At 64.5% G+C, this 57,671-nt stretch carries 46 protein-coding genes and 2 tRNA genes (2 of these 48 running past the window's edge); 28 read left to right on the top strand and 20 right to left on the bottom strand.

The genetic code is table 11. From position 1 onward, the window contains the following. Positions 1-123, top strand: partial view of a hypothetical protein gene (locus tag ISM_RS16720; RefSeq protein WP_009815387.1) — the 3' portion only. Its footprint begins 90 nt before the window's first position; the window shows 123 of its 213 coding nt (coding positions 91-213); the start codon falls outside the window, past its left edge; it ends in the stop codon at positions 121-123. 92 nt (positions 124-215) lie between these two features. Here ISM_RS16720 and ISM_RS16725 read toward each other — a convergent pair whose 3' ends face one another. Further along, positions 216-1,118: a DMT family transporter gene (locus ISM_RS16725; protein WP_040618182.1), complete on the bottom strand. Its 903-nt coding sequence runs from the start codon at positions 1,116-1,118 to the stop codon at positions 216-218. 97 nt (positions 1,119-1,215) lie between these two features. Continuing rightward, a complete protein-coding gene (locus ISM_RS16730; protein ID WP_009815389.1) occupies positions 1,216-2,151 on the bottom strand; it encodes a pirin family protein in 936 nt (311 codons plus the stop codon). Positions 2,152-2,348: 197 nt separating this feature from the next. On the opposite strand from ISM_RS16730, the gene ISM_RS16735 reads away from it, so the two are divergent. From ISM_RS16735 to ISM_RS16760, 6 genes are all read left to right on the top strand, one after another. Continuing rightward, a complete protein-coding gene (locus ISM_RS16735) occupies positions 2,349-3,488 on the top strand; it encodes an alpha-hydroxy acid oxidase (RefSeq protein WP_009815390.1) in 1,140 nt (379 codons plus the stop codon). Positions 3,489-3,755: 267 nt separating this feature from the next. Continuing rightward, positions 3,756-7,193 (top strand): pyruvate carboxylase, encoded by a 3,438-nt coding sequence (locus tag ISM_RS16740; protein WP_009815391.1) that lies wholly within the window; start codon positions 3,756-3,758, stop codon positions 7,191-7,193. 111 nt (positions 7,194-7,304) lie between these two features. Beyond that, positions 7,305-8,045 carry a TerC family protein gene (locus ISM_RS16745; RefSeq protein WP_009815392.1) on the top strand — a complete coding sequence of 247 codons (741 nt, stop codon included), beginning with the start codon at positions 7,305-7,307 and terminating at the stop codon, positions 8,043-8,045. Positions 8,046-8,178: 133 nt separating this feature from the next. Next, positions 8,179-8,253: transfer RNA gene (locus ISM_RS16750), tRNA-Gly, on the top strand. A gap of 152 nt (positions 8,254-8,405) precedes the next feature. Continuing rightward, positions 8,406-8,480, top strand: a tRNA-Gly gene (locus tag ISM_RS16755). Positions 8,481-8,643: 163 nt separating this feature from the next. Then, complete coding sequence (locus ISM_RS16760) at positions 8,644-9,021, top strand: ion channel (protein ID WP_009815394.1); 378 nt, start codon at positions 8,644-8,646, stop codon at positions 9,019-9,021. Between the two features lie 84 nt (positions 9,022-9,105). Here the strand turns inward: ISM_RS16760 and glnT are convergent, their stop codons facing one another. The 7 genes from glnT to ISM_RS16795 form a co-directional block, all read right to left on the bottom strand. Next, positions 9,106-10,437 carry a type III glutamate--ammonia ligase gene (glnT, locus tag ISM_RS16765; protein WP_009815395.1) on the bottom strand — a complete coding sequence of 444 codons (1,332 nt, stop codon included), beginning with the start codon at positions 10,435-10,437 and terminating at the stop codon, positions 9,106-9,108. 79 nt (positions 10,438-10,516) lie between these two features. Beyond that, positions 10,517-11,860 (bottom strand): FMN-binding glutamate synthase family protein, encoded by a 1,344-nt coding sequence (locus tag ISM_RS16770; protein ID WP_009815396.1) that lies wholly within the window; start codon positions 11,858-11,860, stop codon positions 10,517-10,519. 11 nt (positions 11,861-11,871) lie between these two features. Continuing rightward, complete coding sequence (locus tag ISM_RS16775) at positions 11,872-12,549, bottom strand: GltB/FmdC/FwdC-like GXGXG domain-containing protein (RefSeq protein ID WP_009815397.1); 678 nt, start codon at positions 12,547-12,549, stop codon at positions 11,872-11,874. Between the two features lies 1 nt (position 12,550). Further along, complete coding sequence (locus ISM_RS16780; RefSeq protein ID WP_040618183.1) at positions 12,551-13,447, bottom strand: class II glutamine amidotransferase; 897 nt, start codon at positions 13,445-13,447, stop codon at positions 12,551-12,553. A 263-nt stretch (positions 13,448-13,710) separates the two neighbouring features. Then, on the bottom strand, positions 13,711-14,745 hold the full coding sequence (locus ISM_RS16785; RefSeq protein ID WP_009815399.1) for an ACP S-malonyltransferase: 1,035 nt from the start codon (positions 14,743-14,745) through the stop codon (positions 13,711-13,713). Further along, complete coding sequence (locus tag ISM_RS16790; RefSeq protein WP_009815400.1) at positions 14,742-16,934, bottom strand: dehydrogenase E1 component subunit alpha/beta; 2,193 nt, start codon at positions 16,932-16,934, stop codon at positions 14,742-14,744. The genes ISM_RS16785 and ISM_RS16790 overlap by 4 nt, the downstream gene beginning before the upstream one ends. Positions 16,935-16,945: 11 nt before the next feature. Then, the gene (locus ISM_RS16795) at positions 16,946-18,121 is read right to left on the bottom strand and encodes a pyridoxal phosphate-dependent aminotransferase (protein WP_040618184.1); all 1,176 of its coding nucleotides are present in this window, start codon (positions 18,119-18,121) and stop codon (positions 16,946-16,948) included. A 129-nt stretch (positions 18,122-18,250) separates the two neighbouring features. Here ISM_RS16795 and ISM_RS16800 point away from each other — a divergent pair, with 129 nt between their 5' ends. Continuing rightward, positions 18,251-19,153 carry a LysR substrate-binding domain-containing protein gene (locus ISM_RS16800; protein ID WP_009815402.1) on the top strand — a complete coding sequence of 301 codons (903 nt, stop codon included), beginning with the start codon at positions 18,251-18,253 and terminating at the stop codon, positions 19,151-19,153. Here the strand turns inward: ISM_RS16800 and ISM_RS16805 are convergent. Genes ISM_RS16805 through ISM_RS16815 form a run of 3 tightly spaced genes read right to left on the bottom strand, consistent with a single transcriptional unit; the run spans position 19,110 to position 22,533 of the window. After that, entirely contained in the window at positions 19,110-20,525 is a 1,416-nt protein-coding gene (locus ISM_RS16805; RefSeq protein ID WP_040618185.1) for a cytochrome P450, read from the bottom strand. The two genes, ISM_RS16800 and ISM_RS16805, sit on opposite strands and share 44 nt — an antisense overlap. Next, positions 20,522-21,730, bottom strand: coding sequence for an alpha/beta hydrolase (locus tag ISM_RS16810; protein WP_009815404.1), 1,209 nt, complete (start codon positions 21,728-21,730; stop codon positions 20,522-20,524). The genes ISM_RS16805 and ISM_RS16810 overlap by 4 nt, the downstream gene beginning before the upstream one ends. Before the next feature lie 50 nt (positions 21,731-21,780). Beyond that, complete coding sequence (locus ISM_RS16815) at positions 21,781-22,533, bottom strand: cytochrome c biogenesis CcdA family protein (RefSeq protein ID WP_040618635.1); 753 nt, start codon at positions 22,531-22,533, stop codon at positions 21,781-21,783. Positions 22,534-22,625: 92 nt separating this feature from the next. Here ISM_RS16815 and ISM_RS16820 point away from each other — a divergent pair, with 92 nt between their 5' ends. Next, positions 22,626-22,856, top strand: a complete 231-nt coding sequence (locus ISM_RS16820) for a sulfurtransferase TusA family protein (protein ID WP_009815406.1) — start codon at positions 22,626-22,628, stop codon at positions 22,854-22,856. A gap of 253 nt (positions 22,857-23,109) precedes the next feature. Here the strand turns inward: ISM_RS16820 and ISM_RS16825 are convergent, their stop codons facing one another. Continuing rightward, entirely contained in the window at positions 23,110-25,896 is a 2,787-nt protein-coding gene (locus ISM_RS16825; protein WP_009815407.1) for an Rne/Rng family ribonuclease, read from the bottom strand. A 547-nt stretch (positions 25,897-26,443) separates the two neighbouring features. Here ISM_RS16825 and ISM_RS16830 point away from each other — a divergent pair. Next, positions 26,444-28,441 (top strand): CocE/NonD family hydrolase, encoded by a 1,998-nt coding sequence (locus tag ISM_RS16830; protein ID WP_009815408.1) that lies wholly within the window; start codon positions 26,444-26,446, stop codon positions 28,439-28,441. 68 nt (positions 28,442-28,509) lie between these two features. Here ISM_RS16830 and ISM_RS16835 read toward each other — a convergent pair whose 3' ends face one another. Further along, positions 28,510-29,169 carry a helix-turn-helix transcriptional regulator gene (locus ISM_RS16835; protein ID WP_009815409.1) on the bottom strand — a complete coding sequence of 220 codons (660 nt, stop codon included), beginning with the start codon at positions 29,167-29,169 and terminating at the stop codon, positions 28,510-28,512. Positions 29,170-29,387: 218 nt separating this feature from the next. Here ISM_RS16835 and ISM_RS16840 point away from each other — a divergent pair, with 218 nt between their 5' ends. The 8 genes from ISM_RS16840 to ISM_RS16870 all read left to right on the top strand — a co-directional run bounded on the left by ISM_RS16840 (position 29,388) and on the right by ISM_RS16870 (position 36,017). Then, positions 29,388-30,566, top strand: a complete 1,179-nt coding sequence (locus tag ISM_RS16840; RefSeq protein ID WP_040618186.1) for a pyridoxal-phosphate-dependent aminotransferase family protein — start codon at positions 29,388-29,390, stop codon at positions 30,564-30,566. A 3-nt stretch (positions 30,567-30,569) separates the two neighbouring features. Next, positions 30,570-31,547, top strand: a complete 978-nt coding sequence (locus ISM_RS16845; protein ID WP_009815411.1) for a 2-hydroxyacid dehydrogenase — start codon at positions 30,570-30,572, stop codon at positions 31,545-31,547. A 296-nt stretch (positions 31,548-31,843) separates the two neighbouring features. Next, on the top strand, positions 31,844-32,785 hold the full coding sequence (locus ISM_RS16850; RefSeq protein ID WP_009815412.1) for an HpcH/HpaI aldolase/citrate lyase family protein: 942 nt from the start codon (positions 31,844-31,846) through the stop codon (positions 32,783-32,785). A gap of 12 nt (positions 32,786-32,797) precedes the next feature. Further along, entirely contained in the window at positions 32,798-33,988 is a 1,191-nt protein-coding gene (locus tag ISM_RS16855) for a malate--CoA ligase subunit beta (RefSeq protein WP_009815413.1), read from the top strand. Then, positions 33,988-34,872: a succinate--CoA ligase subunit alpha gene (sucD, locus tag ISM_RS16860; RefSeq protein ID WP_009815414.1), complete on the top strand. Its 885-nt coding sequence runs from the start codon at positions 33,988-33,990 to the stop codon at positions 34,870-34,872. The genes ISM_RS16855 and sucD overlap by 1 nt, the downstream gene beginning before the upstream one ends. Positions 34,873-35,120: 248 nt before the next feature. Further along, positions 35,121-35,300, top strand: a complete 180-nt coding sequence (locus ISM_RS18335; RefSeq protein ID WP_156783429.1) for a hypothetical protein — start codon at positions 35,121-35,123, stop codon at positions 35,298-35,300. Between the two features lie 99 nt (positions 35,301-35,399). Continuing rightward, complete coding sequence (locus ISM_RS18060) at positions 35,400-35,573, top strand: YqaE/Pmp3 family membrane protein (RefSeq protein ID WP_009815415.1); 174 nt, start codon at positions 35,400-35,402, stop codon at positions 35,571-35,573. 18 nt (positions 35,574-35,591) lie between these two features. Next, entirely contained in the window at positions 35,592-36,017 is a 426-nt protein-coding gene (locus ISM_RS16870) for a DUF4112 domain-containing protein (protein WP_009815416.1), read from the top strand. Here the strand turns inward: ISM_RS16870 and ndk are convergent. Beyond that, positions 36,014-36,436, bottom strand: coding sequence for a nucleoside-diphosphate kinase (gene ndk / locus ISM_RS16875; protein WP_009815417.1), 423 nt, complete (start codon positions 36,434-36,436; stop codon positions 36,014-36,016). The genes ISM_RS16870 and ndk overlap by 4 nt on opposite strands. Positions 36,437-36,572: 136 nt before the next feature. Between ndk and ISM_RS16880 the strand changes: the two genes are divergently transcribed. Next, entirely contained in the window at positions 36,573-38,432 is a 1,860-nt protein-coding gene (locus ISM_RS16880; protein ID WP_009815418.1) for an ABC-F family ATP-binding cassette domain-containing protein, read from the top strand. Positions 38,433-38,499: 67 nt separating this feature from the next. Here the strand turns inward: ISM_RS16880 and dnaE are convergent, their stop codons facing one another. Continuing rightward, positions 38,500-41,991: a DNA polymerase III subunit alpha gene (dnaE, locus tag ISM_RS16885; protein WP_009815419.1), complete on the bottom strand. Its 3,492-nt coding sequence runs from the start codon at positions 41,989-41,991 to the stop codon at positions 38,500-38,502. Between the two features lie 311 nt (positions 41,992-42,302). On the opposite strand from dnaE, the gene ISM_RS16890 reads away from it, so the two are divergent. From ISM_RS16890 to ISM_RS16900, 3 genes are read left to right on the top strand one after another with little or no spacing between them, the layout of a single operon-like run. Further along, entirely contained in the window at positions 42,303-43,208 is a 906-nt protein-coding gene (locus tag ISM_RS16890; protein WP_009815420.1) for a dihydrodipicolinate synthase family protein, read from the top strand. Positions 43,209-43,211: 3 nt separating this feature from the next. Beyond that, positions 43,212-44,720 (top strand): aldehyde dehydrogenase, encoded by a 1,509-nt coding sequence (locus ISM_RS16895; RefSeq protein ID WP_009815421.1) that lies wholly within the window; start codon positions 43,212-43,214, stop codon positions 44,718-44,720. Between the two features lie 18 nt (positions 44,721-44,738). Continuing rightward, complete coding sequence (locus ISM_RS16900; protein WP_009815422.1) at positions 44,739-46,085, top strand: NAD(P)/FAD-dependent oxidoreductase; 1,347 nt, start codon at positions 44,739-44,741, stop codon at positions 46,083-46,085. A 39-nt stretch (positions 46,086-46,124) separates the two neighbouring features. On the opposite strand, the gene ISM_RS16905 is transcribed toward ISM_RS16900, so the two are convergent. Together ISM_RS16905 and ISM_RS18550 are read right to left on the bottom strand one after the other, a co-directional pair. Next, the gene (locus ISM_RS16905; protein ID WP_009815423.1) at positions 46,125-46,622 is read right to left on the bottom strand and encodes a hypothetical protein; all 498 of its coding nucleotides are present in this window, start codon (positions 46,620-46,622) and stop codon (positions 46,125-46,127) included. After that, positions 46,622-47,320, bottom strand: a complete 699-nt coding sequence (locus ISM_RS18550; RefSeq protein ID WP_009815424.1) for a response regulator transcription factor — start codon at positions 47,318-47,320, stop codon at positions 46,622-46,624. Before ISM_RS18550 ends, ISM_RS16905 begins: the two co-directional genes overlap by 1 nt. Before the next feature lie 907 nt (positions 47,321-48,227). Between ISM_RS18550 and ISM_RS16915 the strand changes: the two genes are divergently transcribed. The 6 genes from ISM_RS16915 (at position 48,228) to ISM_RS16940 (ending at position 57,120) form a co-directional block, all read left to right on the top strand. Continuing rightward, complete coding sequence (locus ISM_RS16915; protein ID WP_009815425.1) at positions 48,228-49,955, top strand: hypothetical protein; 1,728 nt, start codon at positions 48,228-48,230, stop codon at positions 49,953-49,955. Positions 49,956-50,117: 162 nt separating this feature from the next. Next, positions 50,118-52,286: a hypothetical protein gene (locus tag ISM_RS16920; protein ID WP_009815426.1), complete on the top strand. Its 2,169-nt coding sequence runs from the start codon at positions 50,118-50,120 to the stop codon at positions 52,284-52,286. A gap of 16 nt (positions 52,287-52,302) precedes the next feature. Continuing rightward, on the top strand, positions 52,303-54,411 hold the full coding sequence (locus ISM_RS16925) for a type I secretion system permease/ATPase (protein WP_009815427.1): 2,109 nt from the start codon (positions 52,303-52,305) through the stop codon (positions 54,409-54,411). Further along, positions 54,404-55,744, top strand: a complete 1,341-nt coding sequence (locus tag ISM_RS16930) for an HlyD family type I secretion periplasmic adaptor subunit (protein WP_040618188.1) — start codon at positions 54,404-54,406, stop codon at positions 55,742-55,744. Before ISM_RS16925 ends, ISM_RS16930 begins: the two co-directional genes overlap by 8 nt. 60 nt (positions 55,745-55,804) lie before the next feature. After that, entirely contained in the window at positions 55,805-56,419 is a 615-nt protein-coding gene (locus tag ISM_RS16935; protein WP_009815429.1) for a MarC family protein, read from the top strand. 119 nt (positions 56,420-56,538) lie between these two features. Beyond that, positions 56,539-57,120 (top strand): retropepsin-like aspartic protease family protein, encoded by a 582-nt coding sequence (locus ISM_RS16940; RefSeq protein WP_009815430.1) that lies wholly within the window; start codon positions 56,539-56,541, stop codon positions 57,118-57,120. A 7-nt stretch (positions 57,121-57,127) separates the two neighbouring features. Here ISM_RS16940 and ISM_RS16945 read toward each other — a convergent pair whose 3' ends face one another. Next, positions 57,128-57,583: a DNA polymerase III subunit chi gene (locus ISM_RS16945; RefSeq protein WP_009815431.1), complete on the bottom strand. Its 456-nt coding sequence runs from the start codon at positions 57,581-57,583 to the stop codon at positions 57,128-57,130. Between the two features lie 4 nt (positions 57,584-57,587). Continuing rightward, positions 57,588-57,671, bottom strand: the end of a protein-coding gene (locus tag ISM_RS16950; RefSeq protein ID WP_009815432.1) for a leucyl aminopeptidase. It continues 1,392 nt past the right edge of the window; the window shows 84 of its 1,476 coding nt (coding positions 1,393-1,476); the start codon falls outside the window, past its right edge; its stop codon occupies positions 57,588-57,590.

Below are 57,671 nucleotides of genomic sequence, written 5' to 3' on the forward strand. Positions count from 1 at the left end.
TCGGCGCTCTGTTTCGTGGTGGCAAGCATCGGCCATTTCTGGGCGATGGGCGGCAGCCTCTTCTTCCTCATCGCCTGTCTGGTCTTCATCATCCCGTTCTTCCGCCGCGACGGCGACGGCTAGGCGCGCCACAGCCGTGTTACCGTCGTAATACCGACGTCCTACCGAAGATCCGCAATTTTCCGGGTAAACCGCTGATTACCCCAGCGTTTTCATCACTTTACGGCGGAAACTGCAGGTGTCACCGCCTGCCGCTTCAACACCGCCTCGCGCCAGCTGATGAAACTGATCGCCGCGACGATCACCACGCCGCCGAGGATCACGAACCCATCCGCCGGCTCGCCAAAGAACACCGCCCCCATGAGCACCGCCCACACCAGCTGCAGGAAGGTCACCGGCTGCGTCACCGCCAACGGCGCCGCCCGAAACGCCAGCGTCATGGTGAAATGCCCCGCCGTCGCCAGACAGGCCACCCCAAAGGAAATAAGCACTTCCATCGGCGTCGGCGTCACCCATTGCATCAGGGCAATCGGCGCCAGCCCGATGGTCACCGTGATCGACAGCATCGCCACCACCACGCCCGCGCTATGCGCCGCGCTGATCTTCTTCGCCAGAAGATAAGACCCGCCAAAGAAAAACGCCGTGCCCAGCATCGCCAGATGCCCCGGCCCCAGCTCGCGAAACCCGGGCCGCAGGATGATCAGCGCCCCAATCAGCGCCGCAACCACCGCCAGAACCCGCCTAAGCGCCAGTTTTTCCCCAAGAAAAATCGCCGCGCCAATGGTCACATAGATGGGCGAGAGATAGTTGATCGCCGTCACCTCGGCGAGCGGAATGCGCGCCATGCCGAAAAACCACAGGCAGACCCCGACCGTATGCACCGCGCCCCGCGCCGCAAACAGCCCGACCACCGGCTTCGTCCAGCTCATCCGCCGCAGCGTGCCGATCATCGGGATCAGGAAGACGAGCCCCAGCACATAGCGCAGAAACGCCGCCTCGGGCGCCGGGATACGGGTGCCGAGAAGCTTGACCAGCGCGGTGACGCCGACAAACTGCATCCCCGTCACCACCATCCAGAAAATGCCCCAACCGGGGCCGCTGCGCGCCAATAGACTCATGGCGGCATTAAGCAATCCTCGCCCCGGAATGTCGAGCCGGAAAAGCCCGCAAACCTATATATAAATACTTATAGAACAATAACTTCCCGCAATAGTGTTAGCTCGGCAGCGGGATGAACTCCGCATCGTCTCCGGGCGGCAGCTGAAACCGCCCATGGGCCCAATCGCCCGCCGCCCAGGCGACCTTGGCCGCCTCGATCCGGTCGCGGCTCGAGGCCACGAAATTCCACCAGATATAGCGCGGCCCGTTGAGCGTCTCACCGCCGAGCAGCATGATCCGCGCGCCGCCATCGCCCGCCTTGATGGTGATCGCATCACCGGGCCGAAACACCATCATCCGCCCGGCCTCAAATTCATCTCCGGCAATGATCACCGACCCGTCGAGCACATAGATCCCGCGATCCTCGTGATCCTCGGGCAAGGGCAGCATCGCCCCCGCCTCCATCTGCGCATCGGCATAGAACATATCCGTGAACGTGCCCACCGGCGCCTGCGCCCCCCAGCCGCGCCCCATGATGAGCCGCAGCCGCTTGCCCTCGCCCTCCAGCAGCGGTAGCGCCGCCTTGCCGTGATGCTCGAACCGCGCCGCACTGTCCTCCTCCGCCTCCGGCAGCGCCACCCAGGTCTGGATCCCCGCCAGCCGCGACCGCCCCTGCCGCGTCGCCTCGCTGGTGCGTTCGGAATGGGTGACGCCATTTCCCGCCACCATCCAGTTGACCGCGCCGGGATGGATCATCTGATCGGTCCCGAGACTGTCGCGATGCTGAAACTCGCCCTCGAATAGATAGGTCACAGTGCCGAGCCCGATATGCGGATGCGGCCGAATATCGATCCCCTGCCCGGTCAGGAACTCGACCGGTCCCATCTGGTCGAAAAAGATGAACGGCCCGACCATCTGCCGCTTGGGCGCGGGCAAGGCGCGGCGCACTTCGAACGCGCCGAGATCGCGGGCACGGGGCACGATCAAGGTCTCTATCGCATCGAGGCTTCCCGCCTCCGGGCAATGCGGCTCCAGGCTCGGGTTCCAGCTCATCGCGTCCTCCTATGCGGCCCATGATCTGCCCCGATCATAGCGCCTCTCGCCCAACCGATCCATCGCCCAGGACCCGGCAAATACGCACAGCCGCTCTGCAGCCGTGATACCGACGCAATACCGACGTGGCATTTCCGCCTCATTTGGCCGCCTTTGGCCACTGGACAAAGCCCCGGCTTTCGCGGCAAATCCTCCCCATGACCCTCGACAGCCGATACCCCGCCATCGCCGATCTCAAGGCCCGCGCCCGCCGCCGCCTGCCCCGGTTCGTCTGGGAATATCTCGACGCGGGCACCGGCACCGAGGCCACCTGCCGCCGCAATGAAGAGGTCTTCGCAGGCCTCCGTCTGATGCCCTCGCTCCTGCATGGCGAACAGACGCCCGACCTCACCACGCGCCTTCTGGGACAGGCCTATCAGATGCCCGTGGGCATCGCGCCGGTGGGCATGTCCGGGCTGATCTGGCCCGATGCCGAAGGCCACCTCGCCCGCGCCGCCACAGCCGCCGGCCTGCCCTATACGCTCTCCACCGTGGCGAGCCAGACGCCCGAGGCCGTGGCCCCGCATCTCGCCGGCAACGGCTGGTTTCAGCTCTACCCGCCGCGCGATCCCGAGATCCGCCAGGACATGCTCCGCCGCGCCCGCGCCGCGGGCTTCACCACCCTCGTCCTCACCGTCGATGTCCCCGTCGCCTCCCGCCGCGAACGCCAGCTCCGCTCCGGTCTCACCCAGCCGCCGCGCCTCTCGCCGCGCCTTCTGGCACAGGTCGCGATCCGCCCCGCCTGGGCGCTCGGCATGGCCCGTCACGGCATGCCCCGGATGGCGCTCATCGACGATTATTCACGCCCCGAAAAGGGCCTCTCCTCCACTGCCCACGCGGGCTATCTGCTGCGCACCTCGCCGGATTGGGACTATCTCAGCTGGCTCCGGGACGCCTGGCAGGGGCCGCTGGTGGTCAAGGGCGTGCTTGATCCCGATACCGTGCCGCGCCTCATGGCCGCCGGGGTCGATGCGCTGTGGCTGTCGAACCATGGCGGGCGTCAGTTCGATGCCGCCCCCGCCCCGCTCGAAGTGCTGCCCGCGATCCGCGCCGCCACCGATCTGCCACTCATCGTCGACAGCGGCATCAGCGGCGGTCTCGACATCCTGCGCGCCCTGGCGCTCGGCGCGGATTTCACCATGCTGGGCCGCGCCTGGCATTTCGCATTGGCGGCATTGGGCGCCCAAGGCCCGGCCCATCTGGCACGGATTCTGCGCCTCGATCTCGAATCCAACATGGGGCAACTGGGGCTCATCCGCCCCTCCGAAGCCCCTGATCGGCAAATGAAAATCACCTGAACGCAGGCCATCCCCAGCCCACCCGTTCGGGTAGGCCGCTCGGCCAAGCCCTTGACGCTGCGTCACTTTTCGGAAAATTCCCCTTGCAGGCCAATTCCCCCCTCCGGGCAGCGAATGTCGCGACTGGGTGAGAAAGATTCGGTCGGGATTGCGTAAACCTTTCACAATTCCTACAAAGTGCCCGTCAGCCGCGCTGCAGCGCGGCAAGATGACCCCAGGACCGTTCGCGCGACGCGAACAGCCCAGACAAACGAAAGGGACCCGCCCGTGAGTGATTTCAAGAAAATCCTTGTTGCCAACCGTGGTGAGATTGCCATCCGGATCATGCGAGCCGCCAATGAAATGGGCAAACGCACCGTGGCCGTCTTCGCCGAAGAGGACAAGCTCGGCTTGCACCGCTTCAAGGCGGACGAGGCCTATCGCATCGGGGCCGGTCTCGGGCCAGTGGCCGCCTATCTGAGCATCGATGAAATCATCCGCGTCGCCAAGGAATCGGGCGCCGACGCGATCCACCCGGGCTATGGTCTGCTCTCCGAGAACCCCGATTTCGTCGACGCCTGCGAGGCCAACGGCATCACCTTCATCGGCCCCAAGGCCGAAACCATGCGCGCCCTTGGCGACAAGGCCAGCGCCCGCCGCGTGGCCATCGAGGCCGGCGTGCCGGTCATCCCCGCCACCGAGGTGCTCGGCGACGATATGGAGGCCATCGCCCGCGAGGCCGAAGAGGTCGGCTATCCCTTGATGCTCAAGGCCTCCTGGGGCGGCGGCGGACGCGGCATGCGCCCGATCAACGGCCCCGATGAGCTGGTGGAAAAGGTGCTCGAAGGCCGCCGCGAGGCCGAAGCCGCCTTTGGCAATGGCGAGGGCTATCTCGAAAAGATGATCCTGCGCGCCCGCCATGTCGAGGTCCAGATCCTCGGCGACAAACATGGCAACATGTACCACCTCTTTGAACGCGACTGCTCGGTCCAGCGCCGCAACCAGAAGGTCGTCGAACGCGCCCCCGCCCCCTATCTGAGCGAGGCCCAGCGCGCCGAGATCTGCGAGCTTGGCTACAAGATCTGCAAACATGTGAATTACGAATGCGCCGGCACCGTCGAATTCCTGATGGATATGGACAGCGGCGAATTCTACTTCATCGAGGTCAACCCGCGCGTTCAGGTCGAACATACCGTGACCGAAGAGGTCACCGGCATCGACATCGTGCAGGCCCAGATCAAGATCGCCGAAGGCAAGACCCTGGCCGAGGCCACCCGCAAGGAGAGCCAGGACGACATCCGTCTCAACGGCCACGCGCTGCAGACCCGGATCACCACCGAGGACCCGCAGAACAACTTCATCCCCGATTACGGCCGCATCACCGCCTATCGCTCGGCCACCGGCATGGGCATCCGTCTCGACGGCGGCACCGCCTATGCGGGCGGCGTGATCACCCGCTATTACGACAGTCTGCTGGTCAAGATCACCGCGCATGCCCAGACCCCCGAGGCGGCGATTGCCCGGATGGATCGGGCGCTGCGCGAATTCCGTATTCGCGGCGTGAGCACCAACATCGCCTTCGTGGAAAACCTGCTGAAACACCCGACCTTCCTCAGCAATGAATACACCACGAAATTCATCGACACGACGCCGGACCTGTTCAAATTCTCCAAGCGTCGCGACCGCGGCACCAAGGTGCTGACCTATATCGCCGACATCACCGTCAACGGCCATCCCGAGACCGAAGGCCGCCCGGTGCCCGCCGAGGCCAAGCTGCCCAAGCCGCCGGCACTGCAAGGCGCGCCCAAGGACGGCACCAAGACCCTGCTCGACGCCAAGGGCGCCAAGGCGGTGGCCGACTGGATGCTGGCGCAGGAGCGGCTCCTGCTCACCGACACCACCATGCGCGACGGGCATCAGTCGCTCTTGGCGACGCGGATGCGCTCGATCGACATGATCAAGGCCGCCCCCGCCTATGCCGCCAACCTGCCCGAGCTCTTCTCGGTCGAATGCTGGGGCGGTGCGACCTTTGACGTGGCCTATCGCTTCTTGCAGGAATGCCCCTGGCAGCGCCTGCGCGAGCTGCGCGCCGCCATGCCGAACCTGCTGACCCAGATGCTGCTGCGCGCCTCCAACGGCGTCGGCTACACCAACTATCCCGACAATGTGGTGCAGGAATTCGTCCGTCAGGCCGCCAAGACCGGCGTCGATGTATTCCGCGTCTTCGACAGTCTCAACTGGGTCGAAAACATGCGCGTCGCGATGGATGCGGTGATCGACAGCGGCAAGATCTGCGAAGGCACGATCTGCTACACCGGCGATATCCTCGACCCGAACCGCGCCAAATATGACCTCAAATATTACGTCTCGATGGCCAAGGAGATGCAGTCGGCCGGCGCGCATATCCTTGGGCTCAAGGACATGGCGGGCCTCCTGAAACCCGAAGCGGCGCGGGTGCTCGTCAAGGCGCTGAAAGAGGAAATCGACATTCCCGTCCATTTCCACACCCACGACACCAGCGGCATCGCGGGCGCCACGATCCTCGCCGCCTCCGACGCGGGCGTCGACGCGGTCGATGCGGCGATGGACGCCTTCTCGGGCGGCACGTCCCAGCCCTGTCTCGGCTCGATCGTCGAAGCCCTGGCCCATACCAAGCGCGACACCGGGATGTCCCGCGAACGTATCCGCGAAATGTCGGATTACTGGGAACATGTCCGCGCCCAATATGTGGCCTTTGAAAGCGGTCTGCAGGCCCCCGCCTCCGAGGTCTATCTCCACGAGATGCCCGGCGGTCAGTTCACCAACCTCAAGGCGCAGGCCCGCTCGCTCGGTCTCGAAGAGAAATGGCCCGAGATCGCCCGCACCTATGCCGATGTGAATCAGATGTTCGGCGACATCGTCAAGGTGACCCCCTCCTCCAAGGTGGTCGGCGACATGGCCCTCCTGATGGTGAGCCAGGGCCTCACCCGTCACGACGTGGAAAACCCCGACACCGATCTCGCCTTCCCGGATTCGGTGGTCGACATGATGCGCGGCAACCTCGGCCAGCCCCCCGGCGGCTTCCCCGAAAGCATCGTGCAAAAGGTGCTCAAGGGCGAAGCCCCCAACACCGACCGCCCCGGCGCGCATCTGCCGCCCGTCGATCTCGACGCCAAGCGTCAGGAACTGCGCGAGCTGCTCGAGGGCAAGGAGATCGACGACGAGGATCTCAACGGCTACCTCATGTATCCCAAGGTCTTCCTCGACTACATGGGCCGCCACCGGACCTATGGCCCGGTCCGCACCCTGCCGACCAAGACCTTCTTCTACGGCATGGAGCCCGGCGAAGAGATCAGCGTCGAAATCGACCCCGGCAAGACGCTCGAAATCCTGCTGCAGGCGGTGGGCGAAACCCAGGAAGACGGCGAAGTGCGCGTCTTCTTCGAACTGAACGGCCAGCCGCGCGTCATCCGCGTGCCGAACCGTCTGGTCAAGGCCCAGACCGCCGCCCGCCCCAAGGCCGAGCTCGGCAACCCCGACCACATCGGCGCGCCGATGCCCGGCGTGGTGTCCTCGGTCGCGGTCAGCGTCGGCCAGAAGGTCAAGCAGGACGATCTCCTGCTCACCATCGAGGCGATGAAGATGGAAACCGGCATCTATGCCGAACGCGACGCGGTGGTCAAAGCCGTGCATGTTCAGCCCGGCGGTCAGATCGACGCCAAGGACCTCATGGTCGAGCTGGAATGAGACCTTCTCCGGGGCGCCACAGCCCCGGAGTATTTCTTGGCAGAGCTTGATTTCTGCGGGGATGCGTCAATCTTGTGATTGGCGCATCCTTTTTTCTTGTCGGGACATGACATGCTCGAACTACTGAACGATCCGGCCGTCTGGGCCTCTTTCTTTACCCTCACCATTCTCGAGATCGTGCTCGGCGTGGACAACGTGATCTTTATCTCCATCGCCGCCGCCAAGCTCCCCGAAGCGCAGCGCGCCCGCGCCCGCACTCTGGGCCTCGCCGGGGCGCTGGTGCTGCGCGTGGCGCTCCTGTTCTCCATCGCCTGGATCGTCGGCCTGTCGAAACCCATCGCCGATCTCTGGGGCTGGGAAATGTCCTGGCGTGACCTGATCCTGATCGCCGGCGGTCTCTTCCTGATCTACAAGGCCGCCACCGAGATCTTCGACGAGGTCGAGGGCGACCACCTCCACACTGCCGAAGAACGCGTGGTCAAGGCGGTCTTTCTCAACGTCATCGTCCAGATCATGATCCTTGATCTCGTCTTCTCCATCGACAGCGTGATCACCGCCGTCGGCATCGCCGATCATATCGAGGTGATGATCGCCGCCGTGGTCGTGGCCATCGCGGTGATGATGATCGCCGCCGTGCCGATCTCGGATTTCGTCGCCAAACACCCGAGCACCAAGATGCTCGCCCTCGCCTTTCTCGTCATGGTGGGCATGGCGCTGGTGGCCGACGGCTTCCATTATCACGTCGAACGCGGCTTCATCTATGCCGCCATGGTGTTCGGCGGCGCGGTCGAAGGGCTCAACCTTTTGCGCCAACGCAAGCGCCGTCGTGATGCCGACGGGATACCGACGTAATACCGCATCGCGAAATTGCCGGTTGGGCGGGCGTCTGAGAGGTGAAAGCCTCGCGAAAAAAAATGGCCCGCCCCCGCGCTTTTCCCTTGCAGCCCACGCCGAGAATTTATACATCACGGCTCACGAAACGGACGCGGGTGTAGCTCAGGGGTAGAGCGTTACCTTGCCAAGGTAAATGTCGTGAGTTCGAATCTCATCACCCGCTCCATTTCGAAACCTCCCCAAAAAGCTGACTGAAATGACCGCCTTGGCGGGCGTTCGCCGTGGCTTACCTGCGCCGTGAAGGATTTTGAAATCCCTCGCAAATTTGCACTTGCAGCCCCGCGCCAGTCTTTGTACATCACGGCTCACGAAACGGATGCGGGTGTAGCTCAGGGGTAGAGCGTTACCTTGCCAAGGTAAATGTCGTGAGTTCGAATCTCATCACCCGCTCCATTTCGATCCCCCCCTCAGCACTTTCCATCCCACCCCACCGCGCTACCTTTCCGACACCCCGCCCCCCGCGGCCTGTCAACGGACGGATAGCCCCATGGTCCTGCAACTCCTGATCGGAAGCGCCCTGCTCGCCGCCACCGCGCTCCTCGCCTCCATGTCCTAGATGCTGTTGGAAATGGTTCTGCGCCGCACCCATCCGTGGATAATTCACCCGCCCTACGGGCTCAAACTGGCCGCTGTGCTGCTGGTGGCGATGCTCTGGGTGCTCTGCATGATGACGCTTTCGATCTGGATCTGGGCCGTGGTCTTCTGGCGGCTCGACGTGTTCGAGAGCTTTGAAGGCGCCGTCTATTTCGCCCTCGTGGCCTTTACCACGCTGGGCTTTGGCGATGTGCTCCTGCCACAGCCCTGGCGGCTTCTGGGGGGGCTCGCCGCGGCCAATGGGCTGATGATCTTCGGCTTTCTCACCGCCATGCTGGTCGAAACCCTGCGCCAGACCCGCTACCGGCAGCTCGGCCCGGTCGGGCAGGATGACGACTGAGCTCTCACCGCGCATCAAACCCGACAGCCCCATAAAAAAGGCGCAGCCCGAAGGCCGCGCCCAGTGGGACCAGTGGGTCGGGGATCAGATATCGAGCGTGTTGGCGCGTTCCCACTCGCTGAAATGGCGGCAATAAGCGTTCCATTCCTGATGCTTGAGCTTGAGGAAGGCCGCCGAGAACTCTTCGCCCATCATGGATTTGAGCTGCTTGTCCTTGTCATATTCGCGCAGCGCATCCAGCATGTTGAGCGGCAGTTTCGGCGCGCCGCGCACCTTGTGCCCTTCGGCATACATGTCGATGTCATGGCGCTTGCCCGGATCGGCCTTGGTGCGGATTCCGTCAAGCCCCGCCGCGATGATCACCGCCTGCAACAGATAGGGGTTCACCGCCCCATCCGGCAGCCGCAGCTCGAACCGGCCCGGCCCTGGCACCCGCACCATATGGGTGCGGTTGTTGCCGGTCCATGTCACCGTGTTGGGCGCCCAGGTGGCCCCCGAGGTGGTGCGCGGCGCGTTGATCCGCTTGTAGCTGTTGACCGTCGGGTTGGTGATCGCCGCCAGGGCGCTCGCATGTTTCATGATCCCGCCGAGGAAATACTTGCCCTGCTCACTCAGGCCAAGCTCGCCGGTCGGGCCTTCGCCCTTGTCGGTGGCAAAAACATTGCGCTTGGCCTTGTCGCCCGGCGCGTCCCAGACCGAGATATGCGCGTGACAGCCATTGCCGGTCAGCCCCTCGACGGGTTTCGGCATGAACGTGGCCCGCAGCCCATGTTTCTCGGCCACGGATTTGGTCATGAACTTGAAGAAACTGTGCTTGTCGGCGGTCGCCAGCGCGTCGTCGAACTCCCAGTTCATCTCATACTGGCCGTTGGCGTCCTCGTGATCGTTCTGATACGGGCCCCAGCCGAGATCGAGCATATAGTCGCAGATTTCCTGCACCACATGCAGCCGCCGCATGATTGCCTGCTGGTCGTAGCAAGGCTTTTCGGCAGTGTCATATTCATCCGAGATCGCATGACCGTCGGGCGTCATGATGAAATACTCGGCCTCGATCCCGGTCTTGATGTGAAGCCCCTCGTCGGCGGCCTCCTTGATCAGACGGCGCAGCACGTTGCGCGGCGCTTGGGCAAGATCCTTGCCGCCCATCACGCAATTGCCCGGCACCCAGGCGAGCTCGGGGTTCCAGGGCAGCTGGATCACCGCCTCCGGGTCCGGCACGGCGAGCATATCGGGATGCGCGGGCGTCAGATCGAGCCATGTGGCAAAGCCCGCGAACCCGGCCCCGTCTTCTTGCATATCGGCGATGGCCTGAGCCGGGACCAGCTTGGCCCGCTGCGCGCCAAAGAGATCTGTGAAAGAGATCATGTAATATTTGATCCCCTTCTCCTTGGCATATTTCGCCAGATCACGTGTCATTTAGGTACTCCCTGTCATCTCTTATATTTTTAAAGCAGCCTGCCCCGTCATTGCGGGGCAGGTCCGGATCGCGTGTCGGTCAGAAGCCGGTGCCGGGCTTGCCGGGCCACCAATCGGTCCCCGACAGCGGCACCCGCGCCATGGCGGCGGCCTCCATGGTCAGAGCCACGAGATCCTCGGGCTCGAGATTGTGAACATGGCTCTTGCCGCAGGCCCGCGCCAAGGTCTGCGCCTCGAGCGTCATGACCTTGAGGTAGTTGTTGAGCCGCCGACCGCCCTCGATGGGATCGAACCGCGCCATGAGCTCGGGATCCTGCGTGGTGATCCCGGCCGGGTCACGGCCCTCGTGCCAGTCGTCATAGGCCCCGGTCGTGGTGCCGAGCCGCTGATACTCTTCTTCCCAACGCGGATCATTGTCGCCCAGCGCGATGAGCGCCGCGGTGCCAATGGCCACCGCATCCGCCCCAAGCGCCAGCGCCTTGGCCACATCCGCGCCGCTGCGGATACCGCCCGACACGATGAGCTGCACCTCGCGGTGCATGTCGAGATCCTGCAGCGCTTGCACCGCGTCGCGGATACAGGCGAGGATCGGCTGCCCGACATGTTCGATGAACACATCCTGCGTCGCCGCCGTGCCGCCCTGCATCCCGTCGAGAACGACCACATCCGCCCCGGCCTTGACCGCCAGCGTCGTGTCGTAATAGGGCCGCGCGCCGCCCACTTTGACATAGATCGGCTTTTCCCAATTGGTGATCTCGCGCAGCTCGAGGATCTTGATCTCGAGATCGTCCGGCCCGGTCCAGTCGGGGTGACGGCAGGCCGACCGCTGGTCGATCCCCTTGGGCAGGTTGCGCATCTCGGCGACCCGGTCGGAAATCTTCTGACCGAGCAGCATCCCGCCGCCGCCCGGCTTGGCGCCCTGGCCCACGACCACTTCGATCGCATCGGCCTTGCGCAGATCGTCCGGGTTCATCCCATAGCGCGACGGCAGATATTGATAGACGAGCTTCTTGGAATGCCCGCGCTCTTCCGGCGTCATGCCGCCATCGCCCGTGGTGGTCGAGGTGCCCGCCAGCGTCGCTCCCCGGCCGAGCGCCTCCTTGGCCGGACCGGACAGCGCGCCAAAACTCATGCCGGCAATGGTCACCGGAATATCGAGCTCAATCGGCTTCTTGGCATAGCGCGTGCCGAGCGTCACCCGCGTGTCGCATTTCTCGCGATAGCCTTCGAGCGGATAGCGCGAGATCGACGCGCCGAGAAACAGCAGATCGTCGAAATGCGGCACCCGGCGTTTCGCGCCCCCGCCGCGGATGTCATAGATGCCGGTCGCCGCCGCCCGGCGGATCTCGGCGTTGATATTCTTCGAAAAGGTCCAGGACTGGATCGGTTCGGTGCGCGGTGCGCTGCTGTCGTCTTTGGCCATGATCCTGCCCCTCAATATGCGTTGTCGATGTTGAAATTATAGAGCTGCCGAGCCGAGCCATAGCGCTTGAACTCTTCCGGCTTGGCGTCACAGCCGCCGCGCTCCAGAAGCTCCGCGAGGATCTCCAGATGCTCGGGCCGCATCTCTTTTTCGATGCAATCCGCGCCCAGCGATTTGACCGATCCGCGCACGAAGAGCCGCGCCTCGTAGATCGAGTCGCCCAGCGCCTCACCGGCATCGCCGCAGACGACGAGATTGCCGGATTGCGCCATGAAGGCCGACATATGGCCGACATTGCCATGCACCACGATGTCGATCCCCTTCATCGAGATCCCGCAGCGCGAGCTGGCATTGCCCTTGATCACCAGCGTGCCGCCATGGCCGGTGGCCCCGGCATATTGGCTGGCGTCGCCTTCAATGACGACCGTGCCCGACATCATGTTCTCGGCCACGCCCGGCCCGGCCGAGCCGTCGACGCGCACCGTGGCCTGCTTGTTCATCCCGGCACAGTAATAGCCCGTAGAGCCGCGCACCGCGACGTCGATCGGCGCATCGAGACCCACGGCAATCGCATGTGCCCCGCGCGGGTTGACGATCTCCCAGGCCGTCTGGTTGGTGTCTTTCGCTTGCGCCTGCAGGGCGCTGTTCATCTCGCGCAGGCCGGTGGCCTCGAGGTCGATGGTCTGCATATCAGTGGCTCCAGAAGTAAACGGTTGCGGGTTCGGGTTCCCAGACCTTGGCGTCTTCGATCCCCGGCAGGTTGACCAGTGCCCGGTATTCCGACCCGAAGGCCACATAGCGGTCGGTCTCGGCCAGCACGGCAGGCTTGCAGGCGATCGGGTCACGGACCACGCCAAACCCGTCCTTGGTGCCCACCACAAAGGTGTAGAACCCGTCGAGATCCTCGAGCCCCGCCTCAAGCGCTTCACCAAGGCTCGCGCCCTGCTGCATTTTCCAGGTGAGATAGGCGGCGCCCACCTCGGTGTCGTTCTGGCTTTCGAACTCGATCCCGTTGCGGCGCAGTTTGCGGCGCAGCGAATTGTGGTTCGACAGCGAGCCGTTGTGCACGAGGCACTGATCGGCGCCGGTCGAATAGGGATGGGCGCCATCGGTGGTCACGGCGGATTCGGTGGCCATCCGGGTGTGACCGATGCCATGGCTGCCCTGCATCGCGCTGAGCGAGAACCGCTCGGCCACATCCTTGGGCAGGCCCACTTCCTTGTAGATTTCCACCGCGTCGCCGCTGCTCATGATGCGCAGATCCGGATGGCTCGCCCGCAGATAGCCCCGCGCCTCGTCGAGCTTTTCGCGCGGCATGCTGAGCACCGCATGGCTGTCACGCCGCTCAATCGTGGCCTTGGCGCCAATCGCCGTGCCGAGCTTGTCGGCCAGCCCGTCGAACGCCTCATCCGGCGTGGCGGATTGCACCGTCAGCTTGGCCGTGTCGCCCGCGTTCTGCGCATAGATCGCGATGCCGGCGCTGTCCGGGCCGCGATCCGTCATGGTGATCAGCATATCGGTCAGAAGCGCCCCCAGCTGGGGTTCAAGCGACCGGTCTTTCAAGAACAAACCGACAATTCCGCACATCTTGTGCTCCTTCGTTATACGCGGACAGTGTGGCCCTTGGCCAAGCCCTGCCCTCCGGGTCAGTGGGCGCTCCGCAGATTTCTGTATTTTCCTCTGGGGAACATTTTTTTACCAAGGTAGAATCAAGCCGGACCGGTTGTCAATGGTTCCCAACCCCCGGCGCGATCAATTTTTTGCCCCATCGGGCGATCTATCGGATTTCGCACAAAATTCAGGCCGGACATTTGCCCGGCCTGTCTGATCTTGTCCCCATGACGCGCGCTTTACCGCCCGGTGGCGAGCCCGCGTTGTGTCTCCATCCCCATCGACACCAGAAGCGGTTCGGCCTCCTGACGGGTCTTGAAATCTTCCTTGCTCGCCATGCCGCGCCAGCCCGCCGCGATGAGCGATTGCGCCACCGCCCCGCCGAGCGTGGTCCCCGGCCCCGGCACGATGAAAAGATCCGGCGCGAACTCGCGCGCGGCCACCTTGATCGCACGGGCGAAATCATAGGTCTCGGTCACCTGATGGCCGAGCGTATAGCCATGCAGCGCCGCGCGGTCGCAGGCCCCCGGCCACCAGATCGCGCCGCGCCCGTCGATCATCGGCAGCTCCGGCTGGCCAAACATCTCGGACGCGAGCGCCGCCCGCCCCCGCGCCGCCACCGGCTCTTGCAGCGCCGAATGGAACCCGGCGTGATTGGCCAGCCTCATCGGATAGCGTCCTTCCAGCGGGGCGGCCTCGGCCTCGAACGCAGCGAGCCCCGCTTTGTCGCCCGCAAGCACCAGCATCCCGCCGAGATCGATGGAAATGCCCAAGACATGCCCGGCCCGCCCGTCGATCTCTGCGACCAGCGCCAGCACCTCCTCGCGCCGCGCCGCATCGGGCACCCAATCGGTCCCCGTCACCGGATAGACCAGCTGCCCGCCGATCATTGCCTCCTGCATGAAGGCGCCCATCGTGTTGACCAGCTCGAACCCGTCCTGCGGGCTCAGCGCCCCGGCCAGGGCCAGGGCGGAATACCAGCCCATCGAATTGCCGGTGACCGCGACGATCTCGATCCGGTCGCGATCGATGCTGAGATAATCCCCGAGGCTCGCCGCATAGATGAGCCCCGAGGCATTGTCGCCCCGCGTGTGCCGCGCCATCGAAAACCGCTCGGCCCCGTCGAGATCGCGCAGCGTCTCCTCGCCGCGCTCGGCCCGCCGCCGGTCGAACTGATCGAGCAGCGCCGCATCGGGAAAATGCCGCCCCAGATAGCCAAGCTCGGCTTTGTTATAGGTGCCGCGCCCCGGACAGATGACAACCGCCTTGGTCATTTCGCCCCCCCTTTCACCAGCGATTTCGCCACCGACGCGATACCGACGTCCGAGGGCATGGTTACAGCATAGGCCGGACCCGTCGCGATAAAGCTGTCCTCCGCCGTCTCGCGAGCAAAGGGCACGTCGAGATTTTCGGCACAAAACGCCATCAGCGCCTCGGCCACCCCGCCCGAGTGCCGCGTCTCATCGACGATCAACACGTTTTTCACCCCCTCGAGCGCCGCGCGCAGCGCCTCTTCGGGCAGCGGCGAAATCCAGCGCAGATCAATGACCCGCGTGCTTATGCCCTCGCGTTCAAGCTGTTGAGCCGCCTTGGTCGACAGATACGTGCCATTGCCAAAAGTCACGATCGCCAGATCGCGCCCCTCGCCGTGCTGGCCCACCTCGCCCAGCGCGATGCGCTCTGACGGATCGGGATAGCGACACATCCAGCCCCCATCCCCCGCTTCATGCAGATCGCGCATCGGATAGAGGGCAATGGGTTCCAAAAACACCACCACCCGCTGCTCTTCCCGCGCCAGCCGCACGCATTCCCGCAACATCTTGGCCGCATCCAACCCATTGGACGGAATAGCCAAAATCAGCCCCGGAATGTCGCGCAGTACGGCCAGCGAGTTGTCATTATGGAAATGCCCACCAAAGCCCTTTTGATAGCCAAGCCCGGCAATCCGCACCACCATCGGGTTGGTATATTGCCCGTTGGAGAAAAACGGCAAGGTCGCCGCCTCACCGCGCAGCTGATCCTCCGCATTGTGCAGATAGGCCAGAAACTGGATCTCCGGGATCGGCAGAAACCCGTTATGCGCCATGCCGATACCGAGCCCGAGAATGGATTGCTCGTCGAGCAGCGTGTCGATCACCCGGTCCGGCCCGAACCGCGATTGCAGCTTTTGCGTGACGCCGTAAACCCCGCCCTTGCGTCCGACATCCTCGCCCATCAGCGCGATCTCGGGATGTTCCAGCATCAGGTCGGTCATCGCCCAGTTGATCAGCCGCGACATGATCTGCGGCTCGCTCATCGCCCGCAAATCGCTGCCAAACGCCGCCTCGCGCGCTGCACTGTCCGGCCCGTTGCTCGGCCGACAGGCGCGTTTCGGCGGGACAAGGCTCGCCATCACGCCCTTGGCATCCTGCAGCCGCGGCCGCGTCACCGCCTCATCGGCCACCCGCACCACCCGGTCGCAACTCTCGACATAGACGCGCAGCGCCTCGTCAGGTGCCATCGCCCCTGCATCACGCAGGAGCCGCACGGAATGCAGCAAGGGATCATTGGCCTCATCCGCCTCGACCTCGGATTTGGGCATATAGGTGGTCGGCACATCCGCCCCCGCATGCCCATAGAGCCGCACGGTGCGGATATGCAGGAAGGCGGGCTTGCGCCGCGTGCGCACATACTCTGCCGCCTCCTGCGCCACGCGATAGGTCTCGAACATGTCGAGCCCATCACAATGGAAATACTTGATCCCCGGCCGCTGCGCGAAGCTTGCCGCGATCCAGCCCTTGGGCGTCTTGACCGAAATGCCGATGCCATTGTCTTCGCAGACAAACAGCAGCGGCAAAGGCACCGATTGATAGGAGGTCCAGCCCGCCGTGTTGAACGCGCCCTGCGCCGTCGAATGGTTGGCCGAGGCATCGCCGAAGGAACAGTAAACGATGCTGTCTTCGGGCAGGGCCTGATGTTCCGGCGCGCGCCGCCGCGCCATGCCGAGCGAATAGGCCACGCCCAACGCCTTGGGCAGATGGCTCGCGATGGTCGAGGTCTGCGGCGGGATGTTGAGCGCCTTTGATCCCAGCACCTTGTGCCGCCCGCCGCTGATCGGGTCCTCGGACGAGGCCGCAAAACTGAGCGCCATATCCCACAGGATCGTCTGCCCCGGCACCTGATCGGCGCGGGCAATCTGAAACGCCGCATCGCGGTAATGCAAGAACGCCATATCGCTCGGGCGCAGCGCGGCGGCCACCGCCGCCATCCCCTCGTGCCCGGACGAGCCGATGGTATAGAACCCCTGCCCTGCCTTCTGCATCGCCCGGCTCTGCCGATCGAGCGCCCGGCTGAGACAGCCGGCGCGGAAAATGCCAACCGCCGCCTCGGGCGTCAGCGGCCCAGCGGGCGCACGCCCCTCGGGCAGGTCATTGCCGCCGACACGGGTGAGAAAATTCTGATGGACGATCTCTGCGCGATCCATGATCCGCCCCCTTATGCGCCAAGACCGGCGACAAACCGGCCCATCCGCGCGAGCCCCTCGTCGAGCAGCGCATCAGCATAGGCAAAAGACAGGCGCAGATGCCCCGGCATCCCAAAGGCCCGCCCCGGCACCAGCGCCAGCGCCTCGGCCTCCAGCAACGCCTTGCAGAACACGCCATCCTCGTCAAAGCCCCCTGCCTTGATCGCGCCTTCGATATTGGGAAAGGCATAGAACGCCCCATCCGGCACGAGACAGCTCACCCCCGGCATCGCATCGAGCGCTGCCACCACCCGGTCCCGGCGCGCCTTCATCGCAGCGTTGCGTTCGGCCAGCAGCGACTGATCTCCTGTCAGTGCCGCCACCGCCGCCGCCTGCGAAATGGACGAGCCGCCCGAGGTCACCTGCCCCTGCACCGCCGTCATCGCCTTGATCAAAGGCGCAGGCCCTATGCCCCAGCCGACCCGCCAGCCGGTCATCGAATAGGCCTTGGACACGCCGTTGATCACCAGCGTCCGGTCCCGCAGCCCCGGCACCGTCTCGCGGAAGGACACGAAGGGCACAAAGCTCAGATGCTCATAAATCTCGTCGGCCATGATCCACACATGCGGATGCCGCTCGAGCACCTCGGCCAGCCCGGCATAATCCTCGGCCGAATAGACCGCGCCCGACGGGTTCGACGGCGCATTGAGCATGAGCCAACGGGTGCGCGAGGTGATCGCCGTCTCGAGCTGCGCGGGCGTCAGGCGAAACCCGGCCTCCATCGGACAATCCACGAGAACCGGCACGCCGCCTGCCATCCGCACGATATCGGCATAGCTCGTCCAGAACGGCACCGGCATCACCACCTCGTCACCGGGATCGAGCGTCGCCAGCATCGCATTGGCGATGGATTGCTTGGCCCCGGTCGAGATCACCACATTCGCAGGCTCGACACCCGCGCCCTCTGCCACGGTCGCGCGCAGTTTGGCTGTGCCGCCGGTGGGCGTGTAATTGGTATCGCCATTGACCGCCGCGCGATGGGCCGCCTCGACCACATGCGGCGGCGTCGGGAAATCCGGCTCGCCCGTGCTGAGCGCGATCACGTCATGGCCCGCGTCGCGCATGGCCCGCGCCGCCTCGGAGACCTGCACGATCTCCGACAATTCGAGCCCTTGAAGCCGTTCAGCCCTGCGAAAATCCGTGCTCATATCCTGTTCCCCTGTCTTGCCCTGCCGCCGCTGGCAGCCGTCTTTCCCTGTCTAGCCCGCGAAAACACGGTTTAAAAGACAAGCAAACCTGCGATATTGATGAGTGATTGTAATGAATGAGCACGCCCCATGGCCAAAACACCCCCTCTGCCCTCGCTGCCGGTCCTGCGCAGCTTTGAGGCCGCCGCCCGCCATCAGAGCTTTACCATGGCCGCCGAAGAGCTCGGCCTTACCCAAGGCGCCATAAGCCGTCAGGTCCGCGAGCTTGAAGAGCTCATCGGCGCGCGGCTTTTCGCCCGGGTCGGGCGCAGCGTGCAGCTCACACCGGCGGGGCGCGGCTTTGCCCGTGACCTGGGCGGCGATCTCGCTCGGCTTCGGCAGAGCGTGAGCCGGGCGGTCGCGGCGGGCGATGGCGGCTCGATCCTGTCGGTGGCGGTGCTGCCCACCTTCGGGTCGCGCTGGCTCATGCCGCGCCTGCCCGATTTCTGCGCCCGTCACCCGGACATTCAGCTCAGCTTCAGCAGCCGGGGCGAGCCCTTTGACCTGCAAGAGGCGCGCTGCGACGTGGCCATTCACTTTGGCCGCGCCGACTGGCCCGGCGCGCAGCTCACCCCGCTCTGCCCGGAGAACCTGCGCGCCGTCGCCGCCCCCGCCTTTATCGAACGCCACGGCATCCGCCAGCCCGCCGATCTCTGCCAGGCGCCGCTCTTGCAGCTGAGCTCGCGGCCTGATGCCTGGGCTGGCTTCTTTGCCGCCCAGGCGCAGGATGCCACCCGCGCCGGGGCCGGGATGCTCTTTGATCAATTCTCGTTGATGATTTCCGCCGCGCTCCAAGGGCTTGGCGCCGCCCTCCTGCCGGTCTACCTGATCGAGGATGAGCTCAGCCAAGGCAGCCTCTGCGCGGTCGCGGCGGTCGGCTCGCCGCAAGAGGCAAGCTATCACATCGCCACACCGCTTGGCGGGACGAGCCGCGAAGCCGCGAGTTTCGTCAGTTGGTTGCGACGTCAGGTGCCGCGTCGCCGCGCGGCGTGATGCGCAGCCAGATGCCATCGCGCCCGCGCACCGTCAGATGCGCGACGGGCATCGCAGGCCGGTCTGCGACCACCTCAAAGCGATAGTTCCGGAGCAGCATCGACAGCAACAGCGGCCCTTCGATCATCGCAAACCCCGCCCCGGGACAGACCCGCTGCCCGGCGGAAAACGGCATGAAAGCCTCGCGCAGGCAGGACCGGCCATTGTCGGTGGCAAAGCGGTCGGGATCGAACGCATCCGGCCGCTCCCAGAGCCGTTCATGCCGGTGCAGATGCCAGGCGCTGAGCACGATCTGGCTGCCTTTGCGCACCTCGCGATCACGGAAAACCTCTGTCCCGGACGCCTCGCGCACCATCATTGGCACCGGCGGATAAAGGCGCAGCGCCTCGCGGAACACATCGCGCGACAGCCGCAGCTTGGCCATGTCCGACATGCCGAACGCGCCCGTGCTCGTACCGGTCATCGCGCCTGTTGCCTCCTCTGCCAGCCGCTCCTGCCAGTCGGGATAGAGCGCCAGAAGATAGAGCGCCCAAGCCAAGGCCGAAGCGCTGGTTTCATGCCCCGCCAAAAAGAAAATCGCCACCTGATCGACCATTTCCTCGGTCTCGAACCGCTTGCCCGTCACCGGATCGGGCGTCGTCATGATCTTGGTGGCAAGATCATCCGGCGCGGTCCCAGCCTCGATTTCGGCCCGTCGACGCGCCGTAAGATCGGTGATCAACGCCCTGATATGTCTCGCTGTTTCGCGGGTCCTGCGGCGGTGAAACCGGGGAAACCAGCGTGGCAGCGGCAAAAAAGCCCCGAGGTTCAGAACCGGCTGCGTCCGCTGATGATCACGGAAGGCGGCAAAGACCTCGCTCGCGGTCTCGTCCTCGATGGGCAGCGAAAACAGCGTGCGAAAGATCACATCCGCCGCGGCATGGCTCGTGTGAAACTCGATATCCTTGGGCGCGCCATCAGCCTGCGGCGCGAGCCGCGCGACGGCGGCCTCGCCCGCGGCATACATGGCCGGAAACGTGTCGCGCAGCCGCCCGCCCTCAAAGGCGGGGTCGATGATCCGGCGTTGCCGCTTCCATGTCTCGCCATTGGTGACAAAGACCGATTGCCCCAACAGCGGCGTCAACCCCTCGCGAATGCGGTCGGATTTCGGGAAATCATCGGGCCGTCCCTTGAGGATCAGATCCACCAGATCGGGCTGATTGCAGAGGTAAGACCGGAAAAACGGCGTGCGAAACTCGGCCATCCACGCGCGATATAGCCGCGCAGGCTGGGCCGACAGGATGTCCTGCCGAAAGAGCCGCGCATAGCGCCAGAGCGACACCCGCCCCTCACGTGCCGGGGGTTTCGGCGGCAGATGCGGGCAACCGCTCATGCGGCGGTGCTCGTGAACCGGTTGACCGGCTTTTCGATCCGGCTCTGCGACGGCTGCCGCCCGGCAAAGCGCTCGGCCAGTGTCTTGGGCCCCGCGGTGATGCGGAAATAGTCATAATCGCCCGGCCGGTCAAAGGCGCAAAGATATTGAAAATGCAAGCGAAAGAACCGCCAACGCAGCTCTTTCCAGCGCTCGGGGCTGAGCGTCTGGGTGAAGGCCGCCGAGAGCACCAGAGGCCAGCGCTTGCCACTTTCAGGGGCCACGCCTGACACCGCCACCGGGTCGCAGAGCGCAAAGGCGCAGCCATCGCCCGGCGCGGTGACATCGACCCAAGCGAGCTCGCCTCGCGTCGAGAGATAGGCGAGATCGGCGCGCAGACGCTCGGCGCGCGGCAGGAAGGACACCATCGGCACCACCTGTCCCAGCGACAGGAATGAGAGCTCCGGCCCGCCCTCCGGCACCCGGCCCGCGCGGATCAAATCAGCGAGGATCGACACTGCGAGATGCGCGCCAGAGCTGTGGCCCACGACGAGAACCTCATCGCTATCCTCTTGCAAAGCTTGCGCAATCTCATCCGCGAACTCGGCCATCCGGGCCTCGAGATCGGGCGGGTTCGCGCCGCGCCAACGGGCGGAATAGGCGTAATCATGCATGAGGTAATAGGCGAAAAACCGGTTGTCCTTGCGGCGAAACCAACCGAGCACCAGCGGCACCAGCGCGAGCCCCGCCCAAGCGGCCCAGGGGTGGATCAGGCTGAGGAGACGCCCCGCGCCCCAGGCCAGCCCGAGCGCGATGAGCAGTTGCAGGATCAGAAATCCGACCGGGTAGAGCGCCGCGATCACCGGACCCTTGCGCAGCCGCATCAGCCGGAAGAGCGCGCCTGAAGCGATATAGGTCCAGGCGGTGCGGATGAGCTGACCATAGGTGGCAAGAATGCCCTGTTCCATACTGCCCCGCACGATGTCCGACCAGACCAGAACCGCGATATCGGCATGGGTTTCGCCACCCTCGATCCGCGCATCGACCTGCCAGCCATAGCGCGCTGATGAGGCGTTTTTATCCTGCGGTTTCAAGGTGATGTCATAGCCCGACACCTCCGCCTGCGCGGCGGATTCCTTGCGGTACAGCTCTCTGTACCGGCGCGGGTGGATGGGGTCATATCCGGGGATATAAAAGACCCGCCTACGGGAAATTCTTTTGCTCATGTCCTGCCTCTAGCGCCGAGAGTAGCGCAGGAGTTTGGCAAGACAAAGACCTAACCAAGGAGAGCGAGGGCCGGGAAAAGTTCGAGCAGCCAATAGGCGAAGGCCGAGAAGCCGCCGGTGAGCATCATCAGCCCGATGGTCCACAAAAGCAGGCCCATGATCCGTTCGATCACATCCATATGGCGCTTCATCCAGCCGAGGAAGCCGCCCATGCGCGGCAGGAAGAGCGCCACGAGGATGAAGGGCAGACCGAGCCCCATGGCATAGACCGCCAAGAGCGCCGTGCCGCGCGGCACCGAGGCCTCGGACGCGGCGAGTGACAGGATCGCACCGAGCTGTGGGCCGATGCAGGGCGTCCAGCCAAAGGCGAAGGCGAGCCCGAGGAGATAGGCGCCAAAAGCCGAGCCGCCCCGGTCCCCGGCATCCACCCGCGCCTCGCGATTGAGGAAGGGAAGCCGCAGGATCTGCAGGAAATGCAGCCCGAAGACCATCACCGTTATGCCCGCCAAGGCATTGAAATAGCCTTGAAATTGCAAGATCATCGTGCCCGCCACCGAGGCCGCGAAGCCGAGGATCAGAAAGATCGTCGACAGCCCCATGACAAAGAAAATCGCCGGCACGACAGCCGCGTTGCGCCGCCGGTCCCCGGCCGAAAGATCGGCCAATGTGGTGCCGCTCATATAGGCCAGATAGGGCGGCACGATGGGCAGCACGCAGGGGCTCAGAAACGAAATGATCCCGGCCGCCAATGCGACAAACATGGCGGGGAGGAGGGAGGCGTCGATGAGGTCTATTCCGAACATGGGGAGAGACATACGGTATTTGCGCGGCGGCGTCATGAGACATCCGGTCACAAGTTTGTGGACAGGATGTCACGTTCCGGTTAACTGGCCGTATGAGCGACAATGACACTTTGGATGCGCGGGGGCTGCTCTGCCCCCTGCCCGTTCTCAAGCTGCGCAAGCGGTTGAAATCGCTGGAAAACGGCGCGGAGATCACCATGTTGGCGGATGATCCGGCGGCGGTGATTGACGTGCCGCATTTCTGTGCCGAGGCCGGTCATACGCTCGTCGAGAGCCAAGAGGTTAACGGCGATCTGCGCTTTGTCGTGCGTGTTGGCGGCTGATTCGAGGCGCTGAACCCCCGGAAAATGGCATGTCGGCAGGACGTCGGTATTTCGACGGTAAAGCGACGGTGCGGGTTTTGAGGGGCTGGCGGGGGTTTCCCCGGATCGCGTTTGGGGGCGCTGCCCCCCGGCCTGCGGCCTCCCCCCGGGATATTTTGAGCCAGAAGAAGCGGCAGAGTAAAGAAAGAGCCGCTGCGCATGAAAAAAGGCAGGGTCTCCCCTGCCTTTTTGCTGTTCTGTGCGGAACCTGAGCTTAGCGGCCCATGGACCACCAGCCGCGACGCTTGGGCTTGGACGGCTCTTCTGCCTGGGCCGCCTCGGGGGCCGCTGCGGGCTCGGGCGCGGCGTCGACCAGAGCGGGCTCGGGTTCGGGCTGCGGTTCGGGCTGTGCCTCGGGTTCCGGCGCGGGTGCAGGTTCCGGTGCGGGAGCCTCAGCCACCGGCTCTGGCTGTGCCTCGGGCGCTTCTGCGGCCTCGGGCGCGGCGTCGACCGGCTCTTCCTTCTTCTTGCGCGGGGCGCGCTTGCGCTTGGGCTTGGGCTTTTCTTCGGCCTCGGGCGCGTCTGCGCCGTCAGTCTCGGGTTTGGCCTCTGCCGGGGTCTCGGCCTCTGCCTCGACCTTTTTCTTGCGCGGCGCGCGTTTGCGCTTGGGCTTTTCTGCCGGCGCGAGCGCTTCGGCTTCGGCCTCTGCAGGGGCTGCCTCGGCAGTCTCTTCGACCTTGTCGGAGGTCACGTCGCCTTCGGCGGCCTCTTCGCTGTCGCTGTTGTCGCCGTTGTCGCCGTCAGAGCCGTTGTCGCCCTCGTCACCGTTGCGTTTGCCGCCCCGGCGGCGACGCCGACGGCGGCGCTTCTTGGGCTTGTCATCCTCGCCCTGGGTCTCGGCGGGCGCATCGCCGCCGGGCAGGTTGTCTTCGGCCTCCTCCTCGATCGGCTCGGCCTCGTCGATATCGGCCATGATCGAGCTGTCGACGGAGACCACAGGCGCTGTGGCCTCGGGCACCGAACGGGTGGCGGTCTTGAACTTTTCGAGGCTGAAATCGGGGCTGATCAGCGTGTGATCGCCTTCGATCCGGACCGAGAGCCCGTAGCGGGTTTCGATCTGGGCCACATGTTCGCGTTTCTGGTTCATCAGGAAGTTGGCGATGGCCACCGGGCATTTCACCAGAACTTCGCGCGAGCGGCGGCGCACGCCCTCTTCTTCGATCTGACGCAGGATCGACAGGGCGAGGTTGTCATCCGACCGGATCAGCCCGGTGCCATGGCAGGCGGCGCAGGGCTGGGTCGTGGCCTCGATCATGCCGGGGCGCAGACGCTGACGCGACATTTCCATCAGGCCAAAGCCCGAGATGCGGCTCACCTGAATGCGGGCGCGGTCGGTCTTGAGCCGGTCCTTCATCCGCTTTTCCACCGCCGCGTTGTTGCGGCGTTCATCCATGTCGATGAAGTCGATGACGATGAGACCGGCCAGATCGCGCAGGCGGAGCTGGCGGGCCACCTCGTCGGCGGCCTCGAGATTGGTCTTGAGCGCGGTTTCCTCGATCGAGCCTTCCTTGGTGGCGCGGCCCGAGTTGACGTCGATGGCGACCAGCGCCTCGGTCACGCCGATGACGATATAGCCACCGGATTTGAGCTGCACCGTCGGGTTGAACATCGCGCCGAGATAGCTTTCGACCTGATAGCGGGCGAAGAGCGGCATCGCGTCTTGGTAGTTCTTCACGTTCTTGGCGTGGGACGGCATGATCATTTTCATGAAGTCCTTGGCGATGCGGTAGCCGCGTTCGCCTTCGACCAGAACCTCGTCGATGTCGCGATTGTAAAGGTCGCGGATCGAGCGTTTGATCAGGTCGCCCTCTTCATAGATCTTGGCCGGCGCGATGGATTTGAGCGTCAGCTCGCGGATCTGTTCCCAGAGCCGTTGCAGATATTCATAATCGCGCTTGATCTCGGCCTTGGTCCGCTTGGCGCCCGCGGTGCGGACGATGAGACCGGCGCCCCGGGGCACGTCGATCTCGGAGGCGATTTCCTTGAGCTTCTTGCGGTCGGCGGCATTGGTGATCTTGCGGCTGATGCCACCGCCACGGGCGGTGTTGGGCATCAAAACGCAGTAGCGGCCCGCGAGCGAGAGGTAGGTGGTGAGCGCCGCGCCCTTGTTGCCGCGCTCTTCCTTGACGACCTGCACCAGAAGGATCTGGCGGACCTTGATGACCTCTTGGATCTTGTAGCGCTTGGGCCGCGGTTTGCGCGGCGGGCGGATGTCGGCCTCGTCATCATCATCTGCGACGGATTCGATGGCCTCGTCCTTGGAGGCGGCGGATTTGCGGCGGCTGCGGCCACGGCCCCGGGTCGAACGCCCGTTGCTGTCGTCCTCGTCGTCGCGGTCATCGCCGTCATCGTCTTCGTCGCTGTCGTCGTCGCCATTGTCGTCACGATCGTCGTCGAAGGACAGATCGTCCTCGGCGTCATCGCTGTCGTCGGCTTGCGCGTCGGACTGATCTTCGGCGCGATCTTCGGCCTCAGGGGCCGCGATGGGCGCGTCGGAATCCTGGGCCGCGTCTTGGGTCGCGTCCTGGGCCTCGTCCTGAGCGGCATTGTCTTCGGGGTCGATGGTTTCCATCCCCGAGATGCCATCGCTCACCACATCCGAGCTCTCGACCACGTCGCCATTATCGGCCTGTGCGGCCTTGGAGCGGCTGCGCGAGCGGCGGCTGCGTTTGGGTTTGCTGTCGTCCTCTTCGCGGGCTTTCAGAGCCTCGGCATAGGCGCGTTCCTCTTCGAGAAGCGCCTCGCGGTCGGCGACCGGGATCTGATAGTAATCCGGGTGGATCTCGGAAAAGGCGAGGAAACCATGGCGGTTTCCGCCATAGTCGACAAAGGCCGCCTGCAGCGACGGTTCGACCCGTGTTACCTTTGCGAGATAGATATTGCCGGCGAGTTGCCGTTTGTTTTCAGATTCAAAATCGAATTCCTCGACCTTGTTTCCGTCCACCACCACGACGCGGGTTTCTTCCGCGTGGGTGGCATCGATAAGCATTTTCTTGGCCATGTATTCCAATTGCACCGGCGCAGAACCGCGCGCCCGGGTGGGGCGGTCGCGGTTTGGGCAGGGTGTCTGTCAGGGGCGAGTGCGTGCGCGGGTGGACGGTGACCGCTGGCGGCCTCTCTCGTCCTGTTTGTCCCGTTCGCGCGTGTCATCGCGGTTCTTCTCCGGTGCCTCGTGTGGCACCCGTTCGGTCACCCGGTTCGCCAAATTCTGCGGACCTGGGCATGTATGTGACCCGGTATGTCGGGCCCAATCGGTCTGTGTCAGAAGGCCCGGCTCTGGCCGGGGGCGTCTCTGAAACAGCGAAACTCAGAAATGGGCGGAGGTCAGGCCTCTCGCGCATAGACACACACTAATGCGTTGCTGCAAGGAATTACAATGGGCAAAATGTTCCGAGCGCCTTTGGGGGCTTGGATCCGCGGGGGAATTCGGCGGCTTGCATCCCCTGCCCGGCGCAGCACTGTGCCGCCGGAGCGGCCGCGAGAATGCGCGGCGCGAAGCGGATCCTGACCTCAGGGATCAGCCGCAAGAGATCAGCCAAGGAGAGAGCATGGTCACCAGCACCGAAACCATCTGGATCGAGATGCCCGACGGGGCGCGGCTTGCCGCACGGCTCTGGCTGCCCGAGGGCGATGGGCCCTTTCCCACCATTCTCGAATATATCCCCTATCGGCGGCGCGACCGCACGCGGCTTCGCGATGAGGCGATGCATCCGCGGTTTGCGCATGCGGGCTATGCCTCGATCAGGGTCGATATGCGGGGCGCGGGCGACAGTGACGGGCTCATGCATGGCGAATATCTCGAACAGGAGATCCAGGACGGTTGCGACGTGATCGGCTGGATCCGGGGGCAGGAGTGGTCCGATGGGCAGGTCGGCATGTTCGGCAAGAGCTGGGGCGCCTATAGCGCCTACCAGGTGGCGGCGCGGCGGCCCGAGGGGCTGCGGGCGATTGCGCCGGTGATGGGGACGGATGACCGCTGGGCGGAATGCATCCATTTCTCGGGCGGTTGCCTGATGAGCGACAATTTCTGGTGGGGCGCGATCATGCAGCTGTTTAACGCGCAGCCGCCCGATCCGGCGGTCCTGGGTGACGCGTGGCGCGAGACATGGCGGGCGCGGCTCGAGGCGACGGAGTTCTGGCCGGCAGAGTGGCTCGAGCATCAGACGCGGGACGCGTTCTGGCAACATGGGTCGGTCTGCGAGAATTACGCCGATATCGAAGTCCCCGCCTATATCTTTGGCGGTTGGGCCGATGCCTATCGCAACACGCCGTTTCGGATGGCGGAACATGCCACGAGCCCGGTCAAGGTGATGATCGGGCCTTGGGGGCATCTCTATCCGCATGAGGGCGCGCCGGGACCGCAGGTGGATTTCCCGGCCGAGCTCATCCGCTGGTGGGACCATTGGATGAAGGCGCGCGACACCGGGCTGATGGATGAGCCGCCGCTGCGGCTCTACCTGCGCGAGGCCACGGCTCCGGGCGACGATCCCGACCCGCGTCCCGGCCGCTGGGTCGAAGAGCCGCGCTGGCCGAGCCCCAATGTGGCGGAGGAGATCTTTCACCTCAATCATGGCGTGCTGGGCCAGAGCCCGCATCCCGGCCCTGATATGTCGGTCACCACGCCGACGAGCTATGGCGCGTCGGGGGGCGATTTCATGTCCTTTGCCACGCCCGGCGACCTGCCCGGCGATGCAAGGCTCGATGGCGCCGGGGCGCTCGAGTTCCGCAGCGCGCCTTGCGAGGCGGCGCTCGACATTCTGGGTCAGGCGCGGCTTCGGCTGCGGGTGGCGGCGGACAAGCCGCAGGCGATGCTCGCCGCGCTTCTGGTCGACGAGGCCCCCGACGGGGCGCAGACGGTGATCGCCCGGGGCTTTGCCAATCTCATGCATCTCGACGGTCCAGAGCAGGTGACACCGCTCAGCCCCGGCACGCCGGTCGAGGCCGAGATCCTGCTTCATGCCACGGGTTATCGCCTGCCAGAGGGCCACCGGGTGCTGATCAAGCTCTCGTCCGCCTATTGGCCGATCCTTTGGCCGAGCCCCGAGCCGGTCAGGATCACCCTGACCCCCGGCCTGTCGCAGCTGTCGCTGCCGCTGCGCCAAGCGGTGGCCGACGCGCCCAGGCCGCGCGCCCTGCCCGCGCCCGACGCGCCGCCCCAGCCTGCGATGACGCAGATCCGCGAGGGCCGGATGGAGCGCGGCTGGCAGTTCGATGCGCTGAGCGGCAAGCTCATCAACCGCACTTGGATCGATGGCGGGGTGTTCGGCCCGGTGGGGCGCATCCGCATCGACGAGACCGGCACCGAGCTCGGCGATATCTCGGAACGGATCTATGAGATCGGATCAGACCCGACGAGCGCCCGCGCGGTGATGACCCAAGAGGGGCATTTCAGCCGCGACGATTGGAATGCCCGGATCGAGACCCGCGCCGAAATGTGGTGCGATGCGACGCATTTCTACATTGAGGCGGGCACGCGCTGTTTCGTCGATGATGCGCTCTTTCATGAGAAATCATGGTCGCACAAGATCCGGCGCAACGGGATGTGAGGCAGATTAACTAGACCACAAGCGGCGGGGCGCAGAGGCGCCCTGCTCCCTCCCCTCAGGTCTCGACCCTAGTAGGTCCCGGCCACGTATTTCGCGATGGCGCCGCCGCGCGAATTGACGCCGAGCTTTTGATAGATCGCCTTGAGGTAATATTTGACGGTGTTCTCGCTCAGCCCGAGCCGGGCGGATATCTGAAAATTGGTCAGCCCGTCGACCAGCAGCCCCAAAATCTCATGCTCGCGCCGCGACAGCGCGTCCGAGGTGTCATTGGTCAGCCGGCGCAGGATGTCGGTCGGCACGAGGCTATGGCCGACGACCAGCTTGCCCAGGATACGCGGCAGGCTTTCAAGGATCTGCCCCATCATGCAGACGGAATTGGCCCCGGATTTGATCGCCGCGCGGATGAAGGCAAATTCGCTCTCTTCCGCGACGACCACCACGAGCACATGGGGAAAATCCTTGTGCAGCGCCTTGAGGCTGGTGGCGAGATCGGCATCGGCCAGACGCACGCCCAGAATGACGATCACCGGGCCGCTTTCCTGACCCAGCAGACGGCGCAGCGTCTTGAGATCGGTGGCAAAGGGGCCAAGCGCCACCTCCTCCATCTGATCGACAAGCGAGCCGATCCCCTGACACACGATCACCTGCCGGTCCGCGACGATCACGCGCGACAGGGTCCGGGTCTTATCCTCGGTCATGACTTTGAGCACATCTTGCCACCTCCCCATGGCATCCCCTGAGTGTGACCAAGGAAGTGACTGAAATCAAAGTATTTTTCCGCATACCATCGTATGCCAGCCGGAAATGCCCCCGGTTTCACCCCCGCGGGTAGCGCGGCCTACCCGTTCGGGGCCGGCCGCCCGTGCCCGGCACCCGATCGCCATGCGGACGGGCGTTACCTGCCGGGGCCGCCTGCGCGAGACTGCCCCAAACCACGGAGGCGATCATGCACGGAACCCAACATCTTTTCATTCCCGGACCGACCAATATCCCGGAAAAAATTCGTCAATCCATGAACATACCTATGGAAGATATGCGCGCGCCCGATTTCCCGGAATTGGTGAACGGGCTCTTGGAGGACGTCAAGAAAGTCTATCGGATGTCCTCGGGGCGGGTCTTTGTCTTTCCCTCCTCGGGCACCGGCGCCTGGGAAAGCGCGATCACCAACACGCTCGACCGCGGTGACCGCGTCCTAATGTCGCGCTTCGGCCAGTTCTCGCTTCTTTGGGTGGATATGGCCCAGCGCATGGGGCTCGAGGTCGAGCTCTGCGAGGTGGATTGGGGCAAGGGCGTGCCGCTCGAGGCCTATCGCGCGGCGCTGGCGGCGGACAAGGATCACTCGATCAAGGCCGTCTTTGCCACCCAGAACGAGACCGCGACCGGCGTCACCTCGGATATCGAAGGCGTGCGGCGGGTGCTCGATGAGACGGGGCATCCGGCGCTTCTTTTCGTGGATGGGGTGAGCTCCATCGCCTCGATCCCCTTTGAGATGGAGAAATGGGGCGTTGATCTGGCGGTCTCTGGCTCGCAGAAAGGGTTCATGCTGCCGGCCGGGCTCGGCATTCTGGGGGTGAGCGACAAGGCGCTCGAGGTCAACCGCCGCCGCAACAAGGCGGGGATGGAGCGCTGTTACTTCAGCTTTGAGGATATGATCGCGCTCAATGACACCGGCTATTTCCCCTATACGCCCGCGACGCAGCTCTTGCGCGGCCTGCGCGCGGCGCTCGATATGCTGCTCGCCGAAGGGATGGAGCAGGTCTGGGCGCGCCACGCCTATCACGCCGAAGGGGTGCGCCGGGCGGTGGCGGCCTGGGACGGCTGTGAGCTGGTGGCGGCGGGGCCGGAATGGGCCTCGGACACGGTCTCGGCCATCTACACCCCCGAGGGCGTCGATGCGCGTGATGTGATCGCGGGCGCCTATAAGAAATATCAGACCTCGCTCGGCACCGGGCTCAACAAGCTCGCCGGTCGCGCGTTTCGGATCGGGCATCTCGGCTCGCTCAACCCGGTGATGCTCTGCGGGGCGCTGTCGGCGGCGGAGATGGCGCTCATCGATGCGGGGGCCAAGATCACCCCGGGCGCGGGCGTGGCGGCGGCGCAGGATCATTACCGGACGGGGCGCTAGGCGATGGCCGGACGCGCGAAGATCCTTGTCACCCGCGCCTGGCCCGAAGCGGTCGAGGCGCGGCTGACCGAGCTGGGGGCGGTGACGTTTCGCGCCCCCGACACGCCGATGAGTGCGGCGGAATTCATCGACGCCGCCGGGCGTTACGATGCGATCCTGCCCACCGTGTCGGATGTGATCCCACCCGAATTCTACCCCGCCGCCAAGGGGCGGCTGCGGCTCTTGGCCTCTTACGGGGTGGGCTATAACCATATCGACATCACGGCGGCGCGGGAGAATGGCATCACGGTGACCAACACGCCCGGGGTGCTCACCGATTGCACCGCCGATCTGGCGATGGGGCTCTTGCTTGCGGCGGCGCGGCGGATTGGCGAGGGCGAGCGTGAGACCCGCGCCGGACACTGGGCCGGTTGGCGGCCCACCCATATGATCGGCCGCAAGGTGAGCGGCGCGACGCTTGGCATCGTGGGCTTTGGCCGGATCGGCCAGGCGATGTCGCGGCGGGCGCATTACGGCTTTGGCATGGAGGTGGTGTTTCAGAACCGTTCCACCGTCGATCCGGAGGTGGCGCGGGCGGCGGGCAATGCCCGGCAATTGGCCAGCGTGATCGAGGTGGCGAAGGCCTGTGATTTCCTGTCGCTGCATTGTCCCGGCGGGGCCGAGACGGCGGGGCTCATCGGGGCCGAGGTGCTGGCCGCGATGAAGCCCGGCGCGATCCTCGTCAACACGGCGCGCGGCGATGTGGTGGATGAGGACGCGCTTTTCGCGGCGTTGGAGCGGGGGCATCTGGGCGGTGCCGGGCTCGATGTCTATCGCGGTGAGCCGGCGCTCGATCCACGGTTCTTGGACCATGACAGTCTCGTGCTTGCGCCGCATCTGGGCAGCGCCACCGAAGAGACCCGCGCCGCGATGGGGCATCGTGCCATCGACAATCTCGCAGCCTTCCTGGCCGGGGCGATCCCCCCCGACCGGGTGGTCTGACGGCTCTCCCAGCCCGCGTCAGACCCGCGCCGCCCCTATCCCTGTCATCTGGGGGCGGCGCAAAAGTTTCCTATCATAAACATTTGAAAAACCAAGGAAACCATGAGGTGCCCCACGGCATCCTATGGCATCCCGCAATGCGGCCCGCGGGTAGTCACCCCCTACCCGTTCGATGCCATGTCTCAACCCGGTGCGGTCCTTCTTACCCAAGGGAAAGTGTCGCGCAGGCCCTGCCCCGGCCAGACTGAGGAGGACGGCGCGCAGCCCGTGCGCCACAGGACAATGAAGGACAGACCATGAGCTACACACTCCACCCGCTGAAAAAGCAACGCCTGCAACGCTCGGAACTCGCCGTGCCCGGCTCCAACCCCGGCATGATCGAAAAGGCCGCTGACAGCGATGTGGATTACATCTTCCTCGATCTCGAAGACGCGGTCGCGCCCCCCGACAAGGTGCAGGCCCGCAAGAACATCATCGAGGCGCTCAATGACATCGACTGGAAAGCCAAGGGCAAGACCATGTCGATCCGCATCAACGGTCTCGACACCCATTACATGTATCGCGACGTGGTCGATATTCTCGAACAGGCCGGTCAGCATGTGGACACGATCCTCGTCCCCAAGGTGGGCGTGCCCGGCGATCTCTACACCGTGGAAACCATGGTGAGCCAGATCGAAGAGGCGATGAACCTGCCCCATAAGATCGGCCTTGAGGCGCTGATCGAAACCGCGCTCGGCATGGCCAATGTCGAAGCCATCGCCGCCAGCCCCGGCCGCCTCGAGGCGCTGCATTTCGGGGTGGCTGATTATGCCGCCTCGAACCGCGCCCGCACCGTGGTGATCGGCGGGCTCAACCCCGATTATCCGGGCGACCAGTGGCATTTCGCCCTGAGCCGGATGACGGTGGCCTGCCGCGCCTATGGGCTGCGCGCCATCGACGGGCCGTTCGGCGATTTCAGCGATCCCGACGCCTATGTCGCCAGCGCCAAACGCGCCGCCGCACTCGGCATCGAGGGCAAATGGGCCATCCACCCCAGTCAGATCGCGCTGGCCAATGACGTGTTCTCGCCGCCCGAGGCCGAGGTCACCCGCGCCCGCCGCATCATCGAAGAACTGCGCAAGGCCGAAGCGCAGGGCAAGGGCGCGGCCAGCCTCGACGGTAAGATGATCGACGCCGCCAGCGAGCGGATGGCCAACAACGTGCTGACAGTGGCCGATGCCATTGCAGCCAAAGGGTGAGGAGGACCCGATATGGACATTCATGAGTATCAGGCCAAGGAGCTGCTCAAGCGGTTCGGCGTGAACGTGCCGCGCGGCGGCATTGCCTATAGCCCCGAACAGGCGGTCTACCGCGCGCAGGAGCTGTCAGGCGACAAATGCGTCGTCAAGGCACAGATCCATTCCGGCGCGCGCGGCAAGGCGGGCGGTGTGCGCGTCTGTTCCAGCGACGAAGAGATCGCCGACGCCGCGAGCTGGATGCTGGGCCGCAAGCTCGTCACCCATCAGACCGGCCCGCAGGGCAAGCTCGTCGGGCGGCTCTATGTCGAAGAGGCCACGGATATCCGTCAGGAAATCTACCTCGGCTTTGTCATGGACCGCACCGAAGAGCGTGTCGTGGTCGTGGCCTCGGCCCAGGGCGGCATGGAGATCGAAGATATCTCGGCCAATGAGCCCGACAGCATCATCCGCTCGGTCGTCGACCCGGCGGTGGGGATGCAGGCCTTTCAGGCCCGCGAGATCGCCTTTCAGCTCGGGCTCGACCCGTCGCTCATCGCGCAGGCGTCGAAAACCATCACCGGCGCCTACAAGATGATGGATCAGCTCGACGCCTCGATGCTCGAGATCAACCCGCTGGTGGTCACCGGCTCGGGCGAGATCGTGGCGCTCGACTGCAAGGTGAGCTTTGACGACAACGCCCTCTTCCGCCATCCCGAAATCTCGGAGCTGCGCGACAAAAGCCAGGAAGACGCCCGCGAAACCTATGCCGGTGACCGCGGCCTCAACTATATCGGGCTCGAGGGCGAGATCGGCTGTATCGTCAACGGCGCGGGCCTCGCCATGGCGACGCTCGACATGATCAAGATGGCCGGCGGCGAGCCTGCCAACTTTCTCGACGTGGGCGGCGGCGCCAGCCCGGAACGGGTGCTGATGTCCTTCAAGGCGGTGCTCAACGATCCCAATGTCGAGGCGGTGCTGGTCAATATCTTTGCCGGGATCAACCGCTGTGACTGGATCGCCGAAGGCGTGGTGCGCGCGGTGCAAGAGCTTGACCTCAAGCTGCCGCTCGTGGTGCGCCTGTCGGGCACCAACGTCGAGGAAGGCCGCAAGATCCTCGCCGAAAGCGATCTCAACATCACCACGGCGGAAACGCTGGCCGAGGCCGCCGAAAAGGTGGTCAGCGCCTGGCGCATGGCCGAAGCCAAGAATGGGAGGGCCGCATAATGGCTATTCTGATCGACAAGAACTCCAAGGTGCTGGTGACCGGGCTCACCGGTCGCATCGGCAGCTTTCACGCGCAGGAGATGCGCGACTATGGCACCAATGTCGTGGGCGGTGTGACCCCCGGCAAGGGCGGCATGGTGCATAATGGCCTGCCGGTGTTCAACACCGTCAAGGGCGCGGTGGCCGAAACCGGCGCCGATATGGTCATCGCCTTCGTGCCGCCCCCCTTTGCCGCCGACAGTATCATGGAAGCGGCCGATGCGGGCATCCGCACCTGCATCTGCATCGCCGACGGCATCCCGACCCAGGACATGATCCGCGTCAAACGCTACATGCGCCGCTACAAGGCCGAGAACCGGATGCGGCTCATCGGGCCGAACTGCGCCGGGATCATCACCCCCGGTCAGGGCTTTGCCGGGCTGATGCCGCCGCATATCTACCTGCCGGGCCGGGTTGGCATCATCGGCCGCTCGGGCACGCTCGGCTATGAGGCGGCGAGCCAGATGAAGGCGCGCGGCATTGGCGTGAGTTCCTCCATCGGCATCGGCGGCGATCCGATCAACGGCTCGAGCTTCCGCGACATTCTCGAGCTCTTCGAGAATGATCCCGAGACCGATGCCGTGGTGCTCGTCGGCGAGATCGGCGGCCCGCAAGAGGCCGAGGCCGCGGAATATATCCGCGATCACATGACCAAGCCGGTGGCCGCCTATATCGCCGGGCTCTCGGCCCCCAAGGGCCGCCGCATGGGCCATGCCGGGGCGATCGTGTCGGCCTTTGGCGAAAGCGCGCAGGAAAAGGTCGAGATTCTCAAGGATTGCGGCGTCACCATCGTGCCGACCCCCTCGGCCTTTGGCGAAGCGGTAGAGACGATGCTGGCCGCCTGATCGGCGCGGATCCGCTCAGATTTCCGGCCCCGGATGACCTCCGGGGCCGGTTTGCGTTTGGCTGAAACATGTGTTGCCGATTTCGCGTGCAATCCACTTTGAAATGAGGAATATGCGCGCAGTTCGAAACATTGCCCAATTCTCGCCATAGTCTAACCACCCCGACGCCCCTTTTCCCGCCTATCCTGAGATGATCAGCCAAGCGCCGCCCGGGGCAGTTCGGGTGGCCTCCTACAAGGAGCAGCCCAATGGGCCAAGCAACCAAACCCACCCAAGTACAGGCACCATCCCCCCGTCCCGACACGCGTCCGCAGCCCTGCGCCCAAGCCGGCGGTCAAACCGCCAAGGACCCGCAGCACGACAGCGACGAACGCCGCAAACCGCAGGTCATCTCGCGCAAGATTTTCTCGGATTTCGCCAGCCTCTGACATCTGGTCTGAGCCCTGACCGCCGCGCTTGGCGGCGGAACAAATGGCCCCTCTCGGCGTTGCCTTCTTGGGACGCACCCAAAGATGAGAGGACAGACCATGGACCTTCTGCGCATATTGATCGCCATTCTCCTGCCGCCGCTCGGCGTGTTTTTGCAGGAAGGATTTGGCAAGCATTTCTGGCTTAACATCCTGCTGACGATTCTCGGCTATATCCCCGGCATCGTGCATGCCGTCTGGATCATCGCGAGCCGTGGCCCCCGCCACGCCTGATCGTCCCGCCTGATCGCCATGCCCGACATCACCACACCCCAAGCAGCGCCCAGCTCGCCACAGATCGACCGCGAACTTGACCGGCTCGACCGGCTGGCGCGGCAGATGGACCGCGCCTTTCGCCTGCCCTTCACGCAGATCCGCTTTGGCTGGGATGCGCTCCTGGGTCTGGTGCCGGGCATCGGCGACACGGCGGCGCTGGCGCCCTCCTTCTATATCCTTGCCCGTGCCCGACGGCTCGGCGCGCCCGGCTGGCTCTTGCTGCGGATGGCGGGCAATCTCGGCATCGACTGGGCGGTGGGGCTGATCCCGCTGGTGGGCGATCTGCTCGATGTGGGCATCAAGGCCAACACCCGCAATGTCCACCTGCTGCGGGCACATATGCAAAAGGCGGCCCCTGAGGGACCGCCTTCGATGTCGTCTGGCATGGGCCGTAAGGCTTAGCCGACCAGTTCGAGACCCGAGAAGAAGAACGCAATCTCCTGCGCTGCGGTTTCCGGGGCGTCCGAGCCGTGGACCGAGTTTTCGCCAACGGATTCGGCGAACTCGGCGCGGATCGTGCCGGGGGCTGCGTCGGCGGGGTTGGTGGCACCCATCACTTCGCGGTTCTTGGCAATCGCGCCTTCCCCCTCGAGAACCTGCACGACGACCGGCTCGGAAGCCATGAAGTCGCACAGCTCGCCATAGAACGGACGCTCGGCATGCACTTCGTAGAATTTGCCAGCCTGCGCCGGGGTCAGCTGAATGCGCTTCTGCGCGACGATGCGCAGACCGGCGTCTTCGAACTTGGCGTTGATCTTGCCGGTCAGGTTGCGTTTGGTGGCATCGGGTTTGATGATGGAGAGCGTGCGTTCAACAGCCATGAGAGCCTCTTTACATTAGGGGTTAAGCGCGGGATCAGACCCGCCGGAACGGTGTTTCGCGGCCCCGATACCACGCGCCCCCAGCTTTGAAAAGCCGCGATTGACAGTGCCTCTCTGCTGCGCCATTCCCCTGCCCATGTTGAAAATCGAGAACATCTCCTACGCGGTCGCTGGCCGCCCCCTCCTCGAAGAGGCCAGTGCCGTCATTCCCGAGGGCCACAAGGTCGGCATCGTCGGCCGCAATGGCACCGGCAAGACCACGCTGTTTCGCCTGATCCGGGGCGAATTGGCGCTCGAAGGCGGCCAGATCACCCTGCCCTCGCGCGCCCGCATCGGCGGCGTCGCCCAAGAGGTGCCGGGCAATGAGGTGTCGCTCATCGACACGGTGCTCGCCGCCGACACCGAACGCGCCGCGCTCCTGGCCGAGGCCGAAACCGCGAGCGACCCGGCGCGCATCGCCGATGTGCAGACGCGGCTGTCGGATATCGACGCCTGGGGCGCCGAGGCGCGCGCCGCCACCATCCTGCGCGGCCTGGGCTTTACGCCCGAGGAACAGCTGATGCCCTGCAGCGCCTTCTCGGGCGGCTGGCGGATGCGCGTGGCGCTGGCGGCGGTGCTCTTCTCCGCCCCCGATCTGCTGCTCCTCGACGAGCCCACCAACTATCTCGATCTCGAAGGCGCGCTCTGGCTCGAAAGCTATCTGGCGAAATACCCCCATACGGTGCTGGTGATCAGCCACGACCGCGGGCTGCTCAACCGCGCCGTCGGCGCGATCCTGCATCTCGAGGACCGCAAGCTCACCCTCTATCAGGGCGGCTATGACCGCTTTGCCGAGACCCGCGCCGCGCGGCTCGCCGTGGCCGAAGCCGAACTGCGCAAGCAAGACGCCCGCCGCGCCCATCTGCAGAGCTTTGTCGACCGCTTCCGCTACAAGGCCTCCAAGGCCAAACAGGCACAATCGCGGCTCAAGATGATCGAAAAGATGAAGGTCATCACCACCCCGCAAGAGGCCGCGCTGCGCGCCTTCAGCTTTCCCGAACCCGAAGAGCTGTCGCCGCCGATCATCAATCTCGAAAGCGCCTCGGTGGGCTATGGCGAGAAACCCGTGCTGGGCCAGATGACCCTGCGCATCGACCAGGACGACCGGATCGCGCTTCTGGGCCGCAATGGCGAGGGCAAATCGACCCTGTCGAAACTCCTGGCCGGCAAGCTCGACCCGATGGGCGGCCGGGTCACCCGCGCCACCAAGCTGCGCGTGGGCTTCTTCGCCCAGCATCAGGTCGAGGAACTGCATCTCGACGAGACCCCCATCGACCATGTGCGCCGCCTGCGCCCGACTGAGCCCATCGCCAAGCTGCGCGCCCGGCTCGGCGGTTTTGGCATCGGTGCCGAACAGGCCGAAACCGAGGTCGGGCGGCTTTCAGGCGGGCAAAAGGCCCGGCTGAGCCTGATGCTCGCCACCATCGACGCGCCGCATCTGCTGATCCTCGACGAACCGACCAACCACCTCGACATCGAGAGCCGCGAGGCGCTGGTCGAGGCGCTCACCGCCTATTCCGGCGCGGTTATCCTCGTGAGCCACGACATGCACCTGCTGAGCCTCGTCGCAGACCGGCTCTGGCTGGTCAAGGATGGCCGGGTGAAACCCTATGAGGACGATCTCGAAACCTATCGGCAGATGCTCGTCTCGCCCGAAAAATCGAGCCGCCCCAAATCCGACAAGGCCAAGGCCGCGGCCAAGCCCAAACGCCCGTCGCGCGACGCGCTGCTGGCGCTGCGCGCCGAGGTCCGCAAATGCGAATCCCGCGTCGAAAAGCTGCAGGAAATGTCGGAAAAGCTCGCCACCAAACTGGCCGACCCGGCGCTCTATGACGAGGACCGCGTCGACGAGGCCGCCGTCTGGCAGCGCAAATATTCCGAAGTCTGCGACGGGCTCGAACGGGCCGAGGCGCTCTGGATGCGGGCGCTGGAAAAGCTCGAAGCCGCCGAGGCCTGAGACCCGCTCTCTTTCTGGTCAGAAATACCCAAATCCCCCGGCCTGCACCGGGGGAAACCCTTAGCTTTTAGATATCCTCGACGTCCCAGACCCCATCGAGGCTCTTGATCGCGCCCTTGATCTGCGGATTGACGGCAAATTCCTGGCCTGCGTCCATCTCCACCTCGCCGGGCAGCCCCTGATCCACCAGACAGAACCGCACCGGACCCCGGGCGGCATTGCGCGCCGCCTCCTGCGCCCGGGCCAGCACCCGCGCCACGGTCTCGACCGCGCCGGGGCTTTCGACAAAAATCCGGAGCCCCATGGCCCCCGCATCCGCCACCACCGTGTCAATGGGCGACACCGACCGCGCCAAGAGCTTGAGCTGATCGGATTCGCTGGTGGCCTCGACCGTGACCACGACCTGCGAGCCGGTCTCCAGATAATCGCGTGACTTCTCAAGCGTTTCGGAGAACATCGTGACCTCATAGCCGCCGGTGGTATCGCTCAGCTGCACAAAGGCAAAACGGTTGCCGCGCGCCGATTTCCGCTCTTGCCGCCCGGCCACCACACCGGCGAGCTTGGCAATACAGGCCCCGCCCCGCGCCAGCATCTCGACCTCGTCGAGCGTCTTGACGTCCTTGCGCTTGAGCGCCGCCATGTAATCGTCGAGCGGATGCCCCGAGAGGTAAAACCCCACGGCGCGGAATTCTTCGGTGAGCCGCTCGGCGGGCAGCCAATCCTCGACCGGCATGATGCGCGGCTCGGGCAGATCGTCGCCCGCCTCGCCAAAGAGCGACACCTGGTTGGAATTGCGCTGCTCATGGATCGCGGCCGAGTAATTCATCAGCCCTTCGAGACTGTCAAACACCCGGCGGCGGTTGCGGTCGAGCTCGTCAAACGCCCCGGCCCGCGCCAGCATTTCCAGCGGCCGCTTGCCGATCTTCTTGAGATCCACCCGGCGGGCGAAATCATAGAGCGTGGCAAAGGGCTTGTCACCGCGCGCCTGGGTGATGAGCCGCATCGCGTCGACGCCCACGTTCTTGAGCGCGCCGAGCCCGTAATGCAGCACGCCGTCGCGCACTATGAACCGTGCCTCGGAGCGGTTGACGCAAGGCGGCAGCCAGTCGAGCCCGAGCCCCTTCTTCACCTCTTCGAAATAGACCGCCAGCTTGTCGGTGAGATGAATATCGCAATTCATCACCCCGGCCATGAATTCCACCGGGTGGTTGGCCTTGAGCCAGGCGGTCTGATAGCTCACCACCGCATAGGCGGCGGCGTGCGATTTGTTGAACCCGTAGTTGGCGAATTTCTCCAGCAGGTCAAAGACTTCGCTGGCTTTCTTCTTGTCGACGCCATTCTCGGCCGCGCCCTTTTCGAACTTGGGCCGTTCGGCGTCCATCGCCTCCTTGATCTTCTTGCCCATGGCGCGGCGCAGAAGGTCGGCGCCGCCGAGGCTATAGCCCGCCATGACCTGCGCGATCTGCATCACCTGTTCCTGATAGACGATGATGCCTTGGGTCTCTTCGAGGATATGGTCGATGAGGGGATGCACGCTCTCGCGTTCCTTGACCCCGTTCTTGACCTCGCAATAGGTCGGGATGTTCTCCATCGGACCCGGCCGATAGAGCGCCACGAGCGCCACGATATCCTCGATACAGGTGGGCTTCATCCGCTTGAGCGCGTCCATCATGCCCGAGCTTTCCACCTGGAACACCGCCACCGTCTTGGCACGGGCATAGAGCTCATAGGTCTTGGCATCGTCGAGCGGGATCTGCCCGATGTCGTCAACCGCGCCCTCGGGCGGCTCATAGAGGGTCGCGCCATCCGCCGCCTGATGCAGATGCCGCCCGCCGCCCTTGATCTGATCGATGGCGTTCTGGATCACGGTGAGGGTCTTGAGCCCGAGAAAGTCGAACTTGACGAGCCCCGCCTGCTCGACCCATTTCATGTTGAACTGCGTCGCGGGCATGTCCGAGCGCGGATCTTGATAGAGCGGCACCAGCGCGTCGAGAGGCCGGTCGCCGATCACCACGCCCGCGGCATGGGTCGAGGCGTTGCGCAGCAGCCCTTCGACCTTCATCCCGTAATTCAGCAGCCGTTCGACCACCTCTTCGCGCCGCGCCTCTTCGCGCAGCCGCTCTTCCTGCGCCAGCGCCTGTTCGATGCTCACCGGCTTGACCCCCTCGACGGGGATCATCTTCGACAGCCGGTCCACCTGCCCATAGGGCATCTGCAACACGCGGCCGATGTCGCGCACCGCGGCCTTGGACAAAAGCGCCCCAAAGGTGATGATCTGCCCGACCCGGTCGCGGCCATATTTGTCCTGCACATAGCGGATCACCTCTTCGCGGCGGTCCATGCAGAAGTCGATGTCGAAGTCGGGCATCGACACCCGTTCCGGGTTGAGGAACCGTTCAAACAGCAGGCTGTAGCGCAGCGGATCAAGGTCGGTGATGGTGAGCGCATAGGCCACCAGACTGCCCGCGCCCGAGCCCCGCCCCGGCCCCACCGGAATATCGTGATCCTTGGCCCATTGGATGAAATCGGCCACGATCAGGAAATAGCCCGGAAAGCCCATGCCCTCGATGATGCCGAGCTCGAAATCGAGCCGCTTTTGATAGTCTTCGACCGAGGCCGCATGCGGGATCACCGCGAGCCGCGCCTGCAGCCCCGCGTTGGCCATGCGGCGCAGTTCGGCCACCTCGTCATCGGCGAATTTCGGCAAGATCGGATCGCGGCGATAGCAGCCAAAGGCACAGCGTCGCGCGATCTCGACGGTATTTTCGAGCGCCTCGGGCAGATCGGCAAAAAGCGTCGCCATCTCCTGCGGCGTCTTGAGGTAATGTTCCGGCGTCAGCCGCCGCCGCGGGCCGCTTTGATCGACATAGGCGCCCTCGGCCACGCAGAGCATGGCGTCATGGGCCTCGAACATCTCTTTATTGGGGAAATAGACGTCATTGGTGGCCACCAGAGGCAGGCCCATCGCATAGGCCATCTCGACATGGCCGCGCTCGGTGAGCCGTTCGGCCTCGGGCTGGCCGTTTTCGCCGGGGTGGCGCTGCAGCTCGATATAGAGCCGGGTGGGATAGGCCTTGGCCAGCCGCGCGACCAGCGCCTCGGCCACAGGCGCGCGCCCCGCCTGCAAGAGCCGCCCGACCGGCCCATCCGGCCCGCCGGTGAGACAGATCAGCCCCTCGGCATGGCGTTCGAGCTCTTCGATGATCACATGCGGCAGCGACCCGTCGCCGCGCAAATAGAGACACGAGTTGAGCTTCATCAGGTTCTCGTAACCCGCCTCGTTCTGCGCCAGCAGGACAAGCGGCGCAATCGCCTCGTCGCCCGCCGCTTCATCATAGTGGAAATCCACCTGACAGCCCATGATCGGCTGCACCCCTGCGCCCTGCGCCGAGACGGAAAATTCGAGCGCCGCGAACATGTTGTTGCTGTCGGTCACGGCGACGGCGGGCATGTCCATATTGGCGCAAAGACCGGGCAGCTTCTTGAGGCGCATGGCGCCTTCGAGAAGCGAATATTCGGTGTGCAGGCGGAGGTGGATGAATCGGGGGGCTGTGCTCATGCCGCCAGCTTATGTGAGCCGCGCCCGCCATGCCAGAGCCAAGGCAGTGCCAAGTTGGTGCCAAGTCACTGCCAAGGCCGCGCGCCGTAGAGCTGTCCCGACAGGACGGCAAAGCCCCTCTGCACCGGGCGCGCGCCTTGCCCCATAAGAAAAACCTTATACCCAACCCAAGGATATTCTCGCTTTTTCGCGCATTGATTCTGGCTTACCCCAAGGGACAGAGAATTCTGGCCGTCGCGCCTATAGGGCTGCCTTATGCAGCCCCGGCGCCGACAGGCCCCAGCCACGGAGATTGCCAGATGGCCCCAAGGATGACACTCGAAGGGATCTACACCCCGGTCGTGACCCCGCTGCACGATGATTTCAGCGTCGATTACGACGCGCTGGCCGATGTGGTCGATCATCTGGTAGCAAGCGGCGTGCACGGGCTTATTTCCGGCGGCTCGACCGGCGAGAACTATACCCAGACCGTCGAGGAACGGCTCGAGATCGCGCGCTTTACCCAAGACCGGCTCAAGGGGCGGCTGCCGCTCTTTGTCGGCACCGGCATGATGCGCACCGAGGACAGCCTCGCCATGGCCACAGGCGCGCGTGAGATGGGCGCCGATGGCATCCTGCACGGCACGCCGCCCTATTCGGTGCCCACCGAGCACGAGAACGCGCTCAACACGCTGGCGGTGGACCGCGCCGCCGATCTGCCGATGATCCTCTACAATTATCCGGGCCGGATGGGCGTCAACATGGGCGAAGAGTTTCTCGACCGGGTCGGCCGCTCGCGCAATGTGATCGGCATCAAGGAAAGCTCCGGCGACATCAACCGCGTGCATCTTCTGGCCCGCGACTATCCTCATATTCAGCTCAGCTGTGGCATGGATGATCAGGCGCTCGAGTTCTTTGCCTGGGGCGCGCGCAGCTGGATCTGCGCCGGCTCGAACTTCCTGCCCGAGGAACATGTGTTCCTCTACGAGACCTGCGTCGTGCAGGGCGATTTCACCAAGGGCCGCCGCATCATGTCGGCGATGATGCCGCTGATGCGGGTGCTCGAACAGGGTGGCAAGTTCATCCAATGCGTCAAGCATGGCACCACTTTCATGGGCCACCCCACCGGCACCGTGCGGCCGCCCCTGCGCCCGCTCAACAAGGATGACAAGCGTCAGCTCGAACAGGTCATCCGCACCCTCAAACGCACCATTTCTGACATCAAGGCGGAGAATTGAGCCATGAGTGATCTTCTGACCCGCGAAGAATACGGCGCCATTGCCAAGGGGCTGACCCTGCCCGTCAACGCCTTTATCGACGGCAGCTTTCGCCCCGCGCGATCCGGCGCGACCTTTGAGACCGTGAACCCCGCCACCGGCGCCAAGCTCGCCGATGTGGCGGCCTGCGACACCAAGGATGTGGATTTCGCCGTCGAAAAGGCCCGCGATGCCTTTGAGGATGGCCGCTGGTCGCGGCTCCACCCCTCGGCGCGCAAGGATGTGCTCATCCGCCTGTGCAAGCTGCTCACCCGCAACGCCCATGAGCTGGCGGTGATGGAAAGCCTCGACAGCGGCAAGACCATCTATGATTGCGAAACCGTTGACATCCCCGAGACCATCCACTGCCTCAAATGGCATGCCGAGCTCATCGACAAGATCTATGATCAGGTGAGCCCCGCCTCGGACGACCATATCGCCATGGTTCTGCGCGAACCGGTGGGGGTCGTGGGCCTCGTGCTGCCGTGGAACTTCCCGCTTCTGATGCTGGCGTGGAAAATCGGCCCGGCGCTCGCGGCAGGCTGTTCGGTGGTGGTGAAACCCGCCGAGGAAACCCCGCTCACCGCGCTGCGTCTGGCGGAACTGGCGCATGAGGCGGGCGTGCCCGCCGGTGTGCTCAACATCGTGACCGGCGACGGGCCGGGCGTCGGCGAACCCCTCGGGCGGCACCCGGATGTCGATATGGTCTCTTTCACCGGCTCGACCGAAACCGGGCGTCGCTTTCTGCATTACTCCGCCGACAGCAACCTCAAGGAGGTCGTTCTCGAAATGGGCGGCAAGAACCCCTGCGTGGTGCTCGACGACGCCGAGAACCTCGACAGTGTCGCGGCCCATGTGGTCAACGGCGCCTTCTGGAACATGGGCGAAAACTGCTCGGCCTCGTCGCGGCTCATCGTGCATGCCTCGGTCAAGGACGATCTTCTCGCCCGGGTCGAGGCCCATGCCCGCGAATGGATCACCGGCGATCCGCTCGACCCGCAGGTGCGCGTCGGCGCGCTCGTGTCGCGGGCGCATTTCGACAAGGTCTGCTCTTATCTCGACGAGGTGCAAAAAGGCCGCGTGGTGATCGGCGGCACCCATTCCGGCGGTGCCTTTGTCGATCCCACCGTGGTCGAGATTTCCGGCAATGACGCGCGGCTCGCCCGCGAGGAAATCTTTGGCCCGGTCCTGTCAGTGATCACCGTCACCAGCACCGAAGAGGCGATCAGCATCGCCAATGACACGCCCTATGGGCTGGCGGCCTCGGTGTTTTCGGCCAATGGCAAACGCGCGATCCGCGCCGCTCGCGCCATCAAGGCGGGGACCGTCACCGTCAACAGCTTTGGCGAGGGCGACATCACCACGCCCTTTGGCGGGTACAAGCACTCGGGCTTTGGCGGCCGCGACAATGGCATCCACGCCCATGACCAATACACCCAGCTCAAGACCATCTGGATCGACCTGTCGGATGACAGCGACGATCAGATCGGCTGAGCCATCGAGGCCAGACCCATGACCAAGCTTCATGCCCGCCGCCTGCCCCGTCACACCGGGCGGGCGGCCTGGAACGCCATTTTGCCCGAGGCGCCGCCGCCCACGACCCTGACCGAGGATCGCTCCGCCGATGTGACCATCGTCGGCGCGGGCTTTGCCGGGCTCTCGGCGGCGCGGCGGCTGCATCAGATCGACCCGGGGTTGCGGATCGCCGTGCTCGACGCGGGCCGCGTCGGCGAAGGGGCCGCCGGGCGCAACTCGGGCTTTATGATCGACCTGCCCCATGACCTGCAATCCGACGATTACGCGGGCCATGCGGCGGACAACGACCGGATCATGACCGGGTTCAACCGCGCCGCCATCGCCTTTGCCGCGCAGGCCGTCGCCGACTATGGCATCGCCCCCGCCTATTTCGATCCGGTGGGCAAGGTCAACGGCGCGGCGGGCGACGGCGCCCATGCCCAGAACCTGAGCTACGCCCGCCATCTCGAGGCGCTGGGCGAGCCCTGTGAGATGCTCGATGCGCAGGCGATGCAAGAGCTCACCGGCTCCTCCTATTACCAATCCGGGCTCTACACGCCGGGCACCGCGATCTTGCAGCCGGCGGGCTATATCCGGGGGCTCGCCGCCGGTCTCGCCGCGGGCGGCGTGGCGATCTATGAGGAAAGCCCCGTCACCGATATGAGCCGGAATGGCTCTCACTGGACGGTGACCGCCAAGGGGCATCGTATCACCTCGGGCTGCGTGATCCTGTGCACCAATGGCCATCTGGAAAGCTTTGGCTTTGCCAAGAAACGCCTCCTGCATGTGATGCTTTTTGCCTCGATGACCGAAGACCTCTCGCCCGAGGCGCTCACCGCGCTCGGCGGGCGACCGCGCTGGGGCATCACGCCCTCGGACCCGATGGGCACCACGATGCGCCGCATCGACACGACCCAGGGCGGCAACCGGATCATCACGAGGTCTTGCACCGAGTTTCGCCCCGGCATGGAGCCGAGCCGCGCAGGCCTCGCCCGCGCCACCCGCGTCATGGCCCGCAAATTCGCCGACCGCTTCCCACAACTGGGCGGCGTCAAACAGCAATATATCTGGGCCGGGCACCTCTGCCTGAGCCTCAATGGCGTCTCGGTCACCGGGCGGCTCGAGGATGGGCTGTTTTCGGCCTGCGTGCAAAACGGGCTCGGCACCGCGCGCGGCACGCTCACCGGCATCGCCGCCGCCGAGGCCGCGCTTGGCCATCACAGCGACATCAGCGCCCATTTCACCGCAGAGCCCGCGCCGAAACGCCTGCCGCCCGAGCCCTTTGCCACGCTCGGCGCCAATATGGTGCTGCGGCTGCGCGAACATCGCGCCCGTATCGAATGAAAGTGGAGTAACGCGGATCAGGCCCAAACTTAGGCCCAATCAGGCCGGGTATTTATGCGCCGAGATGAACTGCCAGATGTCGCGGTTGATCTCGGCCAGCGCATCGAGCGCGGCGCGGATCTCATCGAGCGCCGCCTCGTCGAGCGGCGTGTCCTGCCCCATCAGCAGCCGGTCCTTGCGGTCGGCAATGCGCATCTGGATGGTGCGCGGATGCTGCCCGTCGGGATCAAAGGCATAGATGCAGTGATTGTAGCGGTTGCGCAGCGCCGAATGGCGCTGAATGCGGCCGGTGAGGCCGAGAATGGCCTTGCGCTCGGCGGCATCGACCCGGTCGAGCTTGGACAGCCGTTCCACCAGGTCGATCCGCGCCCGTGTCGTGTTGAGCGTCAGAAAGGTGACGGTGGCGATTTCCTTATCGGTGCCCGAAAGCCCGGCGATCAGATGGATCAGCAGGCTTTCGGTATTGGTCCAGGCATAATTGAGCCGCCCGACGAGCAGGAGCACCGTATCGAAATCGATCCGCCCCCCCGCCGTCATCACTGCACGCGCGCGGATTGCTGCTGTTCCAGAAAACAGATCGTCGCCTCGGTCCGGTTATGCACTCCGAGCTTGGCGATCACATGGTGCATATGCAGCTTGACCGTATGCACCGACAGGCCGAGCTTGTCGGCGATGATCTTGTTCTGATTGCCCTGCGCGGCACAGCTCAGCACTTCGAATTCGCGATCGGTCAGCCGATCGAAGAGCCGGTCGGGCATCGCGGGCTTGGCAGGCTCTGGCGCGGGTGCCGCCTGTTCGATCAGCTCGCGCGGCATATAGCTTTCGCCACAGAGCAGCAGCCGCAGCACCGACACCCAGCGGTCGATCTCGAGGTTCATCGGCAGATAGCCGAGCTGCGCGCCAAGCCCATCGGCCTCGGCCGCATCCGCCACCTGCCGTGCGGCCGGCACATCGCGATAGCCCAGCGCCACCATCGCGCCGTTGAACCCCTCGCAGATCTTGCCCAACTGCGCGAGCAGCTCTTTCGACTGGCTTTGATGGACAATGATCGCGCGCAGGTTATGGCGCCCGTTCTTGTCGAAAAACCCGAGGTCGTTGATATGGGAAATGCGCTGGAACTCGCAGCAGGGAAACTCTTCGCTCGCCAGCCGGAGCACATGGTCGGAAAAATCATGCGCGGTGCCGACAAACAGGCAGATCACTTTGGTCTTATCCAGGTTTGCTTCATCAATCATAGGCTCTCATCCCCTAGCCTTGAGCGCAAATAGGATCGGCCGGACAGGCCGCGCGCTCTCGTGTTGAAAAACTCTCTCGAGGCCGGTTTGAAAGACCCCGTCCAAACAATGGTCACTCTTACCTTTGAGCCCAAAAATACGGCGGGCCATGGCTGAAAAATCACCCGAAATACGGTGAAGCCATTAATTAGTATTAACACATTTTAGCCTAATTGTCCGCTTGTTTATTGGGCATTGGGCGTAGGGCGGGTCAAATTGGGCAAAGGTTGGACCGGCCCTCTCGCGCCTTGGGCGATGGCGATTTTGTCAACTCAACCCTGACGTTACGCGCCCTCGCCCCGCCTGCCACCGCCCGGCGACCGCATTCAGGCGCTGGCCATCGCGGCCACCCGGGGTCTAGACCCCCAGACCAGTGGATTTAGACCTCCCCCTGCTCTCCCTGATCAAAAGTTAACGTAAGGTTAACCGTTCGAACGCGCCCACAGCGATCCACCCCGCCGTTTCCCCAGCCTTTTCAGCCAGATACCCGGCCCGACGGCGCATCGCCTCGTTAGACCGTTTTACCGGCTGTTTTCGACTCGGGCAGCGGTGAGATGCTGTGCCTACCGCAGGTCACTTGGGGAACATGACCCTTATTTTACGGGGAATGTCGGTGATCAGAGCGTCGGGGGGCATCGCATATTTATCCGCCTCCCGCCTGATCGTCAGCCTGACGGCAAGGGGAACAGATTGAATGAAGGGGGGACATCAACACAGAGATTTCATCAGCCAACCCGGTGCCGTTCAGGATCGAGACCTCGTCCGAACCGCGCCAAATCATACGTCCAACAGAATCACCTTCCGTTGATGATCGCTTTTGAAATGAGCGGCGATCCAGCGAAGGTCTCATATTTCGGAGATTGAACAAATGGGTAGCAACAAAAACTGGATTTTCCCGATTGGTCCCAAAAGCCATCAGGATCAGGATCAAGATCAGCACCAGGGCCAGGCCCAGGCTGAACTTCAAGCCCAGCTGCAAGCACAGGGACAAGGCCAAGGTCAGGGTCAGGCCCAGCACTCATCAAGTGAGAACTGGAACGGCAATGGCAATGGCAACCTGAACGGCAACGGCAACCTGAACGGCAATGGCAACCTGAATGGTAACGGCAACCTGAATGGTAACGGCAACCACAACGGCAACGCCAACGGCAACGCCAATGGTAACCTGAACGCCAACGGGAACCTGAACGCCAATGGCAACCTCAACGCCAATGGCAACGTCAACAGCAACACCAACGAGAGCATGACCACCGTGGGTGTCGACGTCACTGTCGGGATCGAAGGCTATGAGCCGACCGATGACGATTTCGCCGACATCGACCTCGACCATTCAGAGGCCGGTGATTTCATCATGGCCAAGGGCGACATCGACTACAGCCCCGGCAATGACATGAACCTCGAAGACATCCTTGCCGACGCCCTTGATGGCGCGGGCAATGACACGGGCATCGTCAACGCGCAGTCCAACAACCTGCAAGACAATGACACGCTCGAGAAAGTCTCGAACGACGGCAAGCTGGACCAGAAGAACGACTCTCGCGGCGGCGACGCCGAAGCGGGTGACGGCATCAGCGCCGGCGCAGCTGGCGGCGATGGCGGTCACGCCAAATCGGACGGCGGCAACGCACTTGGTGGCTTTGGCGTCGGTGGTGCGGCCATCGCGGTCGGCGGCCATAGCGGTGACGGCGGCAAAGGCGACGCAGACGGCGGCAAAGGTGACGATGGCGGTGATGCAACCGCGGTTGGCATCGGCCTTGGTCTCGGCGCAGCTGGCGCGGATTCGGACGCTGACGGTGGCGACGGCGCAGGCGCAGCCTCGATCGGGGCCGGTCTCGGCATCGGCGCAGGTCTGGCCGGTGCAAATGCTGAAGGCGGCAACAGCGGCGACGCTGGCGGTCTTGGCCTCGGCATCGGTGCTGCAAGCTCCGACGCGGACAGCAGCAACGACGGCGATGCCGGCGCAATCGGAGCCGGTCTCGGCATCCTTGGCGTTGGTCTGGCTGGCGCTGAGAACGGTTCGACCGGCAATGCCGATGCGGCTGCAGGTGGCATTGGCCTCGGCGGTGGCTCGGGCGAGAGCGGCAATGGCGGCGACGCCGGTGCTCTGGCTGCAGGTCTCGGCAATGGTGAAGGCACCGGTCGCGGTGGCGAAGCCACTGGCGGTGACGGCGGCGACGCCGGTTCGGTGGCCGGAGCGGCCAACAACGCCCAAGGCAATGGCGGCATCAACGGCGCCTTCGCGGGTGACGGCGGTGCAGGCTACGGCGGTCACGCCTGGGGCGGTGACACCGGCAATGCCACGGGCGGCTATGCAGCAGTCGGCGGCGTTCAGGCCGGTGGCGGCACTGGCGGCTCGGCACGCGATGCCTTCGCAGATGGTGGCATGGGCGGCAATGCCGGCATGTGGGGCTCGAACAACGGTGACGATGGTTTCGTGACCGGCGAGAGCTTTGCATCGGCCGCGTCGCAAATCGACACCACCGCGTTCAACCAGAGCGTTGTGATGGGCGCGAACGTCCTCGGCAACACGGTCGACATGACCGTGGTCGGCGGCAGCTTCAGCTCCAGCTACATCGGCGACGACGCCGACAGCTAAGTGACCTTGTTTCGGGCCCGGCATCGTCCGGGCCCGAAGCCTTTTTAAGACCCAAGATTTTTAGATTCGTAAATTCGGTGAAGCGGCCCCGAGGGCCGCACGGCCCTTAAGGCCAAAAGGCAAGAGCAGCCGGCCAGAATACTTGGATGGAAAGGCTCGGACATGTTGGACAAGACCACAGAGATCATCGCCCACATGGTGGGCATTTTCCACATCACGCTCGAAGAAGAGCGCATGCGTGACATCTACGAGGACTTTGCCGCGCTGAGGCTGGCCGAGGCAGATCTCGGAAGCTTGCTGAACATCACAGTCATCGTCAAAGCGCCTTACAGCCCCGACGGCTTTTCACCCTATACCAACTACCGCGATATCGCCCCGCCCGCCGAGGGTCCGGGGTTTTTCTTTCAGCCCTTCGGCTATTTCATGCCGCAGATCCCGCTGCCGATGCAGATCTTTCTGGCGCCCGATGCGATCTTTCTGCCGGCCCATCTGACAATCGAGATGGCGGCCGCACGGCCCCTTCTCATCCTCGAACCGCCGGGAAGCGTCGCCACCGCGACCTATCAATACGCCTGGCTCGAGGACAATGACGATTTCGAACTGGGCCGCAGCGATCATGTGTTCGAGGACACCGCCGCCTATACCGAAACGCTCAAGCAATATCACACCGTGGGTCAGGCGCTCGAAGCCGCCCCGCGGCTCGAGATGCCGGATTTTTCCGCATCCGTTCGCGATGACGCGCTCGCCACCACCCAGGCTGTAGCGCTCACCGAAGCGGCCCCGATCACCGGGGCCAGCATAGAGATCCAGCGTGGCGAGGCGACGCAAGGCACGTTCGAGAACGGCCAAGCCGTGGACACCGTGACCAAGCTCGACGACGTCATGCCCGCCTATTTCCGAGCAAAGAACCCAGATGTCACGCTGGACCCTGACGCAGAAGAGACCTCAGAGGACAACGGCACAAGCACCGGCCCAGAAGAGGGCGACAGCAGCTTTGTGCTCTCCAACGCCCCGGTCGATCCCGATCCCTTTGCCGGGCTCGGCGACAATCCGGCGAGCGCGCAATTCGCCGTGGATCCCGGCCATCTCGCCCTCGCGGGTGGCAATATGATGATCAACGAGGCCGGCATCACCCTGGGCTGGCTCGACGCGCCGGTCATCTCGGTGATGGGCGATGTGATCACCCTTGATCTCATTTCGCAGGTCAATGTCATGGTGAGCTATGGCTCGGTCAATGGCACCATCGAGGCCAGCGCCTCGACCAGCGTCAACAGCGCCGTGATGGCGCGGATCAGCTCGGCCCCGCCGCCCGAAGAAATCACCGTCGAGGCCGAAGGCACCGCGGGCGAAGAGGGCAGCGACGCAAGCGCCGAGGGCGACGCGGGCGAAACCGGCCCCGACGCCACCGCCGGCGGCCCGCTCTCCCTGCCCTCCAACTGGGCCGTGACCCGGATCGAAGGCGATCTGCTGACCGTCAACTTTGTCGAGCAATACAGCTTCATGACGGACCATGACCGCGCCGACATCACCTTCAGCAGTTCCAACACCTATATCGGTCTCGGCGACAACACCGTCGCCAATATCACCCAGCTCTTCGAGCTCGGCTTTGGCTACGACCTGATCATCATCGGCGGCAACATGATCTCGGTGAACCAGATCTTTCAGCTCAACGTGATGATCGACATCGACAATGTCACCTGGTCCGGCTCGATGGCGTTCAGCCCGAGCTTTGGCGACAATCTCGTGTTCAACGGCGCGTCGATCACCGCCACCGGGCTCGACAGCTATGCCGAGATGCAGGACAATTTCGCCAATGCCGCCGATCAGCTTGGCGATGGCGCCATCACGGTGGGCGGCGACGTCGCCCGCGACAGCGCCTTCGAGGGGATCGACCTGCTGCGGGTGCTCTATATCGACGGCGATCACACGATGATCAACTCGATCCGTCAGACCAATGTGATGGGCGATTCCGATCAGGTGCATATGGCGCTCGACAATTTCGAGGCCGCCACCGGCGCCGAGGCTTCGGTCTCGCTGGTCAGCGGCTCGAACGCGGCGATCAACCTGGCGGCCATCGATCTCTATGGGACGGATTCCACCGTCCATGTCGGCGGCGAGGTCTATAGCGACGCGCTGATCTATCAGGCCGAGCTCATCGACACCGGGGCCAACCCGCTCGGCGTCAACCTGAGCCAGCTCACCAGCGAGGCGGTGGCCTTCCTCGCCGAGGGCATGCTCACCACGCCCGACCTGCCCGACACCGAAGAGATTGCGCCGACCCCGGCCCCTGACACCACATCGCCCGATGTGATGCAGACAATGCTTGCTTGAACAGAACGGATTACACATGAGTTTGGACGATATTGCCGCCCGAAACGCAGCCGCGCCGCCTGAGGCAGAGCTGCCAAATTCAACGAGCCCCGGAAAAACCGGCGCAAAACAATCATTTAACAAGGCAAAGACAGATTCCACCACTCACAGCACCAAAGACACAGACGACACGCTCCGCCTCGACCCGGCCCAGCGCGTGACGCCCAAGGAGGCCGACGGGCAGGAAATCTTCCGCTCCTCCCGCCCCGGCATCCAGATCGAAGGCGACACCGGCCCGATCCTGCGCAAAACCGGCGGCGGCGGCGCCAAACCCCCGCAGCGCGGCGACGATGGCGGCGGCGGTGGCGGCGGCAACAACCAGACGCCCAAGTTCCACAAACGCGGCGGCCCCGACCAATTCGCCGTGCAGCTCGAAAAGGGCAAACGCGTGGTGCGCCGCAACATCGGCTTCGTGATGGTGCTGACCTGCGCCACCAACCTGCTGGTGCTGGCCATCCCGATCTATCTCTTCCAGATTTCCGACCGCGTGCTGACCTCGCGCTCGCTCGACACGCTGATCATGCTGACCATCGTCATCGGCAGCGCCGTGGTGCTGCAGGCGGTGTTCGACGCGGTCCGCCGCTTCATCCTGATGCGCACGGCGGTCGAGGTGGCGGTGCGGCTCGGCGCCCCGGTGCTGAGCGCCGCGGCGCAATCCTCGCTCCATGACAACGGGCGACAATATCAGACCCTCGGCGACCTGCAGCAATTGCGCGGCTTTCTCACCTCCGGCACGCTGATCTCCTTCCTCGACGTGCCTTTTGCCCCGCTCTTCATCCTCGCCATCTTCCTCGTGCATCCGCATCTGGGGATGATCGTGGTGATCACTGCGATGGTCCTGATGGTGGTGGCGCTGATCAACCAGAAAATGACCGCAAAACCCTTTGCCCAGGCCAATATGGCCCAGGCCCGCGCCAACATGCATCTCGACAGCATGACCCGCAACAGCCAGATCATCAACGCCCTCGCCATGGTGCCCGAGGCCGTCGCCCTCTGGGGCCGCGACACGGCGCAATCGCTGCGCTCGCAGGTGATGGCCCAGGACCGCAACATCGTCTGGGCGGCCGTGTCGCGCGGCGCGCGGCTGCTGACCCAGATCGGCATGCTCGGCTGGGGCGCTTATCTCGCGATCCAGGGCGAGATCACCGGCGGCATGGTCATCGCCGCCTCGATCATCGCAGGCCGGGCGCTGGCCCCGATCGAAGGCTCGATCGAAGGCTGGAACGGCTTTACCCAGGCCCGTGGCGCCTATGGCCGGGTGACCCAGCTGATGCTGGCCACGGTGCAGAAATTCGAAAAACTGCGCCTGCCCAACCCCGAAGGCCGCCTCACCGTCGAACGGCTGCTCTATGTGCCCACCGGCACCAAACAGGTGGTCTTGAACGGGCTGAGCTTTGATCTGAGCCCCGGGGAATCCCTTGCCGTGATCGGCAATTCCGGCGCGGGTAAAACCACGCTGGGCAAGATGCTGGTGGGCTCGATCCTGCCCACCTCGGGCAATGTCCGGCTCGACCTGATGGACCTGCGCAACTGGGATGAACGCCAGCTTGGTGAAAACATCGGCTACCTGCCTCAGGACGTGCAGCTCTTCCCCGGCACCATCAAGAACAACATCGCAAGGATGCGCGCCGATGCCCGCGACGAGGACATCTACCGCGCCGCCATGCTCGCCGATGTGCATGACATGATCGCCACCCTGCCGCATGGCTATGAAACCATGGTGCAGGCCGATGGCTCGCCGCTCTCGGGTGGTCAGAAACAGCGGATCGCGCTGGCCCGCGCCTTCTATGGCAACCCGCGCTTTCTGGTGCTGGACGAGCCGAACTCGAACCTCGACACCGCCGGCGACCGGGCGCTCGCCAATGCCATCCGCCACGCCGGACAACATGGCATCACCGTGGTCGTCATCACCCAAAAACCCTCGCTGCTGAGCGTGGTCGACAAGATCATGCTCCTGGCCGACGGCAATGTCGCGCTCTTCGGCCATCGCCAGCAGGTGCTCGAACAGCTCGCCCAGCGCAGCAACCCGGGCCGTGGCGGCCATATTTCGGGACAACAGCAACAGGGAGGCCCGTCCAATGTCTAATCTCGTGGTCTATGCCGAGCCCCCCGAATGGTATGCCGAGGTGCCGCGCAGCGTGTCGAAACTGGTGATCTTCGGCCTCGTGCTCTTGCTCACCACCTTTGGCGGCTTTGGCCTTTGGGCCTTTACCGCGCCGCTCGCCGCCGCGGTGATTTCCCAAGGCAGCTTTGTCGCCACCGGCAGCAACAAGATCGTGCAGCATCTCGAAGGCGGCATCATCAAGGAAATCCTCATCGAGGAAGGCGACAATGTCACCGCCGGTCAGCCGCTTCTGCGGCTCGATGAAACCTCGGCGCTGGCCACCGAACGCGAATTGTTCCTGCGCCAGATCCGGCTCGAGGCGATGGAGGCCCGCATTCTCGCCGAATACAATCAAAAGGAAACGCTCACCTACCCCGCCCATCTCGAGGCGCTGCGCTCGGATTTCAACATCGCCGCCATGCTCGACGGTCAGCGCGTGGTGTTCAACGTCGCCCTGCAACAGATGAAGAACGACGTCAAACTGCTGCAACAGAATATCGAGGCGCTCACCGTGCGCGCCGTCGGCTATCAGCAACAGCTGATCTCGAGCCGCGCCCAACACGCGATCCTTCTCGAAGATAGCAACGCCAAACAGACGCTGCTCGATCAGGGGCTGATCCGGCGCAGCGAATTCAACGCGCTCCGCCGCGCCATCGCAGAGATCGAAGGTCAGATCGGCCGCCTCATCGCCGAGGTGGACGAGATCACCGAGGTCAAACGCCGCTACGAGGCCCAGATCGCCCAGGCGGTGAGCGAACGGCGCGGCGCGGCGCTCGATGAGCTACAGGTCGTGCAGTCCGAACTTGAAAGCGTCCGCGAACAGGCCCGCACCGCTGAAAACGTGCTGCGCCGGGCCGAGGTCGTGGCGCCGGTTGCGGGCACCGTGGTGCGGCTCCACTATCATACCCCCGGCGGCGTGATCGAGAGCGGCAAGGCCATCGCCGAGATCCTGCCCACCGGCGAGCCGCTGATCATCGAGGTGCAGATCCCGCGGGTCGAGATTGACGTGGTCAAGAAAGGTCAGCCCGCCACCGTGCGCCTCACCGCGCTCAACCAGCGGATCACCCCGATCCTGATGGGCGAGGTCTTCTATGTCTCGGCCGATGCGATCCTTGACCGCTCGCAGGAGAAGCCGCGCGAGATCTATGTCGCCCGGGTCTCCGTGCCCCCGGCAGAGCTTGACCGGGTGCGCGGCTTTACCCCGACCCCGGGCATGCCCGCCGAAATCATGATCCAGACCGAGGAACGCACCTTTGTCCAATATCTGATGAAGCCGGTGACCGACAGCATGACCCGCGCCTTCCGCGAACAGTGACGCGACGCCCCCGGCCAGAATTATCTTGATCTGGACCGGGGGCTCGCCTAATCGCTGGCCATGGACACCGCCTTTCTCATCACCGCCTTTGTCACCTTCTTCGTGATCATGGACCCGCCGGGCCTCGCCCCGGTCTTTGCCGCCCTGACCCAAGGCATGTCGGCCCAGCGCCGCCGCGCCATCGCGCTGCGCGCCTGTCTGGTGGCGGCCGGTGTGCTCATCGCCTTCGCGGCCTTCGGCGAGTCGATCCTCGGCTTTATCGGCATCACCATGCCCGCCTTTCGCATCGCCGGCGGCATCCTTCTTTTCCTGACCGCGCTCGACATGCTCTTTGAACGCCGCAACCAGCGGCGTCAGACCCGCGGCGAAGAGGATGACCATGACGACCCGTCGGTCTTTCCCATGGCGATCCCGCTCATCGCCGGGCCGGGCACCATCGCCACCGTGATCCTGCTCACCGGGCAGCAACCGGGCTGGGAAGGCTTTGCCCTTGTCGTCGGCGTCATGCTGGCGGTGCTGACGCTGAACTTTGTCTTTCTGCTCGGGGCGAGCCTCATCGACCGGGCGCTCGGCAAGACCGGCATCGTGGTGGTGACGCGGCTTCTCGGCATGTTGCTGGCGGCGCTGGCGGTGCAATTCGTGCTCGACGGCGTGCGCGGTTTCGGCCTCGCCTGAGCACAGTCGTGGTACTGTCGTAATACCGACGTGTTACCGACACGGGGTTTTCGCGCCCCTTGCCACCCCCTATATCGACAGGACCGAGGCCCCGGCCTGCCCCGCACCATGAGGTTTTGATGCAGGAATTCGACACCGCCCATCTCATCTATCTCGTCATGCTGGGCACGGCGGTGGTCTTCTGGTTCATCGTGCAGAACCGCAATTCGCTCGGCAAAGTGGCGCAACAGGCGCTGCTCTGGGGCCTTATTTTCATGGGCGTCATCGCCGGAATCGGCATGTGGGACCATATCAAGCAAACCGTCCTGCCCCGGCAATCGGTCGAGCTCGCCAATGGCCGCATCGTCGCGCCGCTCGCGGCGGATGGTCATTACTACCTGAGCGCCGAGGTCAATGGCGTGCCCATGCGCTTTGTCGTCGACACCGGCGCCACCGATCTCGTCCTGACCCAGCGTGACGCCGAAAGAGCGGGATATGAGCTTGATAAGATTAGCTTTCACGGCTCCGCCCGCACCGCCAACGGGATCATCCGCACCGCGCCGATCCGCCTCGACAGCATCGACATCGGCGGCATCCGCGACGAAAATGTCCGCGCCGTGGTCAATGGCGGCGAGCTCGACAGCTCGCTACTGGGCATGTCCTACCTGTCGCGGTTCGGCACCGTGACCTTCGCCGATGGCAAGCTGATCCTGACCCGCTAAGCGCCTCTCAACGCTCGGCTTTCTTCTCCCACGACCCGCTCTCTTCGGACCAGTATTGCGCCGAACAGCCCGCCTCGGTGAGCGCCTTCCACTGCCCCCGCGCCCGGTCCAGCGCCGCCATGTCATTGCCATCAAAGAGCACGCAAACCCGCTCGAGCCGCTGCACCTCCTCGGCACTGACCTCGGCCCCATCCACCGCCATCAGGCATTGCGGATCATTCGCCGCCTCCATCGCCGTGGTGAGCAACACCGGCTGCAACGCATCATGCGCCCCGCCCGCCAGCCCATGCGGCAAAAAGCTCTCGCCGCCCTGCCACAGCTTTTGGTCGAGCCAGTCCATCCGGCCCGGCTCGACCCCGCGCACAACCACCCGCCAGCCCGCGCCCATCGCCTTGGTCAAAAGCATGGGCAGCGTTGCCTCGAGCGGCTGTCGCGTCAGGTGGTAAAAATAGGCCGCGCCCAAGGGTTTACGCGCCCTCGAACTGATCCGCCACCAGCCGGTTGAGCGCCATCACCCCCCAGCCCGACGCGCCCTTGGGCGCATGCGGCGT

The sequence above is a fragment of the Roseovarius nubinhibens ISM genome, assembly GCF_000152625.1.
In the GTDB taxonomy this organism is placed as follows: Bacteria; Pseudomonadota; Alphaproteobacteria; order Rhodobacterales; family Rhodobacteraceae; genus Roseovarius; species Roseovarius nubinhibens.

Coding starts and splice junctions, on each gene's coding strand:
- ISM_RS16725 (WP_040618182.1), bottom strand. CDS start 1,118: ATGAGTCTATTGGCGCGCAGCGGCCCCGGTTGGGGCATTTTCTGGATG.
- ISM_RS16730 (WP_009815389.1), bottom strand. CDS start 2,151: ATGAGCTGGAACCCGAGCCTGGAGCCGCATTGCCCGGAGGCGGGAAGC.
- ISM_RS16735 (WP_009815390.1), top strand. CDS start 2,349: ATGACCCTCGACAGCCGATACCCCGCCATCGCCGATCTCAAGGCCCGC.
- ISM_RS16745 (WP_009815392.1), top strand. CDS start 7,305: ATGCTCGAACTACTGAACGATCCGGCCGTCTGGGCCTCTTTCTTTACC.
- ISM_RS16760 (WP_009815394.1), top strand. CDS start 8,644: ATGCTGTTGGAAATGGTTCTGCGCCGCACCCATCCGTGGATAATTCAC.
- glnT (WP_009815395.1), bottom strand. CDS start 10,437: ATGACACGTGATCTGGCGAAATATGCCAAGGAGAAGGGGATCAAATAT.
- ISM_RS16770 (WP_009815396.1), bottom strand. CDS start 11,860: ATGGCCAAAGACGACAGCAGCGCACCGCGCACCGAACCGATCCAGTCC.
- ISM_RS16775 (WP_009815397.1), bottom strand. CDS start 12,549: ATGCAGACCATCGACCTCGAGGCCACCGGCCTGCGCGAGATGAACAGC.
- ISM_RS16780 (WP_040618183.1), bottom strand. CDS start 13,447: ATGTGCGGAATTGTCGGTTTGTTCTTGAAAGACCGGTCGCTTGAACCC.
- ISM_RS16785 (WP_009815399.1), bottom strand. CDS start 14,745: ATGACCAAGGCGGTTGTCATCTGTCCGGGGCGCGGCACCTATAACAAA.
- ISM_RS16790 (WP_009815400.1), bottom strand. CDS start 16,934: ATGGATCGCGCAGAGATCGTCCATCAGAATTTTCTCACCCGTGTCGGC.
- ISM_RS16795 (WP_040618184.1), bottom strand. CDS start 18,121: ATGAGCACGGATTTTCGCAGGGCTGAACGGCTTCAAGGGCTCGAATTG.
- ISM_RS16800 (WP_009815402.1), top strand. CDS start 18,251: ATGGCCAAAACACCCCCTCTGCCCTCGCTGCCGGTCCTGCGCAGCTTT.
- ISM_RS16805 (WP_040618185.1), bottom strand. CDS start 20,525: ATGAGCGGTTGCCCGCATCTGCCGCCGAAACCCCCGGCACGTGAGGGG.
- ISM_RS16810 (WP_009815404.1), bottom strand. CDS start 21,730: ATGAGCAAAAGAATTTCCCGTAGGCGGGTCTTTTATATCCCCGGATAT.
- ISM_RS16815 (WP_040618635.1), bottom strand. CDS start 22,533: ATGTTCGGAATAGACCTCATCGACGCCTCCCTCCTCCCCGCCATGTTT.
- ISM_RS16820 (WP_009815406.1), top strand. CDS start 22,626: ATGAGCGACAATGACACTTTGGATGCGCGGGGGCTGCTCTGCCCCCTG.
- ISM_RS16825 (WP_009815407.1), bottom strand. CDS start 25,896: ATGGCCAAGAAAATGCTTATCGATGCCACCCACGCGGAAGAAACCCGC.
- ISM_RS16830 (WP_009815408.1), top strand. CDS start 26,444: ATGGTCACCAGCACCGAAACCATCTGGATCGAGATGCCCGACGGGGCG.
- ISM_RS16835 (WP_009815409.1), bottom strand. CDS start 29,169: ATGGGGAGGTGGCAAGATGTGCTCAAAGTCATGACCGAGGATAAGACC.
- ISM_RS16840 (WP_040618186.1), top strand. CDS start 29,388: ATGCACGGAACCCAACATCTTTTCATTCCCGGACCGACCAATATCCCG.
- ISM_RS16845 (WP_009815411.1), top strand. CDS start 30,570: ATGGCCGGACGCGCGAAGATCCTTGTCACCCGCGCCTGGCCCGAAGCG.
- ISM_RS16850 (WP_009815412.1), top strand. CDS start 31,844: ATGAGCTACACACTCCACCCGCTGAAAAAGCAACGCCTGCAACGCTCG.
- ISM_RS16855 (WP_009815413.1), top strand. CDS start 32,798: ATGGACATTCATGAGTATCAGGCCAAGGAGCTGCTCAAGCGGTTCGGC.
- sucD (WP_009815414.1), top strand. CDS start 33,988: ATGGCTATTCTGATCGACAAGAACTCCAAGGTGCTGGTGACCGGGCTC.
- ISM_RS18335 (WP_156783429.1), top strand. CDS start 35,121: ATGGGCCAAGCAACCAAACCCACCCAAGTACAGGCACCATCCCCCCGT.
- ISM_RS18060 (WP_009815415.1), top strand. CDS start 35,400: ATGGACCTTCTGCGCATATTGATCGCCATTCTCCTGCCGCCGCTCGGC.
- ISM_RS16870 (WP_009815416.1), top strand. CDS start 35,592: ATGCCCGACATCACCACACCCCAAGCAGCGCCCAGCTCGCCACAGATC.
- ndk (WP_009815417.1), bottom strand. CDS start 36,436: ATGGCTGTTGAACGCACGCTCTCCATCATCAAACCCGATGCCACCAAA.
- ISM_RS16880 (WP_009815418.1), top strand. CDS start 36,573: ATGTTGAAAATCGAGAACATCTCCTACGCGGTCGCTGGCCGCCCCCTC.
- dnaE (WP_009815419.1), bottom strand. CDS start 41,991: ATGAGCACAGCCCCCCGATTCATCCACCTCCGCCTGCACACCGAATAT.
- ISM_RS16890 (WP_009815420.1), top strand. CDS start 42,303: ATGACACTCGAAGGGATCTACACCCCGGTCGTGACCCCGCTGCACGAT.
- ISM_RS16895 (WP_009815421.1), top strand. CDS start 43,212: ATGAGTGATCTTCTGACCCGCGAAGAATACGGCGCCATTGCCAAGGGG.
- ISM_RS16900 (WP_009815422.1), top strand. CDS start 44,739: ATGACCAAGCTTCATGCCCGCCGCCTGCCCCGTCACACCGGGCGGGCG.
- ISM_RS16905 (WP_009815423.1), bottom strand. CDS start 46,622: ATGACGGCGGGGGGGCGGATCGATTTCGATACGGTGCTCCTGCTCGTC.
- ISM_RS18550 (WP_009815424.1), bottom strand. CDS start 47,320: ATGATTGATGAAGCAAACCTGGATAAGACCAAAGTGATCTGCCTGTTT.
- ISM_RS16915 (WP_009815425.1), top strand. CDS start 48,228: ATGGGTAGCAACAAAAACTGGATTTTCCCGATTGGTCCCAAAAGCCAT.
- ISM_RS16920 (WP_009815426.1), top strand. CDS start 50,118: ATGTTGGACAAGACCACAGAGATCATCGCCCACATGGTGGGCATTTTC.
- ISM_RS16925 (WP_009815427.1), top strand. CDS start 52,303: ATGAGTTTGGACGATATTGCCGCCCGAAACGCAGCCGCGCCGCCTGAG.
- ISM_RS16930 (WP_040618188.1), top strand. CDS start 54,404: ATGTCTAATCTCGTGGTCTATGCCGAGCCCCCCGAATGGTATGCCGAG.
- ISM_RS16935 (WP_009815429.1), top strand. CDS start 55,805: ATGGACACCGCCTTTCTCATCACCGCCTTTGTCACCTTCTTCGTGATC.
- ISM_RS16940 (WP_009815430.1), top strand. CDS start 56,539: ATGCAGGAATTCGACACCGCCCATCTCATCTATCTCGTCATGCTGGGC.